General features: G+C 61.5%; 46 protein-coding genes, 1 tRNA gene and 1 riboswitch (2 of these 48 cut by a window edge). Of the genes, 30 read left to right on the top strand and 17 right to left on the bottom strand.

The window, feature by feature from the left end:
- The 6 genes from B9Y51_RS04815 to B9Y51_RS04785 all read left to right on the top strand — a co-directional run.
- Nucleotides 1-464, top strand: partial view of an L-talarate/galactarate dehydratase gene (locus B9Y51_RS04815; protein WP_245826069.1) — the end only. Its footprint begins 670 nt before the window's first position; the window shows 464 of its 1,134 coding nt (coding positions 671-1,134); the start codon falls outside the window, past its left edge; it ends in the stop codon at nucleotides 462-464.
- Nucleotides 465-799: 335 nt separating this feature from the next.
- Nucleotides 800-2,176 (top strand): lytic polysaccharide monooxygenase, encoded by a 1,377-nt coding sequence (locus B9Y51_RS04810; protein WP_245826068.1) that lies wholly within the window; start codon nucleotides 800-802, stop codon nucleotides 2,174-2,176.
- 517 nt (nucleotides 2,177-2,693) lie between these two features.
- Entirely contained in the window at nucleotides 2,694-3,350 is a 657-nt protein-coding gene (locus B9Y51_RS04805) for a C39 family peptidase (RefSeq protein ID WP_048683168.1), read from the top strand.
- 97 nt (nucleotides 3,351-3,447) lie between these two features.
- Nucleotides 3,448-4,518 (top strand): lipoate-protein ligase small subunit, encoded by a 1,071-nt coding sequence (gene lplB, locus B9Y51_RS04800; RefSeq protein WP_048683170.1) that lies wholly within the window; start codon nucleotides 3,448-3,450, stop codon nucleotides 4,516-4,518.
- A 133-nt stretch (nucleotides 4,519-4,651) separates the two neighbouring features.
- Entirely contained in the window at nucleotides 4,652-6,244 is a 1,593-nt protein-coding gene (locus tag B9Y51_RS04795) for a M48 family metallopeptidase (RefSeq protein ID WP_143468005.1), read from the top strand.
- A gap of 752 nt (nucleotides 6,245-6,996) precedes the next feature.
- Nucleotides 6,997-8,706: an ATP-binding cassette domain-containing protein gene (locus B9Y51_RS04785; RefSeq protein WP_085528988.1), complete on the top strand. Its 1,710-nt coding sequence runs from the start codon at nucleotides 6,997-6,999 to the stop codon at nucleotides 8,704-8,706.
- Here B9Y51_RS04785 and B9Y51_RS04780 read toward each other — a convergent pair.
- Nucleotides 8,703-10,676, bottom strand: coding sequence for a glycoside hydrolase family 15 protein (locus B9Y51_RS04780; protein ID WP_085528987.1), 1,974 nt, complete (start codon nucleotides 10,674-10,676; stop codon nucleotides 8,703-8,705). The genes B9Y51_RS04785 and B9Y51_RS04780 overlap by 4 nt on opposite strands.
- Nucleotides 10,677-10,790: 114 nt before the next feature.
- On the opposite strand from B9Y51_RS04780, the gene B9Y51_RS04775 reads away from it, so the two are divergent.
- Genes B9Y51_RS04775 through B9Y51_RS04760 form a run of 4 tightly spaced genes read left to right on the top strand, consistent with a single transcriptional unit; the run spans nucleotide 10,791 to nucleotide 15,188 of the window.
- Nucleotides 10,791-11,132, top strand: coding sequence for a metal-sensitive transcriptional regulator (locus B9Y51_RS04775; RefSeq protein WP_048683176.1), 342 nt, complete (start codon nucleotides 10,791-10,793; stop codon nucleotides 11,130-11,132).
- Between the two features lie 24 nt (nucleotides 11,133-11,156).
- On the top strand, nucleotides 11,157-11,369 hold the full coding sequence (locus B9Y51_RS04770; RefSeq protein WP_085528986.1) for a heavy-metal-associated domain-containing protein: 213 nt from the start codon (nucleotides 11,157-11,159) through the stop codon (nucleotides 11,367-11,369).
- Between the two features lie 35 nt (nucleotides 11,370-11,404).
- Nucleotides 11,405-13,765, top strand: a complete 2,361-nt coding sequence (locus tag B9Y51_RS04765; protein WP_085528985.1) for a heavy metal translocating P-type ATPase — start codon at nucleotides 11,405-11,407, stop codon at nucleotides 13,763-13,765.
- A 43-nt stretch (nucleotides 13,766-13,808) separates the two neighbouring features.
- Nucleotides 13,809-15,188 (top strand): amino acid permease, encoded by a 1,380-nt coding sequence (locus tag B9Y51_RS04760; RefSeq protein WP_085528984.1) that lies wholly within the window; start codon nucleotides 13,809-13,811, stop codon nucleotides 15,186-15,188.
- Here the strand turns inward: B9Y51_RS04760 and B9Y51_RS04755 are convergent.
- The 3 genes from B9Y51_RS04755 to pdxR all read right to left on the bottom strand — a co-directional run bounded on the left by B9Y51_RS04755 (nucleotide 15,185) and on the right by pdxR (nucleotide 17,894).
- Entirely contained in the window at nucleotides 15,185-15,607 is a 423-nt protein-coding gene (locus B9Y51_RS04755; protein WP_048683187.1) for a hypothetical protein, read from the bottom strand. The two genes, B9Y51_RS04760 and B9Y51_RS04755, sit on opposite strands and share 4 nt — an antisense overlap.
- An 83-nt stretch (nucleotides 15,608-15,690) precedes the next feature.
- Entirely contained in the window at nucleotides 15,691-16,290 is a 600-nt protein-coding gene (locus B9Y51_RS04750; protein ID WP_085528983.1) for a DUF308 domain-containing protein, read from the bottom strand.
- Nucleotides 16,291-16,418: 128 nt separating this feature from the next.
- Complete coding sequence (gene pdxR / locus B9Y51_RS04745; protein ID WP_085528982.1) at nucleotides 16,419-17,894, bottom strand: MocR-like pyridoxine biosynthesis transcription factor PdxR; 1,476 nt, start codon at nucleotides 17,892-17,894, stop codon at nucleotides 16,419-16,421.
- Nucleotides 17,895-18,013: 119 nt separating this feature from the next.
- On the opposite strand from pdxR, the gene B9Y51_RS04740 reads away from it, so the two are divergent.
- The 7 genes from B9Y51_RS04740 to B9Y51_RS04710 all read left to right on the top strand — a co-directional run bounded on the left by B9Y51_RS04740 (nucleotide 18,014) and on the right by B9Y51_RS04710 (nucleotide 25,179).
- Nucleotides 18,014-18,784: a GntR family transcriptional regulator gene (locus B9Y51_RS04740; RefSeq protein WP_085528981.1), complete on the top strand. Its 771-nt coding sequence runs from the start codon at nucleotides 18,014-18,016 to the stop codon at nucleotides 18,782-18,784.
- Nucleotides 18,781-19,224, top strand: coding sequence for a PTS sugar transporter subunit IIA (locus B9Y51_RS04735; protein WP_085528980.1), 444 nt, complete (start codon nucleotides 18,781-18,783; stop codon nucleotides 19,222-19,224). The genes B9Y51_RS04740 and B9Y51_RS04735 overlap by 4 nt, the downstream gene beginning before the upstream one ends.
- A 37-nt stretch (nucleotides 19,225-19,261) precedes the next feature.
- A complete protein-coding gene (locus B9Y51_RS04730) occupies nucleotides 19,262-19,546 on the top strand; it encodes a PTS sugar transporter subunit IIB (RefSeq protein WP_245826067.1) in 285 nt (94 codons plus the stop codon).
- A 17-nt stretch (nucleotides 19,547-19,563) separates the two neighbouring features.
- Nucleotides 19,564-20,958, top strand: coding sequence for a PTS ascorbate transporter subunit IIC (locus B9Y51_RS04725; protein WP_085528979.1), 1,395 nt, complete (start codon nucleotides 19,564-19,566; stop codon nucleotides 20,956-20,958).
- 158 nt (nucleotides 20,959-21,116) lie between these two features.
- On the top strand, nucleotides 21,117-22,043 hold the full coding sequence (gene pdxS, locus B9Y51_RS04720; protein WP_425432059.1) for a pyridoxal 5'-phosphate synthase lyase subunit PdxS: 927 nt from the start codon (nucleotides 21,117-21,119) through the stop codon (nucleotides 22,041-22,043).
- 5 nt (nucleotides 22,044-22,048) lie between these two features.
- Nucleotides 22,049-22,630: a pyridoxal 5'-phosphate synthase glutaminase subunit PdxT gene (pdxT, locus tag B9Y51_RS04715; protein ID WP_085528978.1), complete on the top strand. Its 582-nt coding sequence runs from the start codon at nucleotides 22,049-22,051 to the stop codon at nucleotides 22,628-22,630.
- A 125-nt stretch (nucleotides 22,631-22,755) separates the two neighbouring features.
- Entirely contained in the window at nucleotides 22,756-25,179 is a 2,424-nt protein-coding gene (locus B9Y51_RS04710; protein ID WP_245826066.1) for an FdhF/YdeP family oxidoreductase, read from the top strand.
- A 20-nt stretch (nucleotides 25,180-25,199) separates the two neighbouring features.
- Here the strand turns inward: B9Y51_RS04710 and B9Y51_RS04705 are convergent, their stop codons facing one another.
- The 6 genes from B9Y51_RS04705 to B9Y51_RS04680 form a co-directional block, all read right to left on the bottom strand.
- Nucleotides 25,200-25,709 (bottom strand): HD domain-containing protein, encoded by a 510-nt coding sequence (locus B9Y51_RS04705; RefSeq protein WP_238651336.1) that lies wholly within the window; start codon nucleotides 25,707-25,709, stop codon nucleotides 25,200-25,202.
- A gap of 104 nt (nucleotides 25,710-25,813) precedes the next feature.
- A complete protein-coding gene (locus B9Y51_RS04700) occupies nucleotides 25,814-27,112 on the bottom strand; it encodes an LLM class flavin-dependent oxidoreductase (RefSeq protein WP_085528977.1) in 1,299 nt (432 codons plus the stop codon).
- Entirely contained in the window at nucleotides 27,109-27,906 is a 798-nt protein-coding gene (locus B9Y51_RS04695) for a 3-oxoacyl-ACP reductase (protein ID WP_085528976.1), read from the bottom strand. The genes B9Y51_RS04700 and B9Y51_RS04695 overlap by 4 nt, the downstream gene beginning before the upstream one ends.
- Nucleotides 27,907-27,978: 72 nt before the next feature.
- Nucleotides 27,979-28,075, bottom strand: a riboswitch (TPP riboswitch).
- Nucleotides 28,076-28,307: 232 nt separating this feature from the next.
- Nucleotides 28,308-29,612, bottom strand: a complete 1,305-nt coding sequence (gene efeO / locus B9Y51_RS04690) for an iron uptake system protein EfeO (RefSeq protein WP_085528975.1) — start codon at nucleotides 29,610-29,612, stop codon at nucleotides 28,308-28,310.
- 67 nt (nucleotides 29,613-29,679) lie between these two features.
- Nucleotides 29,680-29,889 (bottom strand): hypothetical protein, encoded by a 210-nt coding sequence (locus tag B9Y51_RS04685; protein ID WP_085528974.1) that lies wholly within the window; start codon nucleotides 29,887-29,889, stop codon nucleotides 29,680-29,682.
- A 142-nt stretch (nucleotides 29,890-30,031) separates the two neighbouring features.
- The gene (locus B9Y51_RS04680; RefSeq protein WP_085528973.1) at nucleotides 30,032-31,438 is read right to left on the bottom strand and encodes an MATE family efflux transporter; all 1,407 of its coding nucleotides are present in this window, start codon (nucleotides 31,436-31,438) and stop codon (nucleotides 30,032-30,034) included.
- A gap of 135 nt (nucleotides 31,439-31,573) precedes the next feature.
- Here B9Y51_RS04680 and B9Y51_RS04675 point away from each other — a divergent pair, with 135 nt between their 5' ends.
- Together B9Y51_RS04675 and B9Y51_RS04670 are read left to right on the top strand one after the other, a co-directional pair.
- Nucleotides 31,574-32,839, top strand: a complete 1,266-nt coding sequence (locus tag B9Y51_RS04675; RefSeq protein ID WP_158088252.1) for an SLC13 family permease — start codon at nucleotides 31,574-31,576, stop codon at nucleotides 32,837-32,839.
- Between the two features lie 54 nt (nucleotides 32,840-32,893).
- Nucleotides 32,894-35,293 carry an ATP-binding cassette domain-containing protein gene (locus B9Y51_RS04670; protein WP_085528971.1) on the top strand — a complete coding sequence of 800 codons (2,400 nt, stop codon included), beginning with the start codon at nucleotides 32,894-32,896 and terminating at the stop codon, nucleotides 35,291-35,293.
- 31 nt (nucleotides 35,294-35,324) lie between these two features.
- Here the strand turns inward: B9Y51_RS04670 and B9Y51_RS04665 are convergent, their stop codons facing one another.
- Both B9Y51_RS04665 and B9Y51_RS04660 read right to left on the bottom strand, forming a co-directional pair.
- Complete coding sequence (locus B9Y51_RS04665) at nucleotides 35,325-35,717, bottom strand: RNA-binding S4 domain-containing protein (RefSeq protein WP_085528970.1); 393 nt, start codon at nucleotides 35,715-35,717, stop codon at nucleotides 35,325-35,327.
- Between the two features lie 303 nt (nucleotides 35,718-36,020).
- Nucleotides 36,021-36,938 carry a hypothetical protein gene (locus B9Y51_RS04660; protein ID WP_085528969.1) on the bottom strand — a complete coding sequence of 306 codons (918 nt, stop codon included), beginning with the start codon at nucleotides 36,936-36,938 and terminating at the stop codon, nucleotides 36,021-36,023.
- A 1,030-nt stretch (nucleotides 36,939-37,968) separates the two neighbouring features.
- On the opposite strand from B9Y51_RS04660, the gene B9Y51_RS04655 reads away from it, so the two are divergent.
- From B9Y51_RS04655 to B9Y51_RS04645, 3 genes are all read left to right on the top strand, one after another.
- Entirely contained in the window at nucleotides 37,969-38,730 is a 762-nt protein-coding gene (locus tag B9Y51_RS04655; RefSeq protein ID WP_085529672.1) for an SDR family NAD(P)-dependent oxidoreductase, read from the top strand.
- Between the two features lie 323 nt (nucleotides 38,731-39,053).
- Complete coding sequence (locus B9Y51_RS04650; RefSeq protein ID WP_048683237.1) at nucleotides 39,054-39,257, top strand: cold-shock protein; 204 nt, start codon at nucleotides 39,054-39,056, stop codon at nucleotides 39,255-39,257.
- Between the two features lie 203 nt (nucleotides 39,258-39,460).
- Complete coding sequence (locus tag B9Y51_RS04645) at nucleotides 39,461-39,973, top strand: ferritin (protein WP_048683239.1); 513 nt, start codon at nucleotides 39,461-39,463, stop codon at nucleotides 39,971-39,973.
- Between the two features lie 130 nt (nucleotides 39,974-40,103).
- Here B9Y51_RS04645 and B9Y51_RS04640 read toward each other — a convergent pair whose 3' ends face one another.
- Together B9Y51_RS04640 and B9Y51_RS04635 are read right to left on the bottom strand one after the other, a co-directional pair.
- Complete coding sequence (locus tag B9Y51_RS04640; RefSeq protein ID WP_085528968.1) at nucleotides 40,104-42,716, bottom strand: beta-mannosidase; 2,613 nt, start codon at nucleotides 42,714-42,716, stop codon at nucleotides 40,104-40,106.
- Nucleotides 42,717-42,893: 177 nt separating this feature from the next.
- Nucleotides 42,894-43,760, bottom strand: a complete 867-nt coding sequence (locus B9Y51_RS04635) for a DUF308 domain-containing protein (RefSeq protein WP_085528967.1) — start codon at nucleotides 43,758-43,760, stop codon at nucleotides 42,894-42,896.
- A gap of 258 nt (nucleotides 43,761-44,018) precedes the next feature.
- Here B9Y51_RS04635 and B9Y51_RS04630 point away from each other — a divergent pair, with 258 nt between their 5' ends.
- Nucleotides 44,019-45,659, top strand: coding sequence for a metallophosphoesterase family protein (locus B9Y51_RS04630; RefSeq protein WP_085528966.1), 1,641 nt, complete (start codon nucleotides 44,019-44,021; stop codon nucleotides 45,657-45,659).
- Nucleotides 45,660-45,686: 27 nt separating this feature from the next.
- Here the strand turns inward: B9Y51_RS04630 and B9Y51_RS04625 are convergent, their stop codons facing one another.
- The 3 genes from B9Y51_RS04625 to B9Y51_RS04615 all read right to left on the bottom strand — a co-directional run bounded on the left by B9Y51_RS04625 (nucleotide 45,687) and on the right by B9Y51_RS04615 (nucleotide 47,738).
- Nucleotides 45,687-46,004: a hypothetical protein gene (locus tag B9Y51_RS04625; RefSeq protein ID WP_085528965.1), complete on the bottom strand. Its 318-nt coding sequence runs from the start codon at nucleotides 46,002-46,004 to the stop codon at nucleotides 45,687-45,689.
- Between the two features lie 216 nt (nucleotides 46,005-46,220).
- Entirely contained in the window at nucleotides 46,221-47,378 is a 1,158-nt protein-coding gene (locus B9Y51_RS04620) for an alcohol dehydrogenase catalytic domain-containing protein (protein WP_085528964.1), read from the bottom strand.
- A 273-nt stretch (nucleotides 47,379-47,651) separates the two neighbouring features.
- A tRNA-Leu gene (locus tag B9Y51_RS04615) sits at nucleotides 47,652-47,738 on the bottom strand.
- 348 nt (nucleotides 47,739-48,086) lie between these two features.
- Between B9Y51_RS04615 and B9Y51_RS11325 the strand changes: the two genes are divergently transcribed.
- The 7 genes in view from B9Y51_RS11325 to pknB are tightly spaced (at most 10 nt apart) and all read left to right on the top strand, a layout consistent with a single transcriptional unit that may run on beyond the window.
- Nucleotides 48,087-49,145: an FHA domain-containing protein gene (locus B9Y51_RS11325; RefSeq protein WP_245826065.1), complete on the top strand. Its 1,059-nt coding sequence runs from the start codon at nucleotides 48,087-48,089 to the stop codon at nucleotides 49,143-49,145.
- Nucleotides 49,145-49,642 (top strand): FHA domain-containing protein FhaB/FipA, encoded by a 498-nt coding sequence (locus B9Y51_RS04600; protein ID WP_085528963.1) that lies wholly within the window; start codon nucleotides 49,145-49,147, stop codon nucleotides 49,640-49,642. Before B9Y51_RS11325 ends, B9Y51_RS04600 begins: the two co-directional genes overlap by 1 nt.
- 5 nt (nucleotides 49,643-49,647) lie before the next feature.
- Nucleotides 49,648-51,444, top strand: a complete 1,797-nt coding sequence (locus tag B9Y51_RS04595) for a PP2C family protein-serine/threonine phosphatase (RefSeq protein WP_048683262.1) — start codon at nucleotides 49,648-49,650, stop codon at nucleotides 51,442-51,444.
- Nucleotides 51,441-52,937 carry an FtsW/RodA/SpoVE family cell cycle protein gene (locus B9Y51_RS04590; protein ID WP_085528962.1) on the top strand — a complete coding sequence of 499 codons (1,497 nt, stop codon included), beginning with the start codon at nucleotides 51,441-51,443 and terminating at the stop codon, nucleotides 52,935-52,937. Before B9Y51_RS04595 ends, B9Y51_RS04590 begins: the two co-directional genes overlap by 4 nt.
- Nucleotides 52,934-54,376, top strand: a complete 1,443-nt coding sequence (locus tag B9Y51_RS04585; RefSeq protein WP_048683265.1) for a peptidoglycan D,D-transpeptidase FtsI family protein — start codon at nucleotides 52,934-52,936, stop codon at nucleotides 54,374-54,376. Before B9Y51_RS04590 ends, B9Y51_RS04585 begins: the two co-directional genes overlap by 4 nt.
- A complete protein-coding gene (locus B9Y51_RS04580; protein WP_085528961.1) occupies nucleotides 54,373-56,217 on the top strand; it encodes a protein kinase domain-containing protein in 1,845 nt (614 codons plus the stop codon). Before B9Y51_RS04585 ends, B9Y51_RS04580 begins: the two co-directional genes overlap by 4 nt.
- 10 nt (nucleotides 56,218-56,227) lie before the next feature.
- A protein-coding gene (gene pknB, locus B9Y51_RS04575; protein ID WP_085528960.1) for a Stk1 family PASTA domain-containing Ser/Thr kinase crosses the window boundary here: on the top strand, nucleotides 56,228-57,671 show its 5' portion. 743 nt of this gene lie beyond the right edge of the window; the window shows 1,444 of its 2,187 coding nt (coding positions 1-1,444); it begins with the start codon at nucleotides 56,228-56,230; its stop codon lies beyond the right edge, outside the window.

Below are 57,671 nucleotides of genomic sequence, written 5' to 3'. Positions count from 1 at the left end.
AGGAATTCGACCTGACGTGGATCGAGGAGCCCCTGGACGCCTACGACGTCGAAGGCCACGCCCGCCTCACCCGATCCCTCGATACCCCCATCGCGACCGGCGAGATGCTGGCTTCCGTCGCGGAACACGAGCGGCTGATTGACGAGCGCGCCTGCGACATCATTCAGCCAGATTGCCCGCGGGTCGGGGGAATTACGCAATTCACCCGCCTGCTGACTCTGGCTGACCGTGCCGGTTTGGATCTGGCGCCGCATTTCGCGATGGAAATCCACCTTCATCTGGCTGCCACCTATCCGCGGGAGCCCTGGGTCGAGCACTTCGACTGGCTCGACCCTCTGTTCAACGAGACCCTCGAGACCCGTGACGGTCGCATGATCCTGCCGGAGCGCCCCGGGTTGGGAGTCACCTTCAGCGATCAAGCGAGGGCTTGGACCACCGACGCCGTGGAATTCGGAATTCGGTAGACCAATACATCCCATAACTCCTCAAGTGCGGGGGCCGCCTATTCCGGGCGGCCCCCGTTCTGCGTTACCGGGCGGCCCGCGGTCAATACGGCAGTGGTGATGTACTAATTTTTATCAATATTTGTTCGAATTTACGGAGATATTCACGGATCGTTCCAGAGCAAAACCTTATAGCTTTAAATTTTGAGATAGCGTGGGGTGACCGATGGCAAGACATTTATATGTCTTCTGGCGATTCACAGGCCTCATTCCTGGGGAAACTGTGCACCCTTCTCGGGGTCGGCAGCTGGAACTCGCCAGGCCTCTTTTCGTCTCGTCTCAGAAACAGGAACACAGTGAAGAAATCCACACCTTTCTCCGCCGCCGCCCTGGCCGGCATTCTCGTCGTGGGCGGATCAGCCGCCGCACATGCCCACGGGTATATCGGAAATTCGAAGTCCGACGTCGTCGCCCGGGCCGCTATGACGTCCAACACCAACCTCGGGGCGGTGCAATACGAACCCCAGTCCATCGAGGCACCCAAGGGCTTCAGCCTCGACCCGTCGACCGGTGGCCCAGCCGACGGCAAGCTCGCCTCCGCGGGTACGTCCCTCGCCAAGAACTTGGACGAGCAGTCTCCCGAGCGTTGGCACGAAAACGAGGTCAACGTCGGCCAAAATCTGAATCTCGGCTGGAAATACACCGCCAAACATCCGACCTCGAAGTGGCATTACTACATCACCAAGAACGGCTGGGACCAGAACGCCCCGCTCACCCGATCGGAGCTACAGCCCCTCGCGACGGTCGACCATGACGGCTCTCTTCCCACCGACGACACGGCCCACCAGATGAAACTCCCCGAAGACCACACGGGCGACCACGTCATTTACGCGGTATGGGACGTAGCGGACACCTCGAACGCCTTTTACAACACCGTTGATATCCACATCAATGGCGATGCGAAGCCCGAAGATCCGGACACCGAGGCCCCCTCAGCACCGGGGAATCTGCACACCGAGACCGTCACATCACAGGGTGTTGACCTCGCTTGGGATGCCTCCCAGGACAATATGGACGTCGACCACTACGACATCCGGCGCCGCACCCCCGGTGGAGATTTCGCCAAGGTGGGATCCGTTGCGGGAACCTCCTTCAAGGACAAGGATCTGACGGCTTCCACCGAGTATGAGTACCAGGTGACCGCCGTGGACGCTGCGGGGAATTCCTCCGATCCGAGTTCAACGAAGGCCACCACCAAGGCCGAGGACGCCAACCCCGGCCCCGACACCGAGGCCCCAGAAGCGCCCAGCCACGCACATTCGATGGAAACGACGCCTCACTCCGTGGACCTCATGTGGAGCCCGGCCGATGACAATGTCGGCGTCGACCACTACGAGGTGCAGCGGGCGACGAACGGAGAGCCTTTCGAGACGGTTGGCACCACGTCATCGACCTCGCTTCTGGACGACGGCCTGACCGCATCGACTAGCTACGACTATCGGGTCATCGCCGTCGACGCGGCCGGAAACCGCTCGGACGCCAGCGACGTCTTCACCATCCGTACGCACGACGAATCGGAGCCCGACCTCAAGGCGTGGTCACCCACCGCGGCCTACACCAAGGGCGACCGCGTCACTCACGACGGATCAACCTACGAGGCCGTGCAGGATTACCAGGGCAAGGGTGACCCCACCTGGATCAACTCGCAGTCCCTGTGGAAGAAGATCGACTAGCTTCCGGGCGACCTGCCACCGTTCGATGCTCCATCGCGGTCCTCGAACGGTGGCGGGTCGCGGCCCCGCCACGGACGCGAGACCTCCTCGCCGACAGTCCGAACGGCCCCCTCATGATTGCCACGGTCCTGGCAAGAGAATCCTTGATTCATCAAGTATTGAATTTTTGCGATGGTATCCGTCGCCCGAAAATACGTAAATAGCTCCTCGCATTTTTACATCGTGAAATTTTCGTAAACCGCGACACACTGCACCTTCACAAGCGGCAATCATCCACTGGTACTAATTCTTTATGGCGCTCGATCGCCACCAGAATAGCGCTCTAACATACCCACGGCCCATCTGGTTATATATTCCATCGAGGCACCTTCCGGGCGGGATCCCATACAAAATTGAGATTAAGCGCCACAACGGTGATGACCAGATTTTTTAGAGGAATCGTTGACCTCCCATTGCGGGAATTCATAACGTTTTTGTTGTCCGAGGCACACCAAAACAACTGATAAAGGAGTCAAGGATGACCTCGATCAAGAACAAGCTCATTGCAGGTACCGCCGCCGCATTTGTGGCGACCGGTGCGATTGCGGGCACGGCCACCGCCGCGACCGCAGCACCCCAGAGCGATGGCGTTCAGGTGCAGGAGGCTGCCCAGAAGGAACACAAGTTCCAGTACATCAGCCAGGTTCAGGGACAGGATACGCAGTACTATGACTGCGCCCAGGCTTCGATGCTGATGGCCATCCTGCAGAACGGCGGCGACTTGCCGAGCAAGTACAGCGACTCGGATCAGTCCGCGGCCATGTCGCAGCTTCGCGCTGAAGCCGGCGGCGGGACCGGAAATATTCAGAGCAGCGCAATCCCCGGCGTCTTGAGCAACCACGGCGTTAAGGGCACCGAATACGTCAACGGCAATGCCTCCAAGGTGATCGACCAGATCAAGGACGGCAAGCAGGCCATCATTCTGACTCAGACCGGTGTGATCTCCGGCGAGGATGCCAACCCGGGTTACGGCCACTTCGTCTACGTCTCGGACTACAACAAGGACAAGGGCACCTTCACGGTCAATGACCCGCTGCAGAAGTCCAAGAAGTCCTACCAGGCCACCAAGGCAAACATGGACGCGATCATCAACAACCCCGCCCAAGGCAACACCCCCTGGGCCTACGCGGTCTAATGAATTGACCGTTCAGCGGTTCGCGCACGACGCCGGCGTTCGGAGCTTTCCGGACGCCGGCGTCGTCATGTTTTCCCACGCTGACTAGTCTGAAGTCATGGCTGAGCAAAAATTTCACGCAGAACACAAGGTATCCGGCGGCAAGCTGGTGGTCGCGGATATCGCCACAGACGGCGAGCGCATCACCGAGGCCAAGATTTCTGGTGACTTCTTCCTCGAGCCTGAGGAGGCGTTCTTCGAGATCGCACCGGCACTCGTCGGTTCATCCGTGAACGACGACGGCACCACCCTGACGGCACGGCTCAACGCGGCCCTCGCACCATTTGGGGACGAACTCAACCTCCACGGGTTCTCCACCGACGACGTCGCCCTTGTGGTCCGCCGAGCCGTCACCGACGCCCGAGACTTCGGGGACTTCGAGTGGACCATCATGAGGCCCGGCCCCCTCCCGACGAATCTCAACGTCGCCCTGGACCAGTACCTTCTGGACGAAGTTGCGGCAGGTCGCAGGGGTCCGACAGTCCGTTTTTGGGACTGGAATGACAAGGCCACGGTCATCGGCTCCTTCCAGTCGTACGTCAACGAGCTCCATCCCGAGGGGATCGCGAAGCACGGCATTGACGTGGTGCGTCGAATTTCCGGGGGCGGGGCGATGTTCATGGAGGGCGGCAACTGCGTGACCTACTCGCTCTATGCTCCGGAATCCCTCGTGGCGGGGCTGAGCTACGAGCAGTCGTACGTATTTCTCGACCAATGGGTCCTTCAGTCGCTCAGCCAACTGGGTGTGAATGCTTGGTATAAACCGATCAACGACATCACCTCCTCCGGCGGAAAGATCGGAGGGGCCGCCCAGAAGCGGGTTCGCGGCGCGATCTTGCATCACGTGACGATGTCCTACGACATTGATGCCGACAAGATGACCGAGGTCTTGCGTATCGGTAAGGCCAAGATTTCCGATAAGGGCATCCGGAGCGCCAAGAAGCGCGTCGATCCACTCCGTCGACAGACCGGTGAAAGTCGCGAAACGATCATCCACACCATGATTGAGACCTTCCAGGCGCGGACGGGTGCAGCTTGGGACGAGCTGACGCCAGCTGACTTAGAGGCCGGCCGGCGCTTGGTGAAGGAGAAATTCGGCACCGAAGAGTGGACGCATCGTGTCCCGTGACGTGCCGGGTTATTGTCCACAAGCCCACGGAATGACGCGGTTTTAAGGCCCACGCTGAGTAAGCTAGTGAAGCGCCCATCAGCATCTTGATGGGATCCGAGATCCGTTCGACGAACCACATCTGAGGAATCCGATGACCCAGAATCCCCACGGGCCGCAACGCGGTAATCCGCAGTTTGGCCACGATGCACACACGTACGGCGCCCCGGGAACTCACCGTCCCGAGGAATCGATTCCTCCTCAGCCGCTCGCCGACGACGTCAGCAATGGTTGGATACCCGAGGATTCTCGGCAGAAGGCTCATAGCCCGCTTCCTCAACCAACGCTATTTTCGCCCCAGTCCCTCCTCGACGAAGGACTCCGTAAGAAACTCCGTCACCCGGGGGAACTCCCGTGGCTGATCGTCGGTATTTGCTTCACGTTCGCGGCGTACACCTTCGCGTTCTGGGTGCTTTTCATCCGGACCTTCATGCCGATGATGACGACGCCCACGAGCTACGCGGAAGCCGATACGGCGTCGACCATTGATCAGCTCTTGGCGATCCTCTGCATCTTGCCGATCATCATCTTCTTTAGCCGCGGCATGCTTTACGGACAAATGCGCCTGACCGGCGTGCGCATCACGCCGACGCAGTTCCCCGAGGCCTACAAGATGCTCGTCGAGGCCGCTCGCGCTCACGGGTTGCGCAGGGTTCCGGACGCGTACGTCGTCTTGGGTAACGGCATGATCAACGCTTTCGCTTCGGGTCACGGTCATCGCCGTTTCGTGGCGATTTACTCGGACCTCTTCGAAATTGGTGGCGAGGCACGAGACCCCGATGCGTTGCGCTTCATCATCGGCCACGAGGTGGGCCACATCGCCGCGGGCCATGTCTCGTACTTCCGACTGCTGGGCATTTCAGCGTTCCAGAACGTTCCGTTCCTGTCCTCGATCCTGTCACGTGCCCAGGAATACACCGCAGATAACTTTGGCTTCCGCTACTGCCCGTCAGGTGCCGAGGGAACCATCCGCACGCTGTCTGCCGGTAAGTACCTGAACAAGGAGGTCAACTTTCAGGAGTTGGCCGACCGCGCCGTTTACGAGCGCGGCCTGTTCACGTGGCTGGCCAACCTCAATATGTCGCACCCGGCCACCACCTGGCGCGCCCACGCCCTCCGCGATCGCACCCGTCCGGGCCGTCTCATTTGGCGGCCGCGGACCAATCCGGAGAACACTCCGTTGTCCATGGTTCCCGCCGCCGAAGCCGCGGCCTTGTGGCCGGATCCCCTGCAGGGCACCTCCTTCATCTCGAACTACCCGGAGAAGGCGGAGAACCAGCACTGGGGCGTGAACATCGTGGAAGACAAGGCCAATACCGAGAAGCGCGACCGGAAGATTCCGGACCTGTTGGACATCCAATGGGCTGGCCCAGGACGCCGCGGATTCCCGGGAACCAACGGCCCGCAGGGACCTGGTTCACATGGCGGGCCCCAGAACTTCGGCCCACAGGGCGGCGGTCCTCACGGAGATGCCCCCTTCGACGGCAATCCATCGAAGCAAGCTGATGGTGGCCAGAGTTGGTCCTCTTCGCATCAAGACGGCCCGTCGTCATCTGACGGTCAGACTTTCCGTGGATCTCACGGAGCGCAGAGTGGCTACGGCATCAACCCGGATCGCACCCGGGGCAGTTATGGCATTGATCCCGAGCCTCGGGAAGGCGACGAGAATTCGTCCACCAAGGACTAGCTCTCGCTCCATAGGGAAAACGGCCGGATACCTCGCTGAGGGGTATCCGGCCGTTCAGTTTCTGCAGCAACCGGGTCGGCCCACGCGACTCGACGTCGGCTGCCAAGAGGACCGTCGCGGCAAGTGGGGCGCTGGCCCTGGCCGGGTACGGGGGCGGTTGCCGGGTTAGGCGGGGCGGAAACCGGGTACGGCGGCGGTTACCCAATTCGGGGGCGCGCACCGCCGTTAGGTGGCGGTCTAGCCACCACCTAACTGGGTTAATCGCCTCCAATGACGGGAACCACCACCAAACAGCACTGCTTTGCCACCCGAAAAATGGCGATAAGTGACGGTAAGGGCCACGCATACGGGTAACCGCCACCTGAGAGGCGTTTTCCGCCGTCGTCCTACTGGGTAACCACCCCTTAAGAGCCCGATTCCGCCATCCCCACCGACGACGGCGCCCACTCCAACCGGGTAACCGCCCCCCCTGAGAGCCGGATTCCGCCGGCAAGTAGCCCACTTCCGCCCTCGTCCAACCGGTTACCGCCCCGAATCGGGCAATCGCCCCACCCGATCCACCGTCCGCCCCGATCAAAAGCCCCCCGGCCGCCAACCACCACCCAAGAGCCCACAAACAGCTCCTGTGCTACGGTGGACGCGTTTCTGTCGCCGAACATGGGATCCTTCGTGAAGAGTGCATTCGTCTCCGCCATCAGCTGAGTGAGACGCCGCGTCCGCTCAGCCGCCATTCACGCTGAGAAGGATGCATCATGCCTACCCAAGTTCATATTTCTTTAACCCGTATCGGCCTGACCTGGCCTAACGGCGCCGAATGCCTCACCGACATCACCGCAACGTATGGTCCCGGACTGCACGGGGTGATCGGCTCCAACGGCTCCGGAAAATCGACCCTCGCTCGCCTGCTGACGGGGGATCTCGAACCGTCGACGGGCTTCGTTCGCGTTCCCGGCCGAGTCTCGATCCTTCGTCAGGATCTGGGGATATCCTCCTCCACCTCAGTGGCCGAGTTGCTCGGAATCGCCCAGATTCTCCACGCCATCGACGCCGTGGCCAGGGGCGACGTCGCCGTCGAAACCTTTGAAACGATCGGCTCCGACTGGGATATCGCCGAGCGGGCCGAGGCCGAATTGCACCGGGCTGGTTTGGACGACGTCGCACTCGACCGACTCGTGTCCACCCTTTCAGGCGGTCAAGCTGTACGGGCGGCACTCGTCGGTCTGAGATTGGCTCACGCAGAAGCCGTCATCTTGGACGAACCCACCAATAATCTCGACGGACCCGCGCGTGCGCAATTATTCAGTTTCCTGGAAGAGCTACGGCAAACGACTCCGACGCTGGTCATCAGCCACGACCGTGAACTCCTCAACCATTGCGCCACGATCAGCGAATTGCGTCCCGCCTCACCGCATTCGTCCGCATCGACCCTGACCCACACGCCGGGAAACCTCTCCGAGTGGGAAGAAGCCGCTGCGGCCGCCGAAGCCGTGGCCCAACGCCACCTCCGGGAGGCCGAGGCCGCATTCGCCCGGGAGAAGCGCGAGCGCATCGCCCAGCAGACGAAACAACTCAGGGATGAGCGACGCGGCAGAAAATTCCAAGAAAACCATCGCAAGCCGCCCATCGCGATGAACAACGACAAGATGGCCTCCCAAATCTCCGCAGCCAAAACCCGAGCCACGCTGGCCGCCAGGGAACAGGCCGCGCACGCGCAACTCGTCGAAGCGGAAGACTCTCTCAGAAACGATGCATCGGTGTACCTCGATCTCCCGGACACGGCGGTCGGTCACGGCTCCACGACGTTGGAATTACAACTTATCGAGGACCAACAACCGCACGACGGCGACGTTCTAGGGACCGAGGAACGCCACGTCATCGTCACGGGTTCAGAGCACGTGAGAATTGCCGGCCGCAACGGGTCTGGAAAGAGCACACTGCTGCGCACGATCGTCGAGGCCCACGGCCCAGGCCCACACCTTCCCACGGTCTACCCCGGGATGGAACGCACATATCAGGTGGTTCGGCGGATAACCCCCGTGGGGTATCTCCCGCAGAACATCGAACTCGAGCCTCACCACACGGTGCTCGACGTCGTCGCCGCTGCCAATCCTGGAGCCAAGGAACAACGATTGAGAGACGATTTAGCTCGCTTACTGTTCCGCCGTGACCGAGTATTCGCCCCCGTCCAGGAACTCTCGGGCGGTGAACGTTTCCGGGTGGCCCTGGCACGGATCCTGCTCTCCGCGCCGGCCCCGAAACTTCTCTTGCTCGACGAGCCGACGAATAACGTGGACATGGCGACCGTGGACTGGCTCGTGGGTGCCCTGGATTCATTCCACGGTTGCCTCGTCGTCGTCAGTCACGACGAGGCGTTCCTGGAACGAATCCGCGTGGATCGCACGATCGAACTCTCCCCAGCGGATCGGGGCCCGTCGGGTGGTGAAGCCTCAGACCACTCCTAGTTCATGGCTTCCAAGGCGGCGTCCACCGCAGACACCAACGCAATGTGGGCCAGAGTCTGCGGAAAATTGCCGGTCATGCGATCACCGCGCACCGAGTATTCCGCGGAGAAGAGACCGACATCGTTGGAGCGGTCCAAAACGGCGTCGAGCACGGCCCGGCCCCGCTCGACCTCACCGGCTCGGAAGTGCTGTTCCGCGAGCCACAACGACGACGCGAAGTGGGGGTTGTCTTGCCCCTCGAAGCCATCCAGGCCATCGGCGTTGCGGTACCTGTAGATGAGTTCCCCACCCGCGGCGAGCTCTTGCTCGATACGCTCCACCGTGCCGCGTAGTTCCGGGGAGTCAAATTCGACGAAACCGGTGTGGCCGATGTTCAGGAGTGCGGCATCCACGGTCGTGCCACCGTAGTACTGCACAAAGGAATTCAGTTCACGGTTGAATCCGTGGGCCCAAATCTGGTCCGCCAGACGGTCTCGGGCGGCCTCCCAGCGTTCGGCGTCGCCTGCCAGGCCATGGACCCGAACGCCTCGGATTCCCGCCTGGAGGGCTGCCCACAGCATGATCTGGGAATGCGTATATACGTGGGTCCCTCCGTGCATCTCCCAGATCCCTTGGTCCTCTTCACCCACATGTTCCACGGCCGAACCCAGCAAGGCCTGCTGAAGCGGCCAGGAGAGGTGGTCTTCGGTGTATCCCAGTCGGCGTAGCTTTTCCAGAGTGATCATGAGCTGGCCCATGGCATCTCCCTGGAGCTGCGTCGCCGCACCACTTCCCCGGCGCACGGGCGAAGAACCTTCATAGCCGGGGATCTCGATCTTGCGCTCGAAGTCATCGCTTTCGCCCGCCACGCCGTACACGTTGTGCAAGCGCGTCGGATCGTTGGCGATCGCGCGCAGTAGCCAGTTGCGCAACTGCGAGGCTTCGCGGTCGTGATCGTGCGTTATGGCCACTTCCACGGCCTGCGCGACGTCGCGCAACCAGCAGAATCGGTGGTCCCAATTGCGCTGTCCGCCCATGACTTCGGGGAGGGACGTCGTGGGCGCGGCAACGAGCCCACCGGTTTCGCGATTAATGAGCCCGCGAATCACCAGCAAGGAACGCAACCGAGCCTCGCGGTACTCCTGGAGTCGCTCCTGTTTTTCGTCGTCGACGGCGCCCATCGGTACCGCTCCGGTGGTGGCGCTGACCATCGGCATGGCCGTGGTGGTGGGCACAGGGCCGGTGCTGACCTGAACGGGTTCCGTAGGGTCATTGAACTGATCCGACCATTCGCTCCACTGATCGGCAGTGCGATGCAAGGAATCGTTAAAGTCCACGGGCGGCGGCGGGTTCCGATGGGACGCAAAGTAGGAGAGGGAGAAATCCCGCACCTGACCGGCGGAAATATCGAACTGCCCAGCATGGCAGCGATGCACCGCCTCAGGAATGGGGTCGCCTCGGTACACGAGGGCGTCGGGTCCGGCCATCGCGACGAGCATGCCTTCGTCCGGATTCGGGTAGCCGGTCTGCGGGTCCGGGGCGCCGTCGTACCTGGTCACCCACGGGACGGTGCGCCCAAAATTGAAGCGCAGGGCGAGCTCCTGGTGCATCGTGACCTCGCCCGTCAGCCCTTCGACGCGTCGGGAAATTTCGGCCCGGTTGCCCAGCGGCATGAAGTCCGTGACGCGCACGGAGCCCGTCTCGGTCACCCACACGGTGTGGAGCACGAAAGAGTTTTCCCCGTAGAAGCGTTCCGCGACGCGGGCGGCCGGTTGGTCGCCCTGAGTCGCGTCGCTATCCGCAGGAGGAAAGACTGCGGCGGCTGGGGCCATGAGCCACCGTCCGTGGTCGTCGTTGCCGAGGAGTGCGGCAAAGGCCGCCTCGGAATCGAACCTTGGCGGGCAGAACCAATCGACGGATCCCTCACGGGAAACGAGCGCGGCGGTGCTCATGTTCGTGAGCAGAGCGTAGTCCTCAATCTTTGAAGCCATGGGTCAACTCTCCCACAAAGACGGCTCCGCTTCTCTCCGACCGGGGAAGACGCCGTGTTCATCCCAGTTTTTTACACCCTTGACCAATACCCCCTGGGGGTATAAATTGGCCCTATGAGCGAAACCGATAACCAGACCATCGCCGACGCGACGACCGCCCCTCACGGGTATACGCATGACAAGCAGGCGTACCTCAAGCGGCTGCGTCGCGTGGAAGGTCAAGTGCGCGGAATTCAACGGATGATCGACGAAGACCAATACTGCATTGACGTCCTCACCCAGATATCCGCAATCAATAAAGCGCTCAACGCCGTTGCAGTCGGCTTGCTGGACGAACACCTCGGCCACTGTGTCGTCGGAGCAGTTCGGGCGGCGTCGGAAGGCGGGGACGAGTCGATCATCGACGAAAAAATCGCCGAAGCCACCGCGGCCATCACCCGCTTGGTTCGTAGCTAAGCCCTCTCTCAGAAAGGAATCTCCATGAACACCACCGATATTTCCGTCCAGGGCATGACATGCGGCCACTGCGTCGCTTCCGTCACGGAGGAACTCCAGGAGATCGGCAATGTCACCGACGTCACGGTGGACCTCACCGCCGGCGGGGTCTCCCCCGTAACCATCACTCACGAGGGACCCCTCGATGAGGCCGCCGTTCGAGCAGCCGTCGACGAAGCCGGGTACTCCCTCGCCTAGTCCACACCTTTTTCTCACCCCCTCGGGAAGGCACCATGTCACCCCAAAACTCCTCCTCCACAGAACCGTTCGACCGCACCGGAACCCGCGTCCTTGATCTCTCGATCGAGGGCATGACCTGCGCTTCGTGTGTGGGACGCGTGGAACGCAAACTCGGAAAGCTCGACGGCGTCGAGGCCAGCGTCAACCTTCCGCTCGAGTCTGCCCGTGTGACCGTCCCGGAGGATCTTCCCGATGAGGAAGTCCTGGAGGCCGTCCGCAAGGCCGGGTATATCCCGTCCTTGCGGCGCCCCGGTGGGCATGGTTCGCGAGCCACCTCTGATAACGACGACGCGCCACGGGATGAGGACACCCCCAGCAGCTCCGGCCATCAGGAGAATCACCAAGGTCACGCCATGGCCATGCCCCCGGAGAAGGTGCTCAAGCGTCGCATCTGGGTAGCGCTGATCTTCACCATCCCCCTGTTTGCGATCTCCATGATCCCGGGACTCCAATTCCCGCACTGGGGGTGGGTCGCAGCGCTCCTCGCCCTGCCGGTCTCCACCTGGGCGGCCTGGCCCTTCCACGTCACCGCGGCACGTTCGGCCCGCCACGGCGCCTCCACGATGGACACCCTGGTTTCCCTCGGCGTCGCCATCACGTACATCTATTCGCTGATTCGCCTCGTGGCGGACCCCATGATGACGGCGCACGCGCACTTCGGCGAGGCGATGAGCATGTCCTCCCACCAGGTGTACTTTGAGTCGTCCGCGGTGGTCACGCTGTTCTTGCTGCTGGGTCGGTTTCTCGAAACGAGGGCGCAGTCCAGATCGAGCGAGGCACTACACAAGCTCCTCGATATGGGGGCGCGCGACGTCGAGGTCCTGCGGGATCAGAACGACTCCAGCGGAACCCGCCTCCCGATTGACCGGTTGAGCACCGGCGACCTCTTCGTGGTCCGCCCGGGCGAGAAGGTCGCCACGGACGGAACGGTGGTCCTCGGCGATTCGGCGGTGGACGAATCCATGCTGACCGGCGAGTCCGTACCCGTGGAGGTTTCGCCGGGGAGCGACGTCACCGGCGCGACCCTCAATACCGGCGGCCGCCTGGTGGTTCGAGCCTCGCGCGTCGGTTCCGAGACGACGCTGGCTCAGATGGGTCGTCTGGTCGCCGACGCGCAATCATCGAAGGCCCCCGTCGCCCGTTTGGCAGACCGCATTTCGGCCGTCTTTGTGCCTGTGGTGCTCGCACTGTCCGTCGTGACCTTCGTTCTGTGGTGGAGCATCGGCGGCGAGTTGACCCCGGCCTTCATCGCCGCCGTCTCCCTCTTGGTCATCGCGTGCCCTTGCGCCCTAGGTCTCGCGACGCCGACGGCGTTACTGACGGGCACCGGTCGCGGCGCGCAAATGGGCATCCTCATTAAGTCTGCGCAGGTTCTCGAGGACACCCGGCGCACGGACACCATCCTGATGGACAAGACCGGCACCGTGACCCGCGGGGAGCTCTCGTTAGGTTCGGTCCATGTCACCGAGGGTGCGTCGTTCGACCGCGACGATCTCCTCACGTTGGCCGGCGCCGTCGAGAATGCCTCGGAGCATCCCATTGCCCGCGCGATTGCCACTTCCGCACGGCAGCTCACCGACAGCTTGCCGGCCGTGGAAGGCTTCGAAAGTTCGGCAGGGGGCGGCGTCCACGGCTTCGTCCCACTTCACGGCTCATTGCACGACGTCGCCGTCGGCAAACCCTCGTGGCTGCGCTCGATGGACGTCGAAGTCACGGACGTCGTCGAACACGAGCTCACTCGCCGTCAGGAAGAGGGGTCGATCGCCGTCATCATCGCCGTGAATGGCCTGGCGGCCGGCGTCTTGGCACTGCGGGACGAGCCCAAACCCGACTCCGCCCGCACCATTGCCGAATTGACGTCGCTGGGGCTTCGCCCGATCCTCCTCACCGGCGACGCCGACCTGGTGGCCCACGCCGTGGCACGTGACGTCGGCATCTCTCCCGACGACGTCATCTCTGGAGTCTCACCTGAGATGAAGGTCGAGCAAGTGGCACGTTTGCAGGAGGAAGGCCATGTGGTCGCCATGGTGGGCGACGGCGTCAACGATGCCGCTGCTCTGGCTCGTGCCGACCTCGGCATCGCGATGGGCGCCGGCACCGACGTCGCCCTCGAGGCTGCGGACATCACCCTCATGCGCAATGAGATGGGTGCGATCGTTCAGTCGATCCAGCTCTCGCAGGCCACTTTGAAGGTCATCAAGTCCAGCCTCTTCTGGGCCTTCGGATACAACGTCGTGGCGATTCCGGTCGCTGCCCTCGGTTTGTTGAATCCGATGATCGCCGGTGCCGCCATGGCATTCTCTTCGGTGTTCGTGGTGCTCAATTCGCTGCGACTTCGCAGGTTCGGGAGATAGCCCTGGTCGGGAGGGCATCGCCGGCTGAGTAAGATCTCTCCTTATGGACCACGACCCCCAACCGCAATTGCGGAATACCCTGACCAACCGCCACGTCACGATGATCGCACTGGGAGGCGTGATCGGCGCTGGCCTCTTCGTCAGTTCGGGGGCGGTCCTGAACACGGTCGGACCAGCGGCTTTGCTCAGCTACATCCTCTCCGGAGTACTCGTGACGTTGATCATGCGAGCCGTCGGAGAGATGGCGGTGCTCCTTCCGGAAGCTCGCAGCATCGAGAACTACCCGCGCATCGGTTTGGGCCGGTGGGCGGGTTTTTCTGTGGGCTGGATGTGCTGGTACTTCTGGGTGATCGTCGCCGCCGTGGAGGCCGTGGCGGGCGCGGGAATCGTGGGAACGTTCCTTCCCGACGTGCCCAACTGGGCGCTCTGCCTGGGGTTGATCGTGGTCATGACCTTGCTCAACGTCATCTCGGTTCGCATCTACGCCGAAACGGAATTCTGGCTCGCCTCGATCAAGATCGTCGCGATCGTGTTCTTCCTGGTCGTGGGCGCCGTGTTCCTATTGGGCCTCTTCGGCCATTCACCGGGCCTCAGCCACCTGACGCATCACGGAGGGTTCTTCCCCGCTGGCGGCGGCGCTGTGGTCGTGGGGTCCGTGACCGTGCTGTTTTCCTTCGCCGGTGCGGAGATCGCAACCATCGCGGCGGCCGAATCGCGGGACCCCGCCAAGTACGCTGCCCGAGCGACCCGACAGGTCACCTACAGAATCCTCTTCTTCTATGTGCTGTCCATCGCGGTCATCATTTGCCTCATCCCGTGGAACACACCGATGTCGGGAGCGCAGGTCAGGAGTCCATTCGCGCTGGCTCTGAGCGCCGTCGGAATCCCGTATGCCGACGTCGTGATGGAGGTCGTGGTGCTGACGGCCGTCCTGAGCTCCCTGAATTCTTGCCTGTACCTCACCTCGCGCGTACTCTTTTCGCTCTCCCGACACGGCGATGCCCCGACGTTTCTCACAAAGGTTAACCGGCGTAAGGTTCCGGCCCGAGCCATCGTCGCGGCAACGATCGTCAGCTACCTATCGGTGATCGCTAACTATTTCTTTCCCGAGCAGGTGTTCCTGTTTCTCATCAATTCCTCGGGCGCCGTCTGCCTGATCTATTACTTCTTGCTCGTATTAGCGCAGGTCACCGTGCGACGGCGGTTTTCGAAGCGAGGAATTGAACCCAAATTTCGCATGTGGGGGCATCCCTGGCTGAGCTATCTCACGATGGCGTGGATCGTCGGGGTCCTCGTCTTCATGGCGATCAACCCGGACACACGCTGGGAACTCTTACTTTCGGGGTTGAGCTTTGCGGTGGTTCTTGCGGCGTACCAGATCGTGCGTCGTCGTACGACGGGACGCCCAGCCCCTGAGGCCTAGTTGTGCTCTTCGGGGTGGGCGCGCTTGCCGTATTGCGGGCCTGACTCTTCCGAGCCGCTGGAGCTCGAAGATTCCTCACCACGCTCCTTGGCCTCCCGTTCCCGGGCTTCCCGCTCACGGGCGTCCTTTCGGGCCTTGGCCGCGGCGTAGAGATCGGCGGAACGTCGGTTGACGCCCGTCCCCTGACCCAACTCCTCATCGTTGGGCTTTTCCACGATGATCAGCGTCGCGCACACCACGAGGGTCACGACAAATACGCATCCGGCCACCGAAAGGGCTAACCGGAACTCGGGCTGATTATTGGTACCACCGGTGGCGAAAATCGTGACGGCCACGAATGCGACGACGGCCAGGACCGCCGCGATGATGAGGGGTCCCTTGATATCGGCCTTGATTCCGCGCTTGGGGCGCTGTGCCACGTGTGTTCCTCCTGCTTCGTCGCGATGCTCCTCCAGTCTACGGTGCCGATCAAGCGGCCCGGACGTGCAACGGGGGGTTTCGGCTAGGTGTCGAGCTTCGCCGAATCCGCGCTGGCGGCGTCGTGTCGGAAGGTCAAGGCCGCCAAAACCATGAAGATTCCCACGATGATCGCGCCACCTCCGGTGATCCCGAATGCGGCCTTGGGACCGAGATCACCGATCATGAACAGGACGATGCCCGTTAGGAATGTCACCACACCGGCGATTTTCCAGTCCCTCGCCATAGCAGAAGTACCGGTGGCCCGGAATCCTTGAAGCAACTCCGTGACCCCACCGATCGAGAAGATCAGTCCGACCACGAGGACCAGGATCGGCAACGATCCCGAGAAGGCCGTGGTCGCGACCCCGCCCACCAAGTACAGGATCGCGTAGGACTGAATCACCCGGCTGTGTGTATTCCCATGTCCCCAGGCTCGTTCGGTGAGGCTGCGCTGCATGTAGATCAGCGCGACGCCCTGAAGGATCATGAACAGTCCGATCCCCCAGCGCACGACCGTCAGCGTGGGCTCCTGCCAAAAGACCGTCGTCAATCCGAAGGCCAGGTAGATCATGGCGCGAAGAAGCACCGGGCCAAATAGGGCACGGAGTTCTTGAACGGACGGGGTGGGCGCGGGAGCGGACATTCGGCGGGGAGCCTTTCGACGGACCGGGAACACGACGCCGTAAGCGAATTAGGTCAGGTTCTCACGCATAGACGGCGGGATTTCAGCTTATCCGTCCACGCCGGACACGGAAAACGACGCCGCCCACATCAGTGATGTGACCGGAGGACTCCCCGCAGAAGGATCAGGGCCCGGTGTAGTCGGGCTTCACTCAGGCCGCCGAAGCCCACGACGAGCCCGGGACGTTTACCCCCGTGGTTCCAATATCCACTCAGCCCCGAAACCGCCACGCCCTGTCGCCGCGCCGCATCGACGAGGGCTTGCTCGTCCGCATCGGCGGGCAATTCCAAGACCGCATGGAGGCCGCCGTCCATCGGCCGGACGGTGGTCTCAGGGGGAAGCTCCCCGGGAGCAAGAACGTGGGCTAATAGGTCACGACGTCGTCGATATTCGCGCCGCATCCGAGCCGTGTGACGCCGCAAACCATCGGCGGCTAAATACTGTGTCATCGCGTCCTGCACGATTCCCGAAACGGGCGCTCCGGCGTCGTGCTTCAGGCTCAGCAAGTCGTCACGAATTTGCGGCGTCATCAGCACAAACCCCAAGCCCAACCCGGGCGTCAGAATCTTGGCGAAGGAGCCGAGCGTCACCACGCACCCACCACCTGCCGCATCCTTGGTATCCAGGGCGGCCAAGGCCGGCAGAGGGTCACCCACATAGCGAAGTTCGGAATCGTAGTCGTCCTCGACGAGGATCGCCTCGTGCTCGCGTGCCCACCGAATCAGCTCCAAGCGACGAGCCACCGGCATGGACGCTCCTAGCGGGTATTGATGCGACGGCGTGACCAGGACGATGTCAGGCCTAGCGCTGCCATCGGATGCCGAGACGGACCCCGTCGGCAGGTAGGTGGGATTGAGGCCCTGCCCATCCAAGGGAATCGGAACCACTCGATGCCCGAGCGCTTCGGGAACGCGGTGCAGGGACGGATAGCCCGGATCCTCGACGGCGACCGTCAACCGGCGCCCTAACTTCCTGGAGAACGCAGTCAGCAACAACCGCAGACCGTCGCGCGCGCCAGCGGTGACCAGCACGTCTTCGGGGGCCGCCGTCACGGAACGCATGGTCCGTAAATATTCGGTCAGCCGCCAGCGCAATTCCGCCGAACCGTGGGCGCCGTACCCGAGACTCGGCGAAGCGGCGGCCGAACGCCACGCGGCCCGCCAGGTCGTCGTCGTCAATGCTGAGGTGTCGGGGGTCCCGGGCCGGATGTCGAATTCGACCTCCGCGAGGTCCCCAGACTTGCCGTCTCGCGGGACCACCGAATTACCGGGGACCCGTGGAGGCTCGCTCGTCGTCGGGCTCGGAAGGTCGGGGGTGATGTAGGTACTCCCGTGATCGGCCACGAGATATCCCTCGCCGGCCAACTGATCATAGGCAGTGCTGACGGACCCTCGGGAAATGCCGAGTCGATGAGCGAGAGAGCGCGTCGAAGGCACCGGATCCCCCGGACGCAACCCGCCGGAAGTCACCAGCGCGCGCATTTGCTCCACGATCTGAGTGGGAAGAGGACCAGAACCGCGGCGGATGCGAAGCGGTAGATCGGGCGTAGCGCGAGACCGAGGCATGGAGCCATTCTAGGAGGACAGCGAACGGCTCCCTCGATTTTCTTCAAAAACTCTACCTGTACTTCAGTATTGAAGATTATGATGATTTGTACTGAAGGCATCAATGGAGAGGCTTCGGCATGACAAGGGACAGCACGGCCCGTTCGGCGCGAGCTACGAAATATCAGTATGTGCAAGCCGCCATCGCGTCCGACTTCGGTCGAGAGGCCGCCGGAACGCCGTTGCCTCCCGAGTCCGCACTCTGCGAGCGCTACGGCGTGAGTCGAATTACCGTCCGACGGGCCATTCACGAGCTCGTCCAGCAAGGCATCCTCACGCGCCAGCAAGGCCGAGGAACGTTTGTTTGCGCCCGCGACGGCGACACCAGTCATCCGAATGAACTCGTCGATTCCCGCGGCTTATTCACTCAAATGCGTGACCAAGGGTTCCATGTGTCCTCCAGCGTGTTGTTCCAGGACGTCGTCGTCGCTTCGGCTCGAATTTCCCAAACTCTTCATGTGCCCGCCGGATCCGAGGTCGTGCGTTTGGACAGGCTTCGAAGTATCGAAGGCCGGGTGGACCACCTCACGCGGTGCTGGCTGGATGCTCGGAAATACCGCGGCCTCTTAACGTATGACCTCGCCGATCAGTCTTTACAAGCCGTGCTGTCCCACGACTTCGCGTTCACTCCACGCATTGGGCAAGCGACCACTCGCATCGTGGAAGTTTCAGGCAACGATGCTGACCATTTGGGACTGGTGCCTACCACCATCCGGCTCAGTACGTTCATGAGGATCTACGGCGACGCCGCCCACGCGGAAGTCTGTACCGAGACCATCTACGCGGACGCGCAGGCCTCCCCCACCTTCACCTATATCAGTCACTCTTCTGCTGGAAAGGACCAGCCATGATCCACGACATTCTCACCCCGGATCGCATTTCCGTCGCCGAGTCCCTCACGTGGGAGGAAGCCATCCGGCTCGCGGCCGCACCCCTGGTGGCCGATGGGTCCGTCCTCGAGACCTACGTGGACCGGGTCGTCCAGACCGTTCAGGAACCGGGCGGCACCTATATGGATCTCGGGTTTGGTGTCACCCTCGCCCACGCCAGGCCGGAGGCGGGCGCCCTCACCACCAGCCTCTCGCTCCTGACGCTGAGACAACCCACATTGTTAGCCGATGCCCCGGACCACCCGTTGAGCACGGTTCTTTTTCTGGCGGCAGCCGACGCCACCTCGCATCAAGACGCACTCCGCGAACTGGCCGCGGTCCTGATGGATCCCCAGAAACGCGACGTCCTGACCGGCGCCTCCCAAGCCGAGGACATCATCGCCCTCTTTGAAGCCCCCTAATTCAAACCATCCAACGAAAGGTCATCTCATGAAATTCATGGCACTGTGCAGCTCCGGCTTGGGGAGTTCCTTCATGGTCGAGTTAAACATCCAGAATGCGCTCAAGACGATCGGCGCCCAAGGCGTCGAGGTCTCCCACGCCGACTTGGGGTCCGCCTCGCCCGAGGACGCGGACGTCTTCTTCGTCGGCCGCGATCTCGAGAATTCCGTGTCCGGTTTCGACGACGTCGTCATTCTCGATTCGATCATCGACCAAGACGAATTGAATGAGAAGGTTCGCCAGACCTGCGAACGGCTCAACATTTCCATGAGCAACGAATGACGGCGGGGGTATAGGTCATGGCAAGCGCACTTCAGGTTCTCGTACAAGTCTTTTCCCAACCCGCGATCCTCGTCGCACTGATAGCTCTCCTGGGTCTCGTGCTCCAGAAGAAGTCCGGCACCGATCTGATGAAAGGCACGATCAAGACGTTCGTCGGCTTCCTCGTGCTGTCGGCCGGCGCGGCAGTCATCGTCGATTCCTTGGACCCCTTTGGTCGAATGTTCTCCGAGGTCTTCGGCGTCCAAGGGGTCGTGCCAAATAACGAAGCCATCGTGGGCCCGGTCCTGCAGGAATATGGCACGGCCGCCGCATTGATCTTCTTCTTTGGGATGATCGTCAACGTCGTGTTCGCGCGCATCACTCGGTTCAAGTACATCTATCTCTCGGGCCACGTCGCGCTCTATCAGTCGGCGATGATCGCGGTAATCCTCATCGTGGCTGGGTTCAGCACCTGGGAAGCCATTCTCTGGGGCTCGATTGCCGAAGCGGTGATCACCACGGTTTCGCCCGCAATCGTCCAGCCCTTTATGCGGCGGGTCACCGGTAACGACACCGTTGCTCTTGGCCACACGGGTGGTTTCGGCATTGCGTTGTCCGGACTCGTCGCATCGATCACTGGTGGAAATCCGGAACATTCCACGGAAAAACTCAAGGTTCCCAAGTCCCTCGGTTTTGTCCGCGATTCCACCGTGGTCGTTGCTCTCTCGATGGGGCTGATCTTCGTGATCGTCGCGTTGTTTGCTGGTCCCTCGTACGTGCAGGATGAGATTTCCGACGGTCAGAACTACATTCTCTGGGCGATCATCTCTGCCGGAAAATTTGCCGCGGGTGTTTTCATCATCCTGGCGGGCGTGCGAGTGATCTTGGCGGAAATCGTGCCGGCCTTCAAAGGCATTTCAGAGCGCATGGTCCCGAATGCCAAGCCCGCTCTCGACGTGCCCATCACCTTCACCTTCGCTCCGAATGCGGTGATGGTGGGCTTCTTGTCCTCCCTCGTAGCGGGCCTGCTGGGCATGGGCCTCATGGGCGCTTTGGGCACGGCGGTCATCATTCCCGGCATCGTCGCGCACTTCATGACGGGCGGCGCATCCGGTGTCATCGGCAACGCCGTCGGCGGTCGCCGAGGGGCGGTTCTCGGCTCCTTTGCGAACGGCGTCTTGATTACCCTGGTTCCGCTGTTGCTCCTGCCCCTCCTGGGCGATATCGGAACAGCCAATGCGACGTTCGGCGATTCTGACTACGGCATCATCGGTCTCTACCTGGGTTGGCTCGGACTCGGAGGCGGCAAGGTCCTCATCATCGCGGGCATTGCACTCTCCGTCGTGGCGCTCTTCCTTACCAGCTACGCGTTGGACCGAAAGGCCCGGCGGACCACCACGGATCAGGAGGCCCACACTTCCGCCGGGGCATAGCCCTGAGGTTGGAATTCCCGTGGTGTGTCGGTCGATGGCCCTTTGGTCGACCGACCACCACGGGAAGGCCCCCGCGGGTCGACGCTCGCGCCACCGGCAACTGGACCAATTTTTTCTTATAAATCTGGCCCTTTCTTTGGTCCATCGGGGAATGAAAGATGGATCGCATGACCGAAACGCAGACTTCTCAGACTTCCCGTACCGGATCGCCGCTGGTTAAGCGCGGTTTGGCAGACATGCTCAAGGGAGGCGTCATCATGGACGTCGTGACCCCCGAGCAGGCCCGCATCGCCGAAGATGCCGGCGCCGTGGCCGTCATGGCCCTCGAACGCGTACCCGCAGACATCCGTGCCCAGGGCGGCGTCGCCCGCATGTCCGACCCGGATTTGATCGAGCAGATCATCGATACGGTCTCGATTCCTGTGATGGCGAAGGCTCGCATCGGCCATTTCGTGGAAGCCCAGGTTCTGGAAGCGCTGAAGGTTGACTACATTGACGAGTCCGAGGTCCTTTCCCCGGCCGACTACGTCAACCACATCGACAAGCAGAATTTCACCGTGCCGTTTGTGTGCGGAGCCACCAACCTCGGAGAGGCCCTGCGTCGCATCGCCGAGGGCGCGGCTATGATCCGCTCCAAGGGCGAGGCCGGTACCGGCGACGTTTCCGAAGCCACCAAGCACATTCGCACCATCAAGGCACAGATCGCGGAACTCCAAGCGGCCTACGCGTCGTCGCCGGATTCCCTGTTCGTCAAGGCCAAAGAGCTGGCGGCTCCGTACGACATCGTTCTGGAAGTCGCACGCACCGGCTCCTTGCCCGTGGTCCTCTTCACCGCGGGCGGCGTGGCCACCCCTGCCGATGCCGCGATGATGATGCAGCTCGGCGCCGACGGCGTCTTCGTGGGCTCCGGAATCTTCAAGTCCGGCAATCCTGCCGAACGTGCGGCAGCGATCGTTAAGGCCACGGCGTACTACGACGACGCTCAAGCCGTCGCGGACGCCTCTCGGGGACTCGGCGAGGCGATGGTAGGCATCAACGTGGGCGACCTGCCCGCGCCGCACCGGTTGGCCGAGCGCGGCTGGTAACGACGATGCGTCGTCCCACAGTAGGGGTCCTGGCTCTTCAGGGCGGGGTGGCCGAGCATGCGGATATGCTAGGCCACCTCGGCGCGTCCGTCACGCTGGTGCGGCGCCCCGAACAACTCACGGAGGTGGATGCGTTGGTTCTCCCCGGGGGAGAGTCTTCGACCATCGACCGCCTGACCAGAATTTTTGGCCTGCGAGACCCCTTAATCGAGGCGATTCGCAACGGCTTGCCGACCCTCGGCACATGCGCCGGCCTCATCATGGTCTCCACGACCATTGACGACCCAGCCCCAGGCCAGCAGTCCTTGGGCGTGCTCGACGTCGGAGTCTCCCGCAATGCCTTTGGCTCGCAGGTCGAATCCGCCGAAGTCACCGTGAAATGGAAGGGATCCGCCGCCGACTCCGTGCGGGCCGCCTTCATTCGGGCCCCGATCGTGACACGCGTGGGGCCGGGCGTGGAAACCCTCGCCGAACACGGGGGCGAAGTCGTTGCCGTGCGTCAAGGAAAAATCGTGGGGATTTCCTTCCACCCCGAGCTCACGGGAGACACCACCGTGCACCAAGAGCTCATCGACTCCATCGACTAACGGCGGAAGCGCTTCCCTTCGCCCCTGGTGCGTGTCCCCCTGCCTCTGTGTACCCTGAAGTTAGCAAGCAAAACGATGTATCTGCATCGAATGTGCTTGCCACACACCGGGGCGAGGAGAATAACGTGGCACTTCAGACGGACGAAACAGCGAGCGAACGAGGCCAACACGACGGACCTTTGAGCCGGGAAAACGCCGGTCGAGACAGCGGTAAGGTCGTCACCACCATCAATCGCAACGGCGAACAGGGCCAGTTCGGCTACGGGCCTCGCACCAAGAGGCCCTACTCCCAGGAGGACTACGAGCACCCGGCCGCCGCATGGGGTGCGGCACGCTCCGTGGCAAACGTTCTCATGACGCAACGTGAGCCGGTCCTCGGCACGCGCGCGATGTTCACCATGAATCAGGAAAATGGTGGATTCGACTGCCCGGGTTGCGCCTGGCCCGACGATCAGCACGGACTCAAGCTGGATCTCTGCGAAAACGGCGTCAAGCACACCACCTGGGAAATGACGCGCAAGCGCACCACCGCGGAATTCTTCGCCCAGCACACCGTCACCGAGTTGGAAGGGTGGACGGACTACGCGCTGGAGAACGTCGGCCGCCTGACTCAGCCGATGGTCTACGACGCCGAGACCGACCACTACGTCCCCATCGAATGGGACGACGCCTTCGCTCTGGTGGGCGAAACGCTCCGTGGTCTCGACTCCCCGGATGGGGCCTCCTTTTACACGTCAGGGCGCCTCAGCAACGAAGCGACGTTCCTCTATCAGTTATGGGCCCGTGAATTCGGCACGAACAACCTGCCGGACTGCTCCAACATGTGCCATGAGGCCTCCGGCCGAGCCCTGCAAGCATCCCTCGGAACCGGCAAAGGAACCTCGGACCTCGAGGACTGGGACAAAGCTGACCTCATCTTCATCATGGGCAATAACGCCGCGTCCAATGCGCCGCGCATGCTCACGGCTCTGGCCGACGCCGAGCGTCGGGGCGCGAAGGTCGTCCACATTAATCCCCTCGTCGAAGCCGCATCCAACGGAACCATCGTGCCCCACGAAATCGGGCAGATGGCGATGAATAAGGTCACCGACACCACCTCGATGAACGTTCAGGTTCGTCCGGGCGGAGACCTCGCGTTGATGCGCGGAATCGCCAAGGCCCTGTTCGAGCGCCTCCCGAATGATGCTCAAGCCATCGATCGGGAGTTCATCGACAAGCACACGCACGGCTTCGAGGAATACCAGCGCATCGTCAATGAAACGTCCTGGGACGAGCTGCAGCGCCAAACCGGACTGTTGAAGGCTCAGATCCTCCAGGTTGCGGAGCTGTACCGGAACGCCGAGAAAACGGTCATCTCGTGGTGCCTGGGCGTGACGCAGCATGAACACGGCGTCGACGCCGTCCGCGAGATCGTCAACCTCTTGCTCATGCGCGGCAATATTGGCCGCGAGGGAACGGGCCCCTCACCGGTTCGCGGCCACAGCAACGTGCAAGGTAACCGCACCTGCGGTATCGATCACCGACCCACCGCGGAATTCCTCGATAAGCTCGACGACGTCTGCGGCATCACGTCTCCGCGCGAACACGGCCTGGATACCGTCACCACCATCGAAGGGATGGTCGAGGGCAAGGTCAAGGTGTTCGTGAGCATGGGCGGAAATTTTGTCTTGGCGGCACCGGATACCGAGCTGACCGCGCAGGGCCTGCGCAACACTGATTTGACCGTCCAGGTCAGCACCAAGCTCAACCGTAGCCACATCGTCCACGGCAAGAATGCCCTCATCCTCCCCTGCCTGGGTCGCACCGAGAAGGACATTCAAAAGTCCGGGGAACAGTGTGTCTCGGTCGAGGACGCGATGTCGATGGTTCACCATTCCTTCGGCATGAAACGCCCGGCTTCGCCGTACCTCATGTCGGAGCCGGCCATCCTGTCCGGAATGGCCCGTGCCACGCTCCCCAATTCCGCAACCCCGTGGGAAGAGTACGCGCAAAATTACGACACCATCCGAGACACCATGCAGGAGGTGCTCCCCGGTTTCGAGGACTTCAACCGCCGGGTCCGCCTGCCGCACGGATTCCGCATTCACCAGCCGGCTCGAGAGCTAGATTTCTCCAAGACGTCCACCGGCTACGCGAACTTCTCTCACGCTGAGATGCCCGACGTCGTACCGGATGGCGAATCGCTGATTCTGCAAACCATGCGCTCTCACGATCAGTGGAACACCACGATCTACTCGAATAACGACCGTTACCGAGGCATCAAGAACCTGCGCACGTTGATCTTCATGAACCCCGACGACATGCGCTCCCGCGGTATCCAACAAGGCGACCTCGTGGATATCACCGCGACCTCCAAAACGGGAGTGCACCGGCGGCTCGAAAAGTACCATGCGTTGGCTTACAACCTGCCGCAGGGTAGCGCCGCGGGATACATGCCCGAGATGAATGTGCTGATCGGCATCGAAGACTACAGCACGCAGAGCGAGCAGCCCTTGATGAAGAACATCCGCGTCACCGTGGAGCCGAGCGAGGCCCAGGCGACCGCCTAACACACGCTCATACGGCCGGGTCAGGAGGCTTTCAAAAGCTCCTTGGCCCGGCCGTATTTCACCGCCAACCGTTCTCGCGTTTCCTTGCCGAGCAGGGCGGTGCGTTGAGGGTCGGTGTTGTCTTCCACATCCGACTCCTTAACGACGACGGCTGCGGGAACGGAACGGACCTTGGCGAAATACTCCTCGGTGGTTTCGCCCGGAAGCTTGGTCACTGCCACGACGGCGTCGACCACGTGCTCCGGGAAAAACTCACGCAGTTGAGCCTCGGTCACGGAAGTATCTTCCACGACGTCGTGGAGCCACGCCGCGGCCACGGCAACGTTGGCCTCATAGCCAAACACGCCCCGCTCCTCGCACCTTCTGGCCACATACCCGGCGACTCTCCGGGGATGATCGATGTACCTATTCCCAGCCTGATCTTTCTGCCCCTCGTGCGCCGCAGTTGCTAAGGCCTCTGCGCGCGATACGAGAGAAAGATCCTCAATGCGTGCCCAGATGGATTCGTCGACATGGCGTTGGCTCATCATGGTCCAGTCCTCTTGCTCGATAGTCTGTAGGAGGTATTCACCAGCCTAGAAACCCCGACTGACAAGTTAAGGAACCGCGCCCGTTGAGGCGAGTCGTCGTTCTCCTAGCCCGCCAGGTTCCCCCGCAACGTTGAGGCTTGATACACGTCTCGGAACCGGCCACGACGTCGTAATTCCGGAATCACCAGCTCCACGAAATCGTCCAAGCTCTGGGGAAGCTGAGGCGGCATCAGGTTGAATCCATCGGCCGCGCCTTCGTCGAGCCACTGCTCGATTTGATCGGCAATGGTTTCCGGGGTGCCGATCATCGTGCAGTGCCCACCACCGGCCGCCAACCGCCCCAGAAGTTGGCGTACGGTCGGTTGCTCCACCTCGATAATCCGCAGAATCGTTGCGTAGCGCCCCTGCGGACCGGTGAATTCCTCGAGCGGCGCCAGTTCGGGAACCGGCTCGTCGAGATCCCAGTCGGAGCAATCGCGATGGATGAATCCGCCCAACTGCTGGAGCGAGGCTTCCACCGGTAGAAGTGCGTCGAGACGATCTCGCGTGCGTTCGGCGTCGTCGAGGGTCCGTCCCACATAGGGGACGAGCCCAGGCATCACGACCAGTTCATCAGGGTTCCGCCCCGCGGCCTCGGCTCGAGCGCGCACGTCAGAGCGGTACGCTTTCCCCTGCTCGAGGTCGTAGGCGACGGCGTAGATCCCCTCTGCCCTTCGCGCCGCCAGGTTTCGCCCGGGATCCGAGGATCCCGCCTGAAAGAGCACTGGCCGTTCTTGCGGGGGTTGGGGAACGTTCAGTGGACCGGCCACGGTGAAGTACTCACCGCGGTGGTCAATTGAGTGGATGGCTTCCGAGTCAAGATACTTGCCGTTTCGATCCGCACGAATCGAGGCATGGGGCCACGAATCCCACAGGGCTTGCACGGCATCGATGAACTCTTCGGCCCGGGCATAGCGCTCCGCGTGCTCCGGAAGCCGTTCCTTCCCGTGGTTTCGAGCTTCGGCGTCGAACATGGACGTCACGACGTTCCAGCCGACGCGCCCGGAACTGATGTGATCCAGGCTCGCAAGCAACCTGGCGGCGTGAAATGGCTCGTAGAAGGAACTCGAGACGGTGCTGACCAGACCGATGTTCGAGGTAGCCCGCGCCAACGCCGTCAGGGTGGTGAGCGGTTCCAAGAACCACGACGGCGTGCGTTCCGCCGAATCCGCCCGGAGCGACTGACCGTCGGCGAAAAACACCGCGTCCAAGGTGCCATTTTCGGCAAGTCGTGCAAGCTCCTCGTAGTACTCGATGTCACCGAGCCGTTCCACCGCCGAATCGGGAGTTCTCCACGCTGCGTTGTGGTGACCGCAACCGTAGATGAAGAGGTTTAGGTGCACCTGTTTCTTGGCCACGCTCATCCTTTGACCAAGCCCCCGTCCACCATCAAGTTTTGGCCGGTAACAGCCCGAGCCCACGGGGACGCGAAGAAGAGTACGGCGTCGGCCAGCTCTTCCGGAGTCGTCACGCGTCGCAACGGGGTGCTCTGGGCGATCGCGTCGAAGACCTCCGTCGGTGTTGCCGAACTCGCGTCCGTTTCGCGGAGTAGTCCTCCGGAGACCATGTTGACGGTGATGCCGTCGGGTCCGAGGTCGTGTGAGAACGTACGGGTCAGAGAGAGCAACGCCGCCTTGGCCGCGGTGTAGTCATGGTAAGGAACCACAGGGTTCTGGAACAGATTCGTCCCGATATTGACGATGCGGCCCCACCCTCGTTGCGCCATGCCGGGGTACAGGGCTTGAATCATGGCTAGCGGGCCCATCACCGAACCATCCACCTGCGTTTGGACGACGTCGGGAGTCATGTCGATGGCGTGGGGCCGAGCGTCGCCGTTGAAGCTGAAGTCGAGAAGCGCGTTATTGACCAACGTGGTCGGGTCGTCCGAGAAGAGTCCTCGGATCTCCTCGGGAAGGGCAAAGGCTCGCTCACGATCACGCACGTCGAGATGCACCGCCCGCGCGCGTTCCGGGAATTCTTCGGCTAGACGATGTGCGGCGTCGCCACTTCGGTGATATCCCACAACCACGCGCGCCCCTTCCCGAAGAAAGGCCCTGCTGATCGCGAGGCCGAGGCCCCTGGCCCCTCCCGTGACGACGACGACCTGTTCGTTCAGGGGTATCGACGTACCACGCACGGTCTCGGATGTTTCGGTCATGATGCTCTGCCTCTCGGATCGAGGCGAAGGCCCGCGACATGAACGAGCGCTCATGTCGGGAGTGCAGGGCATCGAATGCCCCACGGACAATCCCTTCGCCAGTGCTAACTGATGCAGGTTCTACGGGTCTTCTCTCAGCCCCGCCGTGGGGGCACCCCGTGTCCTGCGCAACATGCTAGCAGCGCAAGGGGAGTGTTTCGCTAGACCACATCATGCAGATGGTCCACGAATGGACCATCTGACGAGGCAAAAAGCTTCTGCTCGACCATCGCGCCTCCCTGCAGGTCACCGGAGGAGCTGAGCAGAAAATCGTCCTTCGAAGCTGCGGATACCTACTCAGGCAGGAGCTCGCATTTCGGCTACTCGGCGCATTCTTGCGATGACTTGCCCATCCGATCCTCTTATCGAATGACTCCCGCAACGCGAGACATCAACCCGCTGAGCGCATTGATAGCACCGGATAATTCCTTCTGTTCCGCTGTGTAGTCCCCGGGCTGTGGAACCTCACCAGCCTCTTCCTGCGCCTCGGCGATCGATCGGTAGTCCACGTACTTCACCTTGCCGTCGGAGGTTGTGCCATCCGTGTGGCGCTGGAGAATATCGTTGACCGCCTTGAAGCCCTTTTCGACCTGTTCGGCGAGGGTTTTATCCTTCGCCTTAATAATGTCTTCGACGTTGCCGTAGACCACCTCGGCCCCCTCGATGTTGGCTTTGAAGTTGTAGAGGTCCGTGTGCGAGAAGGTTTCCTCCCCACCGGCGATCTTGGCGTTGGCAACTTCTTTCAATAGCTCCGCCGCTCCGGAGGTTATCTCGGTGAGCTCGAGCTTGAACTTGCCGTCGCTTCCCTTGATCTTTCCGTACACGAGGTCATAGAGCTTGTGGGTCGAGCCCTCAAGCTGATCCGCCGCAGCCTGGCGCTCCAGCTGGGATCCGAAGCTGAAGGGTGAATTCGGTGCGGAGTAAAGGTCCGCCTCGATGCGGTGCCAGCCCGTCCAACCGTCCAGACGCTGAGGGCTCCAGGGCTTGTCCCCCGGCTGGCTGAGGCGTTCCTGAAGGCGGAGGTCGAGTGCTTGGGCGAGATCTCCGGTCCCGTCTATGCCGAAGGATCCGGCCGTAGGCTCGATCCGTTCGTAGTACTGCCGTGCCAGCGGGTACAGCTCACGGGCACTCTGGATATTGCCGTCCACGTAGGCATCGATAAAGTCCTGAGTCGCTTTCACGAGCTGGCCCACCTGGTCTTTGACGTAGGAGGTGTAATTCTGGACGGCCTTCTTCTCTGCGCCCTTCTGGTCTTCGGTCTCCTCGCCGACTTGGCCAGGGGTCACCTCAAATTTCGTGAGACCCACGAAGTCACCCACCATGTTGGGCTTGCATGCCGTGAAATAGATGCCCTCTTTCAGGCTGGTCGTCAGGCTCGCGAAGCTTCCCGGACCGATGTTTTCCTTCTCGGACTCGATCTTGAGCTTGTCCTCCGAGAGCACCTCAAATTCATTGGGTGTGCTTCCGTTGTTCTTGATCTCGAAGGTCACCTTTCCTGCCGGAATCGAAGCGGAATCGGTCTTACACGAGTCATCTTCCATGGTGACGTGCACCGTTTGACCTGAGTTGTTCCCCAGGTGACCACCGAACAAGTTACTGGAGCAAGAGGCTAAAACCAGTGCGAGAGCAATACCCGTGGGGGCGCCAAGGTATTTCGTGATTTTCATGCTGTCCTCGTGAAACAAACTGATGGCCGGAACTGGATGATCCGACCCGTGGAAGAAGAGACTGATCTCAATCGAAGAAAATGACGGCTCTAGAGCGGCCCGACCAACGTGCGACGAGCGGCGTCAGCGGCACACCACACGATGGCCCGTCATACGGTCGGCTGAAGATGACCTTGAGAAAATGTCTGGCCTTCACGACGCAGGCCACCAAAGTGCCGACACCAAGCGACGGTTCCAAGCCCTCACGCACTTCGATCAACAGATGGGCAACGAACACGGATGGCCTCCCCGACTGCCCATCCGGTGTTCACCCGCGGGTCTTCGATTCAAATCTGAAGAAAGTATATCCACGACCATTTCATAAGTTAAGAACTATGCGTTGGTGATCTCGACGACCCTGACGTCGCCGCGTCAGCGCGTCACGCGCGAATCCACACATCGGTTCGGGAACGCCACCCGAGCGTCAGCGCGCGGAGCCCCATGAACCCTCCGGCATATGCAATCCAGATCCACAGGAAGCCCCACGTGTCCATCGACAGATCTGCATCCGCGCTCGCCCAGTAGACCGCGCCGAGGATGGGCGCATACACCACCAAGGAGATCGTCGAGGCCAGAGCAAGGTACCGGGCGTCTTGGGCGCCGATGAGGACGCCGTCGAGAATAAAGACGTACGAAGCCAAAGGTTGCCCGATCGCCACGATGATCATGGCCAGCGCAAAGAGGTGCCGCACTTCAAGGTCGGGGGTGAAGGCCCAGCCCAGACCGAAGCCTATGATTGGGCAGATCAACCCGGTGATCACTCCGAATCCGAGGGCCCACCGAATAAGCCGGTTCATTAGATGACGCACCTGCCGCCTGCCAGCTTCTTGCGTCACATCGCGGGCGCCCATCTCCTTGCCCAGGAGCGCCTGAGCGGCAATGGCCAACGCATCCAAGCCGAAGGCCATGAACCCGAACAGCGACATCGTCAGCTGATACGACGCCAGATTCGTTGGCCCCTGGTGGGTCACCACGAAGATGGTCAGCATCATGGCCGCCCTCATCGCAGCCGTTCGGAGCATGAGCCACGAGCCCACGGACAAGATCGAACCGACGCCGGCCCACGACGTGCCCCAACGGACGCCGTGCTTGCGAGAACCGCCAACGATCATCACCAGATAGACGGCCGCCATTCCCCACTGCACCAACGAGGTCCCCATCGCGGAACCGGCAACACCCAAACCACCGGGGAAAACGAGCAGCCAGTTGAGCACGACGTTGACGGCCGCCCCTACGCCCGCGACGTAGAGCGGCGTCTTGGTGTCCTGGAGTCCACGAAGGACCCCCAGGGCCGCCAAAACGATCAGCATTCCCGGCAATCCCGGCATTGACCAGCGCATGTAGTCAATCGCGTGGTCGAGAGTTGCCCCTTCGGCTCCCATTGCGGCCAACACGGTCGGGGCCAGAATCCAACCCACGACGGCGAGGACGATGCCCAGCGCCAAGGCCACCCACAGCCCATCCCGGCCCTTCTCATAAGCCGCGGCGAGCTTCCCGGCCCCGAAAAACCGGGCGACGGCCGGCGTCGTGGAATATGACAGGAAAATCATCAGGCCGATCACGGTCTGAACCACTGTTCCCGCCACGGAAAGGCCAGCAAGTTGATGAGTACCCAGATGACCCACGATCGCGGTATCCGCGAGGATAAAGAGGGGTTCCGCAATTAAGGCGCCGAAGGCCGGTAGCGCCAGCCGCACAATCTGACGATTCAGGCCCGGCCCGGTGCTCGCAGCGGCGGAGGGCTCGGAGGTCGCGTCGGACTGTGGGTGGGAAGGCTCAGGATTCACCTGACTAGTCTAAAGAATCACGCCAGCCGGGTGCCTCCACGGTCCATCTCGCATTACGGTTTGCCCGACGCAGTGCCAAGTAGTTAGCTTGCTTATGCATTTAAGTCTTTGACCTCCCACACATCAGGAGAACGAGTGACCACTCCCCAAACGCTTTCCCTAGTTCTCCTGCTCGTGGTGCTGGTGCTGGCCATCTGGAAAAAGGTCAACATTGGGACGCTCTCCTTGGGAGCCGGGCTGATTCTGGTGCTAGCGGCGGGCATCCCGACCAAAGAGATCTATCAGGACTTCCCCGCGAGCCTCGTGGTGCTGATTATCGGCGTCTCCCTGATGTTCAGCCACCTCGAAATCAGCGGGTCGATTCGATGGGTCATCGACGGCGCCTTCCGTGTGGTCGGTGAGCGTAAGGCTCTCATTCCCTGGGTCGGTTTTGTCCTGGGCGGTTTTCTCTCAACGATTGGGATCTTCAGTTCTGGTCCCGTCGCAATTCTGGTGCCGCTGATCGCGTTTATCTCCGTGAAGTATCGGGGAACGTACTTGATCAACGCCTTGGGCGTCATCATCGGTGCCGTCAGCCTGGGAATGTCCCCGCTCAATCCCACAGGGGCCACGGTCCAAAAACTTGCCGCCGACGCCGGCGTGACGTACTCCGGCTGGGGCTTGTGGTTCGTGACCTTGATCGTGACCATCGTGACCCTCGCCGCTCTTCAAGTCATCTTCGGAATCCTCGGTCGCCGGGGAAAGCTGCTGGTGGAACCGCAGGCGTCACATGTGGAGGAGAGAAACGCTACCGGAGGGCGCGTCGAAAATGTTCCGTACGCCGTCGCCTCTCTGGTGGGCTTGGCGGTCTTTATCCTGTGCGTGGTCGTGTTGACGTTCGACGTCGGACTCACCGCCATGGCTGTGGCCGCGCTTCTCCAACTGATCTTCCGACCATCACAAAAGGCCATGTTCTCCCAGGTCCCGTGGGGCGCGGTGCTCTTGATCGGCGGACTCCTGACCTATCTGGGCCTGCTCCGCTCCGTCGGGACCCTCGATGCGATTCAATCCGCCATGGACGGAGCCGCCTCTGGCGTTCTCGTCCTTCTCGCTCTGGCTTATCTCACGGCCCTTCTCTGCAACGTGGAATCTTCAGCACTGGGGGTTCTCAGCATGACGATGCCGCTCGTCTTTGGTGTCTTTGCGGATTCCCCAGCGATCTTTTGGATCGTTGCGGCGGTCGCGATCCCCTCCGGGCTGATGGTCATGAACCCGATCCACATCGCGGGCACACTGGTGGTCGGCAATGCCGAGGAGGAACGTCAGAACGACGTTTTCCGTGCCTTCCTCGCCACCTCACTGGCCCTGACCGCTGTGGTTCCGGGGCTTCTTGGGCTTTTCCCCCTCGTCGTCGGCCTCTAAGGCTTAAGGTATTCCTCCCTATCAGGAGCTCATCCGTCGTGGTTAGATCGACACATGAGCAACGACACTGCCCCGCATCCCGCAGATACCCACGACCTCATCCGCGTGCAGGGTGCGCGCGAAAATAACCTTCGCGACGTCAGCGTCGAACTGCCCAAACGGCGGCTGACCGTGTTCACCGGCGTCTCGGGATCCGGCAAGAGTTCCCTAGTGTTCGGAACCATCGCCGCCGACTCGCAACGCCTCATCAACGAGACCTATAGCGCCTTCGTTCAAGGATTTCTCCCGACTCAGGCGCGGCCCGAGGTGGACTTCCTGGACGGGCTCACGACGGCGATCATCGTGGATCAGGAACGCATCGGCAGCAACGCGCGATCGACGGTCGGAACGGTCACGGATGCGAACGCCCTTCTCCGCACACTGTTCAGTCGCATCGCCGAGCCTCATATTGGAGGCCCCAAGGCTTACTCTTTCAATACCCCCACGGTCACGGCGTCGGGAGCCATGAAGGTCGAGAAAGCCAACAGTCGGGCCGTCAAGAAGACCTTTTCCGTGAGGGGCGGCATGTGCCCTCGATGCGAAGGCATGGGAAACGTGACCGACGTCGACCTGGCGGAGGTGTTCGACGAGGAAAAGTCTCTCTCCGAAGGAGCCATTAAGGTCCCGGGATACACCGGCGGCGGCTGGAATGTGCGGCTGTTCAGCGGGTCGGGGTTTGTGGATCCGGACAAGCCCATCAAAAAGTATTCCAAGCGCGAGATGCACGATTTCCTCTACCACGAGCCGGAACGCATCAAGGTTGAGGGCATCAACATGACCTATGAAGGCCTGATTCCGCGCATTCAAAAGTCGATGCTCTCGAAAGATAAAGAGTCCATGCAGCCGCACATCCGTGCCTTCGTGGACCGAGCCGTCACCTACGTGACATGCCCGGAATGCCACGGCACTCGCCTGACGCAAGGCGCACTTTCCTCGAAAATTGCGGGAAAGAATATCGCTGACCTCTGCCAAATGCAGATCAGCGACCTGGCCGAGTGGATTCGCGATCTGAAGGAGCCTTCGGTTGAGCCTTTGCTGAAGGCCCTCCGCGACTTGATGGATTCCTTCGTGACGATCGGCCTGGGGTACCTCTCCCTCGATCGCGCCTCGGGCACGCTTTCTGGCGGCGAAGCACAGCGCACCAAGATGATTCGCCACCTCGGATCCTCGCTCACCGACGTGACCTACGTTTTCGACGAGCCCTCGATCGGCCTCCACCCGCACGACATCGAAAGGATGAATCAGCTTCTCTTGCAGCTGCGCGACAAGGGCAATACGGTCCTTGTGGTCGAGCACAAACCGGAGATGATCGAGATTGCCGACCACGTGGTGGACCTCGGGCCTGGAGCTGGAACCTCCGGCGGCCAGATTTGCTACGAGGGCGACGTCGCAGGCCTGCGGGCATCAGACACCGTCACCGGACGGCATTTGGACGACCGGGTACGCCTCAAGGAATCCGTACGTAGCTCTACGGGGTCGCTCGAAATCCGTGGGGCCCACCGCAACAATTTGCAGGACGTGGACGTCGATATTCCCTTGGGCATCCTGACCGTCGTCACGGGCGTGGCCGGTTCGGGGAAGTCGTCGCTCCTCGAGGGGTCGTTGCTGACCGGTTCGCGGGTCGAGGAAGAGGGACTCGTCGCGATCGACCAGACCCCCATCAAGGGATCGCGACGCAGCAATCCGGCAACTTATACCGGGTTGCTGGAGCCCATCCGTAAGGCATTTGCCAAGGAGAATAGCGTCAAACCGGGCCTGTTCAGCTCCAATTCCGACGGAGCCTGCCCCACCTGCAACGGCGCGGGGGTGATTTTCACCGACCTGGGCATGATGTCCGGCGTGTCCACGACATGCGAAGACTGCGACGGCAAACGCTTCCAACCCGAGGTGCTGGAATATACCTTCGGCGGCAAGAACATCAGCGAGGTGCTGTCCATGTCGGTGGCCCAGGCCGAGGAGTTTTTCGGCGCCGGCGAGGGGAAACTTCCGGCCGCGCACAAGGTGCTACGCCGGTTGGCCGACGTCGGGCTGGGGTATTTGAGCCTCGGCCAGCCGCTGAACACCCTTTCCGGAGGTGAACGTCAACGCCTCAAACTCGCCAGCCGAATGGGCGAAAAGGGCGGGGTATACGTCCTGGATGAGCCGACCACGGGTCTGCATCTGGCGGATGTCCAAGAACTGCTGAATCTTTTGGATCAGCTGGTGGACTCCGGCAAGACCGTGATCGTGATCGAACATCATCAGGCCGTCATGGCGCATGCGGACTGGATCATCGACGTCGGGCCAGGTGCCGGGCACGACGGCGGTCGGGTGGTTTTCGAGGGCAGCCCGGCCGAGCTCGTGGCCGCCGAATCAACGGTCACCGGCCGTCACTTGAAGAAATACCTCGAGTCAGGGGCGACGGCGAATTCATAGAGCGGAGCACGCCGCTTCCGTTTCGTGCCCCTTAGCGTCCGCGAAGCTTTTCGAGTTCGCGCCGTTCCTTCTTGGTCGGTCGGCCAGCGCCCGGTTCACGACGCGGCACCGGCGCGGACAAAGCGCTGGGCTTCGGCGGGGAGTGATCGACGTAGCAGGTGCGTGCGACCGGGGCCCCGACTCGCTTGGTGAGCAATCGGGTGACCTCGAAGACGCGCTCCCACCCGGGCGTCCGAACCTTGACGACGTCGCCCACCCTGATCGCCTGCGAGGCCTTAACCGGCTGATCGTTGAGCCGCACGTGACCCGCGCGGCAGGCGGTGGTGGCCGAGGAGCGAGTTTTGTATAACCGGACCGACCAGAGCCACGCGTCGAGACGGACGCTGGATGGCCCTTCGTGCGAGTTCTGGGGTTGGGAATTCATGCGTCCATCCTAGTTTGCGGGGTGGGGGTGGTGCGGCCTCCGCTCGTTGCGGCCCCTTGGTGGCCTCCACTCGTTGTGGCCCCTTGGTGGCGGTTACCCAGTTCGGTGGAGATTACCCGCACCAAACCGCCGTCGGCGACCGTCCTTGCGCGCCAGTTGCGTGGCGGTTTCCGAGTTCTGTGGCGGTTTCCGGAGTTAGGTGGCGTCCAAAGCACCACCTAACTACGGAAATCACCACCAAACACGGTAAACGCCGGTTTACACGGGAGCGCCACTCGTCATGCGCTTGGCCTCGGTTCACCGTTATCGGGCCTGACCCATTGCGACGGCCAATCGCATGCGTAGCCCTTCAGGGTCTCGCGTGACTTCGTTCCAATCGGTCCGCAGTATGGCCCAGCCCTCCGCCGTGATCAGTTTCTCCCGATGCCTCTCCTGAAAAACCACCTGCTCCGTGGGTGCGTAGTCGAAATACTTTGCCTTTCCATCGACTTCCAAGCCGATGCTGAATCGCGGCCACCCAAAATCCAGATATTTCATTCCCTCCCTGGTGGGAACCGGCAGTTGCGGGATAGCTCGAGGCAACCCCGGCGCACTCAGAACAAGTCGAGTCAGAGTTTCAGCAACCGACTGACAGCGAGGATCGGCAAGTTCAAGGACTTGTCGAGCCCTCCCAATCCCATGACGACGCCGCCCCTGCGCAACCAACGCCTCAACCGAAGACTTCTCCTCGCCTCGCGCCAACACCTGGTCCATCACGACGAGCCCTTCCCGGAGCGGAAGGATCAAAGAACACTCGAAGGCCGTCATCACCAGCGGCGTTACATGCGGGCCATCTTGGAATCTGACCCAGTCATCCAGGGCATGCGAGCGGGTGTGGGCCAGGATCCGTGGGTTATGAGGGTAGGTGCGCCGCGGCGTCGTGATGTGGATTCGGTCCGGCAGACGAAGCAGATTGATGCCGTGAAGTAGCGCCGCCGACGCATGGGAGAAAACGAAGGGGTACCGCGCCGTCTTCCACACCGCGAAGTGCCGGGCGATAGCCTTTTCGCGCTCGGTCGCTTGTTTCCACCGGTTCGTGATGACGTACACGCCACGTGAGAGCCGGGTGATCTCGCCTGACCGCGCCTTCTGAGTGAGAGAATGCTCCGTCGCGCCCTGCGCCAACAGGGACCGAGTCGTCATGACGTCCGCGGATGTCAGCGGGGGTCTGTATTGGTTCATGCGTCTACTATCGTCACGGTCGTCCGACGACGACGCCGCTCGGGAAAATGTGGACGACGGTTGTGGGCTTTCGGCTTTCGGGAGAACAGAAGACGGCTTTGGGCCTCATGGAAGGACTGACGACGGATGCGGGGCTTTCGCAGTAAGGACAGGCGACGTACGCGGGGCCTTCGCAGGTGGGGCAACGCCAACTAGGCGCCGGTTCCCCAGTCCGGTGGCGGTTTCCGCTGCTACATCGCGGATTTTACCGTCGCTCCGGATCGCGTCAGGAGGCGGTTGCCCAGATAGGAGCCGGTTCCCGGAGTTAGGTGGCGTCCAAAGCACCACCTAACAGCGGCCGACGCCGCTCAATTGGGTGTCCCCCACGCAACAACCGCTAGTCGCCGCACACCACAACCGCTACTCGCTACACGCCACAGCCACACGCGACAGCCACGGCCATCACGTCCGCCCCGCCCCACCTCGCCCATTAAAAAACCACCGGCCGGGAGTGGAGCTATAGGGAAAACGCTCCACCCCCGGCCGGTGGTCCGAGACGGATTCGCGGTCCGCCTCTTCATCAATCACTCGCACCTTATGAGGTACTTATTAAGTTAGTCAGCCGAACTGAAACACAACCCTATGGAGCCTGAAAGTCTGCTGGTAATTGTGCAACGAAACCGTCACGGAGCGCCGTATACGCCAGTGGCCGGCAGAAACAGGTCCGAGATGGGAAACGTCCCGCTCGGAACCGAGCGGGACGTTGGGCCTTCGCGGATCCCCCTGAGAAGGGTCGCGGCACGAGCCGCACGCCCCTTCGTCGCGAAGGCGACTTCCGGTCCCCATAGCCGACCGGAAGATGTTTGGCGACCAAACCGCAATCCTCTAATACGGGGTCGCCATGATGGACACAGAAGGAAAACCTCTGTTTCAACGGCCATTTTAGCGAAAATTTGAATGAAATAGACATGATCATCGCGTTAATTTGGTGATATCCGTCACATATCACGAGACCTCCACCCCCTCGCGCGAGGCGCGTAGTCTCGTACGCATGAGTGATTCGACTTTCTCCTCACCAGACACCGCCACCTTCTCCGAGATTCGCCGCTTGATCACACAAAACCCAGATCAGCGCGTCATCGTCGTCACCGGCGCATCGGGCGGCATCGGTTCCCAGGTCGCCGAAGACCTCGCCCAGGATTCGCTCGTCGTCGCCGTCGGACGAAATGAGAAGCGCCTCCAGGAGGTCGTGGATCGTTCCCGCCCCGACGGCGTCGTCCCTCTCGTGGCCGATCTCAATTCCACGGAGACCACGGCGGAGATTTTCCAGCAGATCCCCCGTGTGGATGCCCTCATCAACGCGGCCGCCATCGCATCGCGCTTCACCCTCAAAGATGCGCGCCCCCATGACTGGGACCAGGCCTTCCACACCAACGTGACCGCTCCGGCGGAATTGACCCGAGCACTGCTCCCCCAGCTCCGGGAATCTCGCGGAACCGTGGTGTTCCTAGGGTCGGGCGCCTCGCGCTCATCGAATCAGTACAACGTCGTCTATAGCGCCACGAAACACGCACTCCAGGCGGTCGCGGATGGGTTCCGCCGTCAGGTCGCCAACGACGGCGTCCGAGTCGCAACCGTCGCCCCCGGACCTACCGACACCACGATGGTGCATTGGGACGACGACTACCCCAAGGCCGAACCCCCGAAGTTCATCGAACCCTCAACCGTCGCGCGGTCTATCCGACACGTGGTCGATGCGCCCGAAGATACTCAAATTACGGAAGTTTGGGTTCGACCCCGAATTGAGGCCTGAGAACAAATTCACTCGCACTTATTGGAGCACCTGACAATATCGCCCCATGTCCTGGTAGGGTTGTCTATGTACACGCCGAAGGGCTGACGCGGCAATGGCGTCCGTGAGTAACCTCGGCAATTTTCATCGACATTGTTGACCGTTATCTCTTATCGGGTCGACCATTCCTGGCGGCGATGCATAGGTTCCGCCAACAACCCCACAGATTTTTTGAGTTCTTTAAAGCAGCACCCCTGCGTTCAGCAGCTCAAGAACCGCGCCGGCAGAATCGACGTGGAACACATAGCCGCCGCAGGCGGTGAACACGAAGGAAAGAAATAATAATGGCTAAAGGCACCGTGAAATGGTTCAACTCCGAAAAGGGCTATGGCTTCATTGCCCCGGATGACCAGTCGGACGATCTCTTCGCTCACTACAGCGCCATCGAGGGCACCGGATTCCGCGGTCTCGAAGAGGGCCAGACCGTTGAGTTCCAGGCTGAGCAGGGCCCCAAGGGTCTTCAGGCCACGAACATCCGCGTTCTCTAAACGCGATATTCCCGGTAGGGAATAGCCCGAGGGGCCGACGACGAGCGAAAGTTCGTCGTCGGCCCCTCTTTTTGCCCCAGAATTCCGCGGAACTTAAAGGTCGGGCAGGCTTACCTAAAATAAGACGATGCACACCTGAACCAATTCTGAGGAAAGGCTCTGCACTGCTGACAATCCGGCAGTTCCGTCTTATTGTCGGAGACATGAAGATGTCTACAGACCTTGAAAAGAAGTTCCAGGACCAAATTACCCTCGAGTTTGAAGCGTCGATCACGTATCGTCAGCTCGCCATCGAGGCCGACGAGCAGGACCTCCCCGGTATCGCTGCGTGGCTCCGCCACCAGGCCGACGAGGAGATCGTTCACGCCAACAAGTTCATCGATCACCTCTCCGACCGCGGCAATCACGCCGAAATCGGCCAGATTAGCGCCCCTTCGATCTCCGCGGGCCTGTCGGTTCTCGAGATCTTCCAGGCCGCACTGGCCCATGAAGAGAAGGTCTCTGAATCCATCCGCGATCTCTACCGCGAAGCCGAAGCTGAGGCGGACTTCGATTCCCGTCCCTTGCTCAACTGGTTCGTGGACGAGCAGATCGAGGAGGAGGCCACCGCTTCCGAAATCATCGGTCGCCTCAAGATGATCAACGGCGAAGGCTCCGGCCTGCTCCGTCTCGACGCCGAGCTCGGCCAGCGCCCCGAAGAAGGCACCGAGGACTAATCGTCAACGTTCCGCCGCATCCGCGACGGAATATTCAACGGGCCCCGAACCTCACATGGTTCGGGGCCCGTTGCGTATGCCCCGGCGGTCACGCCAAGGGACATCAGCATCGCAGTGGTCTGCGACGCCGTCAGGATCTCCCGGAAGATTCGGACTCACGCAGGTCGTCGCCCCACGTTCGAACAGCGATGTCGGAGGGATCGAAGCCCTGCGTTAGACCGCGAACCGTGATGGTTCGGCTTTCTCCGGGCGCGAGGTCGAAGTACGCGGCGTCGAAACGGTTCTCCGGGCTGAGCGGTTGCACGCGGACAGCGTACGCGAACGACTCCTCGGCCCGAACCGTGACGTACGCGCGTCCCGCCGCGATGTCGTCGGGTTCCGCCCGGACGTCCGAGGTTACGGTTCCCTCGATGGGTAGGTTTTTCAGATGGTCGAGGAAGAGCCGTGCCGTTGGAATGCGCCCCTTGCCATCCCTCACCTGCGCATAGACCGATCGTGGGTCATCGGGTACGGGCAGTTCAGCAACCTTCCGCGACTCTCCTGCCGGGATGTGGACCTCCACTTCCCGTTCGCTATCCGTTTCGCCCGAAAATTTCCGGAGCCTCGCCGTCAACGTCCCGGCCCATTCTCGAACAGCCGAGTTGGTGACCCACACTTCCACCGGAGCGCCGGAACTCTCTTGACGGAGCGACGCGACCACTGGTGCGAATGCATCACGAACCGCGTACCACGCCGGCTTCGGGAGACCCTCGAAGTCGATCAGCGACCAGCTCAGGCCCGGCCACGGCTCATTGAGTTGCCACACCAAGGTTCCGGAGCAGATCGGTTGACGACGTCGATAATGTGCAATGCCGTACGCCAGACCCTCCGCTTGGACCATCTGAGAAGCGATGGTCTGAGCGGCCATCCCATCCTGCGACGTCGTTCCGGCTTCGAAGGACAGCAACCCCATGATCTTGTCCTTCGGGTTGTCCTTGACGCGGTGGAGGAATTGCTGGTCCCACGGTTGGATCGGCTCGGTGACCCATCGATCCAGGGTCACCATCTCGGGGATCGAACAAATTCCGAATTCGCTGATGAAACGGCCCTGATCCTGGCTGTAGCGCCAAAAATGATTCTTGCCTGCCTCTCCCAGTTCTTCCGGAGCCGGGCCCGCACCGATGTCCTCTCCGTGCCAGACTTCCCACGCGTGCCGGTCGCCGTCGAGCACTCCATTCGTCGAATCGATCGATCCATCCGGGCTACCGCGACGGTAAGGTACGCCGGCGCCATGTTTGTTGACGGTGCTGGGCAATAAGTCGTCGTAGAAGTATCCGCCCCAACCGGACCTCTCTTCCCCCTGCCAGATCATGTCGTGCATCGCGTGTGCTTCGTTATTGCCAGCCCATACTGCCAGGCTCGGGTGGCTGCTCAAGCGCTTGACTTGATACGAAGCCTCCGCCTCGACTTCGGCTCGGAGATCGGGGTCGTCGTCGGGGTATTCGACCGAGGTGAACATGAAGTCCTGCCAGACGAGCAGGCCCAGCTGGTCACAGAGCTCGTAGAACTCGTCCGGCTCGTAGTATCCGCCGCCCCACACGCGGATCATCGTCATCCCGGCGTCTCGGGCGAGGGTCAACAGGTTTTCGCGGATCTCCCGGGTGACGGAGCCCGTGAGCATGTCGGCCGGGACCCAGTTGGCACCGCGGGCGAAGGTTGGCTGGCCGTTAAGGACGAATTGGAACCGGCGGCCGCCTTCTTCATCAGGGGTTTCGTCGATGCGGATGGTTCGGATGCCCACGGTCAAGGATCGGGTATCGGCGGTTTTGCCGGCGTGTTCAAGTTCGACGTCGAGCTGGTAAAGCGCCGGGGTGCCAAGATCGTGAGTCCACCAGAGGTCGGGGTCCGGAACCTCGACATCCGCGACGATCTCACCCGACCCGTTGGCCTTCGCCGCCCCCTCTGCCGCGACCGACCCGGCGGGTGACGTCAGGCGATAGCACACTCGGTCCTCCGCACCGAGCCCTTCGCCTTCAACCGTGAGGCGACAACTCGCGGAGTCTTCAGTCAGCGAAAGGGTTTGCCAGGAGGCATGGTCCAGGCGAGGTGTGGGCCGGACTGTCAGAAACACCTCTCCCGAGAGGCCGATGGAAGGAACGCGCGGAGCGAAGTCCCAGCCCCAGGAATCAAAGGCCTTGCGGCGGAGCGTCATCGAAAGATCCTCGGGAAGGGTGTCGCTGATGCTTTCACCGTCTTCCCGATCGCCGCCTGTCATCTGCTGGAACTTTCGAGCAGCCTCGACGGTGACCTCTGGCTGCGGCAGGCCGTGGAGGGGCGGGTCACAACGGATCAGGATCTCGACGACGCCACTCGTTGACGCCAGCGGAACCTCGAGGGGGCGAAACTGTGAGGCATGCTCGGCGACTTGACGCCCGTTGATCCACACGGTCGCCACGGTGTCGACGCCGGTGAAATCGAGAACGACGTCGCCGTTTGCGGAGGGCTCGGGAGCTTCACACCTCGCCCGGTACCACCAAGACCTCTCCTCGACCCACGCACAGTCCTTCTCGTGGAGGTCGCGGTAAGGATGGTCCAGCTTGCCAGCGGCTATGAGGCTTTCATGGACGCCACCGGGAACCACGGCTGGTATCCAGTCGGCATCATCCGGTGGAGACGCCGCACCGATGGGGCTGTCCACGAGGTCGAATTCGGCAATATTCCAGCGACGCCGTTGCGTCTGGTCGAAACCTGATGGTGCTGACATGGCAAATTCCCTTCGGCGAGATTCGGGAGTGCGAGTCCATGGCCGACCCTATACCTAGCGTCACCAGGTTTCTACTCGCCGGTACGCCTTCGAAGTGAAGATATGGTGAAAGGTAGACGCACAGAGGCCCCCTCACCCGCCGGGCGAGGGGGCCTCTATAGAGTTCTTACGATGCGCCTAATTCGTATACTTCACCTGGTATGTGTCCATTTCCGCGCTATACGCCTTGAACTCGAACGAAACGTCGGACGCATTTTCAACTTCGTATCCCAGATTGAGCACTAGATCCTGGCCGGGATGTATATCACTAGGGATATAGTTCGAAAGATGTTGCTGATCGTCAACAATGGGCAAAGCGTTACTGGAGCCGGAGCGAGCCTTAAGGTGCACCTGTTGAGATAAAATCGTCTGATCCTTCCCATTATGAATTGTCACGGTCATTTTCACCGGTGTGCCACCCTCAACGAAAGCATCCTCTGAAGGTTTGAATTTTGTGGGCTTGGTGGCCGTGACAGATAAACCGTCATCCCAGGTCTGCTTGTCGCCGTAATGGGCCGTTGCATTCACGGCTTTGCTACTCGAGGAAGAGGATGACGAAGCGCTTTGCTCTTCTTCACCCACGGCATGTCCAATTAGGGCAACGAGGATAATCACGCCGACGAGTGTCCCGATAACCGCCAACGCAATGCTCACGATGCCCATCCACTTGAACTTCACCTTCTGGAACAGCGAGATGATTCCGAGAACAAATGCCGCGAGTAGAAGAATCCAGACGAAGAAAATGACGCCGGGAATGCAGGCCAAGATAAATCCAATCGCACCCAGTGCCAAACCGATAATGCCCAGGATGTTGGTCTTCTTTTCCTGAGTCTGCTGACCATATTGGCCGCCCGGATACTGCTGGTTATAGGCGGGCCATCCCTGGCTTTGCTCGGAACCAGGCTGCGAATACTGCTGCTGCTCATCCTGATGCTGTTTGTTCTCAGGATCGTGGCGATTCGGTTCCTGAGGATCGGGAGTGGAATTCCCGGCGGCGTGGCTCATGAAGTCTCCAAATATAGTGCAAGCATTGAATACCCTGATCGTATCCTTGGAATTCCGTCATCGCGAGGCTTGCGAAGAACTTTTGCGTAGCAAATTAACTCAAAATCGAGCTATGGAGCTTCGGAGGGGTCGCTGAGGTAAACACTTAACGTCTCTTGGGGTTGGATTTTACGTTCGCATCGTTCCGAACACGCTCGCGTGTGCCACGATGGGCTCCAAGGCGGCACACATCACCCCGCCACAACTTCGAGGAGCCACATGGAATCGCCGCACTCACTCACGAATCATCGAGTTCGCCGCCACCCAGGCACCCCGGCGAAACTCACCGTCGAGCCGGCCGACCGGCCGGTGGTCCGCGATGCGCGGTCAGGCACCCAAGCCCTACCAGATGACCTCACGAGCGTCCTCAAGGTTATCCACATCACCGATTTCCAGCACGGCGACCTGGCCTCCCCCACGCGCAACGACTTCTTGCAGAAATACGCGGGCCAGGATTATTGGGCGCGTCTGCTTCCTGCGTACCGTCCCCAGGAATTCCTTCAGTGGCATGCACTGGCCTCCATCATTCGGACTATCAATGCGGCGCAAGATGATCCCAGCCTCCAGGCGGACGTCCTTTTGTGCACCGGTGACGCGACGGATTCTTCCCAGGTCAACGAGCTGAAGGATTACCTCACGCTCATGGACGGAGGGACGGTCGAGCCCGGTCGCCATACGGCCGACCTCACCGAGGCGCCCAGCTTTGGATCCGATTCCTCGTTCTGGCTGCCTGAGTCGGACCAGCCGGACGCATGGAAAGAGTCCTGTGGGTTGCCTCGAGTTTCTGGAATTCGCTCCGTCGCGGCGTCGTCGTTCGCGCATGAAGGCCTCAGCATCCCGTGGCTTGCCTGTTTCGGCAATCACGACCAGCTCATTCAGGGACGCCACACGATCCTCGACTCGGCGACCAACCGCGACGTCGATGCGTTGCTCACCGCCTCGGAGAAACCCTGCGGTACCCGCGAACCGTCCGCCGAGCCCAGAGATGCGATGGACCAATACCTCCAAGACCCGTTGGTTCACACCGCCGGCGCTCAACAGGCCATCACGGCAGACACTGAGCGACGAATCGTGTCACGACGCGACTACATGCAGGCTCACCTCGATGCCCCCGGGGCCCCGACGTCGATTCCGGGTCGCGGGTTCACCCCGGAGAACGTCCGCACCGATACGGCCTACTACGTGTATGACGGTTTCCCCGGGATCCGATTCATCACCCTGGACACCACCAACACCCGTGGTGACGTGGACGGATGCCTCGGCGAAGAGCAGTTCCTCTGGTTCAGAGAACGCCTCGAGGAAGTCCATTCCACGTATCGGCTCCCCGACGGATCGGAAGCACGGCAGGATGTTGAAAATCGCTTGGTCGTGCTGGTTTCACACCACGGGAGCCGCAAACTGACGAACGACTTCGGTCAAGAGCGCGTCTACCTGCGCGACGACGTGCTGGACCTCCTGTCCCGTTTCGACAACGTCGTGTTGTGGCTGAATGGGCATACTCACGTCAACGAGGTCGAGGCTCGTGGCGCTGCAGGTCATGCGTTCTGGGAAGTCACCACCTCCGCCGTCGCGGAATGGCCGGTCCAACTTCGCAACCTCGAGATCGCCTGTTCTCCCGAGGGCAGCGTGGAGATTCGCACCCGGATGGTCGACTCCGCGGTCCAAGCGGAACCGGAGCTCCCCCTTCCGGAAGACCTCGACGATCCCGTGGCCTACTGCGCGAGCCTCCACCGATGGGTCGGCGCCAACGACGCCGGCTCGGTCGGCGGCCTCTCGGCGGACGGCGATGTGCCACACCGCACCGCACGTCTGCTCACCGCTGTCCCCTCCGAGACGGCCAGAGACGTTTTGGCGAGCTAAGCCGGTTGCCGTCCGGCGCTCGACACGTCAGTTGGTGTTGAGCACGGCCGTCCATCCGCCGAGCACAATGCCGGCGATCATCAGAACGGCCAAGACCACCCAGATGGCCAAGCAAATACCATTGAGCGCGATGCCCCAGGCGGCTCGCCCCTGAGCCATGGGCTCACGACGGCGCGACTTGACACCCAAGACCAAACCGATCACTGGCGCAATCACGAGCCATCCCGCCAAAATCGAGGCGATTCCCAATACAAGGCTCGCGGTGCCCAATCCCGTGTCATTATTGACCACCGGCACCAAATGTTCCCGGTGCGGCCCTTGCTCGGGTGCGTATTGATCTGTCATGTCCAATGTTTCGTTGCGGTTCATATTGACAGAATATGTTGAGGGAGCGGCCAAAACATCCCACCAGCCCATAAACCCCTGGTAGAGCTAGGTAGTATCTTGGAAATGTCTAATCTTGAAATATATCTCGCTAATTCGAGCCTCATGGATGAGGTATTTATCTGAACTCATGACAAACAGAGGCGACGCCTGGGGATTAATTCCCGCGTCTCATTGTCACGTCCCCGTGCCCTGACCTCTGTTTTGAGGGTCCCGCCCGTCGTCGAAGATGATGACCTGGCGGATGGCCTTGGCGTCCGCCAGGGTGTCCATAGCTTCATTGATGTCTTCGAGAGAGATACGCGAGGAAACCAGCTCTTCAACCGCAAGCTCACCCTTGCGCCACAGATCTTCGTACCGCGGGATGTCACGTGACGGCACGGCGGAACCCAAATAACTCCCCATGACTGTACGGGCTTCGGCCGTGAGAACCACCGGGTGAATCACGGATTCGGCCTTCGGGCTGGGAAGTCCGACGGTGACCGTTCGCCCACCGACCGCCGTAGCCTCGAAAGCGGTCTCGAAGGCTTTCGGATGACCCGCGGCTTCAATCACCAGATCTGCCTTGATTCCCTGGTCAGCAACCTGCGCTGGGGTGTACGTTTCATCGGCCCCGAGTGCCGTGGCGCGAGTGAGCTTGTCCTCTTGGGCGTCGACCGCGATGACTCGCCCCTTTTTTAGCCCGACGGCTGTCAACAGGGCGGCAATCCCCACCCCACCCAGGCCGACCACCATGATCGTTTCGCCGTCTTCGGGCTGACCTGCATTGATGACGGCGCCGCCGCCCGTCAACACCGCACAGCCCAGGGGAGCCGCCGCTTCAGCCGGAACGTCCGCGCCGATTTTGACCACGCTGGCGTGATTCACCACGGCGTGGGTCGCGAAAGCGGAAACCCCCAAGTGATGGAGGACTTCCGAGCCATCGGGGCGGTGCAGTCGGACCGCGCGCTCGGTTCCAGGCAGATACCCCGCGTTATTGGTCTCGGTGCCTCGGGAGCAGGGTAGTTTGCCGTTGGTTCGGCAGTTCTCGCATTCTTCGCATCGCGGCAAGAAGACCGTGACGACGTGGTCGCCGACCTCGAGTCCCTCAACGCCCGGACCTACTTGTTCGACGACGCCGGTTCCTTCGTGCCCCAACGCCATCGGCAACGGTCGCGGCCGGTTCCCATCCACGACCGAGAGATCCGAGTGGCACACGCCCGCAGCCGTCATCCGAAGGAGAACCTCGCCCTCCTGCGGCTCGTCCAATTCCAGTTCTTCGATCGAGAGGGGGCGGGACTCCGAGAAGGGACGCTCGGCGTCCATGGTCTTGAGTACGGCCGCACGGATTTTCATAACAGTTCCTTCCGAGCCACCAATGAACAAATATGGCCTGAATCTCACTATAGGTCGATTGACTGCACAAATATGTAGATTGGCGAAACATCAGTCGATGGGAAATGCGACTTAAATCATTGCCTCGATTGATGACGGAAAGTCCATGCAGATCACGGCACATGTTCTCCCCCGCGAACAAGATGGGGGCCGACTGCATGTGGCTGTTGGTGACGCCGGACAACAAAAAACGGCTGGCCACCAAACTTTTCGTTTGATAGCCAGCCGAAGTGCTGGTGCGCGAGGGGGGACTTGAACCCCCACGCCCTCTCGGGCACACGGACCTGAACCGTGCGCGTCTGCCAATTCCGCCACTCGCGCAAGTGACTCGCGCTCCGAACATGCAGACACGCGAAAGACAACGTTGGATATTCTATCCAGAGGTTCGAGGAGGTGTCTAATCCAGCTCTCAGTGTCCTTCACCACGCACGCGGCTGACACGCTGTCCGACGACACTCGGTCTGATCCAGTCATCCACAGCCTGAAGTGGACCTGATATAAAAGCCGTCAAATCCACAGATGGCCTGAATCCATGGGCAAGTTGCACCATTCACCCTCTTTTCAGACTGGGTCTCTACTATCCTAGGGATCGAGGCCGTACGCGGTGGCGGTGCCCCATACCCAGAATTAGGGTTGCCCGGGCCGTGACCGATAGACCAGGAGGCAACCATGGGACTCATTGAAAACGTCGAGCGTGGCCTCGAAAAGGCCGTCCGAGGCGTCTTCAAAGCGGGGTCAAAAGGCCGGATCGAGCCGGTAGACGTCGCCAGTCGCTTGCGTTCCGAAATGGACAAGAAGTCCTACGCAATCGCAGAGGGCCGTACCATCGCGCCCAACGTATTCACCGTCGAATTCTCCGACGCAGACTTCCCCCGCGCCCAGGACTGGGGTTATGAACTCGCCGAGGAACTCTGCGACGTCGCGATTCGCCATGCGCGCTCCCAGGGATATACCTTGCGCGGCGCCGTCCGCGTGACCTTCACACGCACCAAATCCGATGAGTTGCAGAAGGGCGAATTCCTGGTCCTTTCTTCTCAGGAGCGCTCGGGGCGCTCCGCCGGACAGGGACGCGGTGGGGCAAGTGCCGCGGCATCGCCGGCCCGGCAGCAAACGCGGTACAACGGCGGACAGGACTACGGCCGCCGCCCCGAATCCCCCGTGGGCCGGCAGGCCACTCAAGCACCCACGGACCGTTCCGAGCACTATGCTCCCGGTGGGGCCCCGGATTACGGTCACTCCTCCGATGCCGCATATGCCGCCCCTGTGGCCGCCGCCGCGGCGTCGAATAGCTCGCTTCCGAGTGGGTCGTCACGCATCGCCCCTCGTACGCCGAGTAGGCGTGATCAGGCCCAGCAGTATTCCTCGCCCGACGCCACCCAGGTCATGAACGCGCCCGGCGGTCACGGAGCGTCTCGCCGAAACCCGACGAACTACAAGCCCGTTCTTGATATCAATGGCCAGCGCTTCTCGATCCAGGCGACCTCGATCGTTTTAGGCCGCTCCTCGGAAGCCGACATCACGATCGAAGACACCGGAGTCTCCCGGCGTCACCTGGAGATTCTTAATCAAGACGGCGTCTTCCTCGCCGTCGATCTTGGGTCCACCAACGGATCCACCATCGACGGCACGCGCTTGCGTGGACGTCACGAACTTGTGGACGGAACGGTCATTACAATGGGGCGAACCAAGATCACCTTCCGTTTGCTAGCACCGAGGAGTAGTCACTAATGGCCTCAGAGCTGACCGTAACGCTCCTCAGATTCGGGTTTCTCGCCCTTCTTTGGGTTTTTATTTTCGTGATCCTCGCAGGACAACGCCGGGATCTCGGCATCGGTCAAACGTTGAGATTCACCTCCCTCCCGGGACGCCGTCGTAAGAAGTCGTCTTCCAAGGCGCCGACGACCACCGGATCGCAAAAGCAACAGGCACCCAAGCGTCCGAGCCGCCTGACCATTGTTCAAGGCCCCGGATCCGGCACGATTCTCGATATGGGCGAATCCCCGGTGATGCTCGGGCGAGCCCAAGACTGCACCCTCCCCCTCGACGACGACTACTGTTCCGGACACCACGCACGCCTCTTCCCGCAAGGATCCCGTTGGTTTTTGGAAGATCTTGGGTCCACCAACGGCACCTTTGTCAACGGTCAGCGCCTCACCCGCGCGAGCCTCATCGAACCGGGCGTTCAGTTCACCGTGGGTAGAACCGTCTTCGAACTGAGGCCCTGACTTCGATGAATATCGCCTTCCGCTACGCCGCGCGTTCCGATACCGGTCGCGTTCGCAGCAAGAACGACGACTCCGCCTACGCGGGTCGCTACCTCGCCGTCGTCGCTGACGGCATGGGCGGCCACGTGGGCGGCAACGTCGCGTCCGCTTCGACCGTCCTGGATCTGACCCCGCTGGACCGTAGCGACTACGACGGCGATGCCGGAACATTCCTCGCCGACGAGATTCAAACGGCGAACATCATCCTGAACCAGCTCGTGAAGCTCAATCCCCTCCTGGCCGGGATGGGCACCACATGCACCGCACTCCTCGTCGACGGCGACGAACTCGAGCTTGCCCACATCGGCGATTCGCGCGCATATCGGCTCCGCGGGGACACGTTTGAGCAGATCACCACGGACCACACCTTCGTACAGCGGCTGGTCGAAGAAGGCCGCCTGAGGCCTGAGGACGCCGAGAACCACCCCCACAAGAACGTCATCATGCGGGTGCTGGGCGACACGGATGCCTCCCCCGAACTCGAGCTGAAGCGTGTGGACGCCCAAGTCGGCGATCGCTGGCTCTTGTGCTCCGATGGCCTCTCGGGTGTTGTGTCCGACGAGGTCATCAAGTCTTTGCTCGGCTCCTCCAACGACTTGCAGCATATTTGCGAGTCCCTGGTGGAACTCACGCTCGACGGCGGCGCACCAGACAACGTCACCATCGCGATCGTGGAGGTCAACGAGGCATCCAATCTCGCGAATGCCGTCACGAGCCGCCTGGACGCCGTCGGGCAAGATAGCCGCGCCGACGAGCACCAAGAGGGCGTTTCCGAGGAGCCCCAGCCCGAGGGAATGCCAGCCAGTGCGGGTGTTTCGGCCATCGATGATTCCGGTAACGACGTGCGGGACACCGATCAGGAATGGCCCAAGTTCCTGGATGAGGATTCTTCCACCGCCCCCTGGGAAGAAGAGAACCCAGAGACGGGCGCGAGCGACATCTCGCAGGACGATTCGGACGACGATCCCGTCCGTGCCCCCTGGCGACGTCGACTCCCGCGCCAACATGGCGGGAAGCCAGGCCACACCTTGCGTCACGGCCGGTGGCGCGGCGATTCCTTCTCGGATTCCGTCCTTAACGTGATGACCCAGCGCTCCGGTATGGACCTCGAGGAAGCGCAGAAGCAGGACGAGAGCACGGCTTCCGTCCTGCGACGCGAGCTCTCCGAGCGCCCTCACCTCTTGGTCGGGGCCGCGGCATCCGCGACGCACACCGGGCAGATTCCCACCGTGACCGACTCGACCGTGCAACGGCGAGCCACCCTGGCCCGAACCACGTCGATCGATTCCGACGAGGGCGAAGAGATTCCCGATGAGCTCCTCGAGGAGATGGACCATCCGAATCGCCACAAGCGGCGATGGGGACTTGCCCTCTTCATTTGGGCGTTCATCGTGGTGTTGCTCGCGGGTGCTGCATGGGCGGGTCTCGCCTGGGTCAATAACCAGTACTACGTCGGCGAGAACGACGGTAAGGTCGCTATTTACCGTGGGGTGGACCAGTCGCTCGGACCGATCCATCTCAATAGCATCGAGCAAGACACCGACGTCAAGGTCAAGGACCTTCCGGAATACTCGAAGAGCCGAGTGACCAGCGGTATTCACGCGAATTCCGTGGACGAGGCCAAACGAATCATTTCCGACCTCAGCCTCGACAAAGATTCCACCTCTGCGCGGCCCACGCCTCACGGCACGGTGTCCAGCGCGGCGCCATCCAGTAACGGGCAACCATCCAATTCCAGCGGTTCAGGAGGGGACGGCTCATGAGCACCCAAACTCACAGTGCGCACAGCGCCGACCAGATCTCCCCCGAGGAACCGCAAGTGCCCAAACCTCGGCGGTTCTTCGAGCTCTTCCTGTTACTTATTTCCTGGATCATCGGCATTGGGGCCATGTGCCTGGTGGACCTCGAACGGACGGCCGCATGGGACGGCCACATCATCGGAGCCGCCCTGGTTCTGATCGTGGGATCCCTGCTGATTCACGTGATCCTGCACGTCAAAGCCAAATATGCGGACCCCTTCATCCTGCCCATCGTCGTCGTGCTCAACGGCATTGGATTGACGATGATCTACCGGATCGACCTCACCACGACGTCATCCGTCATCGGCTCGCAGACAGCCTGGAGCGCCTTCGCCATGGTCGGTTGCGCAGCGGTCCTCTGGTTCCTGACCAACCACCGAATTCTCCTGCGAGTCACGTACATCTGTCTCGCCGTCTCGATCTTCTTACTCCTGCTCCCCTTGGTTCCCGGCCTGGGTCAGGAAATCAACGGGGCGCGCCTTTGGATCGCCATCGGCGGCCGGACCTTCCAGCCAGGCGAGATCGCCAAGATCACGCTCGCTATATTCTTTGCCGGCTATCTTTCGGCGAACCGCGACCTGATCTTGCTGGCAGGGAAGAAGATCGGCAAGGTCCGTTTGCCGCGGTTCCGGGACTTCGCACCCTTGTTCGTGGCGTGGCTCGTGAGCATCGGGGTCTTGGTGGTTCAACACGACCTCGGCTCGGCGATCCTCTTCTTTGGCCTTTTCCTCGCGATGTTGTACCTCGCGACCAACCGCCTGACCTGGGTGGTCTTGGGACTGGTGTTGGTCGCCGTCGGCCTCGTCTTGGCCTACAACACCATTAGCCACGTAACCGTCCGCATCGACTCATGGGTGCATGCCTTCGACCCTGCGGTGTACAACCAGCAAATCGGCGGATCCGGGCAGATCGTTCAAGGCCTATTCGGTCTGGCTTCTGGAGGGCTCTTCGGCAGGGGGCTTGGCAACGGACGGCCCGACCTCGTCTCCTTTGCGAATTCGGACATGATCATCACGACGATCGGCGAAGAGCTGGGGCTCCTCGGCCTCGGCGCCATTCTCATGATGTTCCTGCTCCTGGTGTCGCGAGGATTCCGCGCCGCGATCGGTACCCCCGATGCCTTCGGCAAGCTCCTCGCGGCCGGCCTGTCCGCCGCCATGGTGTTGCAGCTCTTCGTCATCGTCGGCGGCGTCACGCGTTTGATCCCTCTGACGGGTCTGACGACGCCGTTCATGTCTGCCGGTGGTTCATCGTTGCTCGCCAACTGGACTATTGCCGGTCTACTCTTGGCGATCTCACACTCTGCTCGGTCGCCGCGCGTGGTCAACGACGACGCGCAATCCGAGCCGATCGCCGACACCGGGGAGCTGGGTGCCACCGCAGCCATCTCCCGCCTTGGAAAACCCACTCATGAGGAAACTGCTTCTTCCCCACATTCAGCAGGAGGTCACTCGTGAACCAGGCCATTCGTAGGACGTGGCTTGCTGCGGCAGGAGTATTCATCCTGCTCGTCGGTTCCCTGACATACGTTCAGTACTTCCACGCAGACGCGCTGACGGCGAACCCTTGGAATAGCCGCCAGCTTTACGACGAGTACGGTTCTGCGCGCGGTTCGATCCTGGTCAATGGGTCTCCCATCGCTCAGTCCGTGCCCACCGACGACAGCTTCGGCTACCAACGGCAATACTCCCAGACAGACGAGTACGCCGCCCTGACCGGGTATTTCTCCATGGTCTACGGATCCACTGGTCTCGAATCCGCGCTCAACGACGAGCTCTCGGGCAAGTCAGATTCGCAGTTCTACGACCGCATCGCCCAAATGTTCTCGAACCAAGAAACTCGCGGTGCCTCGGTCGAACTGACCATTGACCCCAAGCTTCAAGCCAAAGCCACCGAGTTGATGCAAGGTCACAAGGGTTCCATCGTCGCGATGAACCCGAAGACGGGCGAAATCAAGGCCATGGTGTCGACGCCGAGCTACGATCCCAACCAGCTCGCGGCGCACGACTCCAAGTCAGTGATTCAGGCGTACTCGGAACTGAACCAGGATCAAGATAAGCCCTTGTTCAACCGTTCGATCGGCGGGGACCTCTACTCCCCTGGCTCCACCTTCAAGATCATGGACGCCGTCGCCGCCCTGGAATCCGGGAAGTACAACAAAGATTCCACGCTGGACAACCCGCAGAATCTCCCCCTGCCCGGCACCAGCACTACATTGCCGAACTACGTGAATGGCCAGTGCAGCACGCGCGACAAGGCGTCCATCCAGTGGGCCCTGGAACAGTCGTGCAACACCCCGTTCGCGCAGATCGCAATGGACCTCGGGGAAGATAAGATTGCCAAGACAGCTCAAAATTTCGGGTACGGCCAAAAGCTCAACATCCCGATGAGCGTTACTCCATCCAACTTCCCCAGTGGCATGTCCAAGAGCGAGCTTGCGTTGTCTTCGATCGGTCAGTATGACGTCAAAACCACCCCTCTTCAGGTGGCAATGATGTCCTCCGCCATCGCCAATAACGGCGTCCAGATGAAGCCGAACATGGTGAAAGCGGTTCGGTCCAATAGCCTGAGCACCCTGTACGATTTCTCGGCCGAGCAGTTGCGGCAGTCAACGTCCCCCGACGTGGCGCATCAGGTCCGTGACTGGATGGTCAGTGACGTCGACAATGGCATCGCTTCCGGCGCCAAGATCGACGGCACCAAGGTGGCCGGAAAGACCGGTACGGCCGAAACTGGAACCGCAGGAAATAACGAAGCGTGGTTCACCGGATTCGCTCCGGCCGACGATCCGCAGCTAGCTGTTGCTATTGTCTACGAAGACGTAGATGCGGTCACCGGTGCCCAACTGACAAGCCCGGGAGCCAAGCAACTCTTTGAGGCGGTGTTGAATCAGTGAGGCCCTCATCTTCCACGACCCTCGGCGGTCGCTACGGCCTGACCGAGCGCATCGCCGTCGGTGGCATGGGCGAAGTCTGGAAGGCCAAGGACAAAGTCCTCGGTCGCATCGTCGCCGTGAAAATTCTCAAGGAGGAATACACGGGCGATCCCGGATTCCTCGAACGTTTCCGGGCGGAGGCGCGCCACACGGCGTTGCTTAACCACCCCGGTGTCGCCAACGTCTTCGATTACGGCGAAGAAGAAGGCTCGGCATACCTCGTCATGGAGCTCGTTCCCGGCGAGCCGCTGTCGAACATCATCGAGCGGGAGAAGACGCTCACCGCGGACCGGACGCTGAACATCATCGCCCAGACCGCACGAGCTCTCGCTGCGGCACACGCTCAGGGTCTCGTGCACCGAGACGTCAAACCCGGCAACATCATGATCACGCCCGACAACCGCGTTAAGGTGACCGATTTCGGCATCGCGCGACTGGCGGATCAGGTGCCGCTCACGGCAACCGGCCAAGTCATGGGCACGGCTCAGTACCTCGCCCCGGAACAAGCCACGGGACAGACCGCGACCGCGTCGTCGGACCTCTACTCGTTGGGCATCATCGGGTACGAGTGTCTCGCAGGGAAGCGCCCGTTCACCGGCGAATCCCAGATTGCGATCGCACTGGCCCAGGTCAATGACCCGCCGCCGCCGTTGCCGAAGTCTGTGCCGGTTCCCGCTCAGGCCATGATCATGTGCCTCCTGTCCAAGGACCCGGAGCAGCGGCCGGCCAATGCGACGACGCTTGCGAGCGCCGTCGACGCGATTCGCCGCAATGACCTCAAGGCGGCCGTCAAGGCCGTTCCGGGCCTCTCGACCTACCTGCCCATGAGCACGGATACCGGTGTGACCCAGCCGCTCACGGCCCCAACCGAGGCCATGAATAACGGGGGCACCACCCGGTTCGGCTCGGGCGCCTCCGCCGCCGGCTACCAGACTCAGCCGACCACCTCGCAGTTGCCGACGGTTGGCGAGCCCCGGTCCTTGAAGTACCAGGGCGACTACGCGGATTCTCGAGACTCCAAGTCGTCTAAGGGGTCCGCCGTTTGGAAGTGGCTCGTCCCGGTGCTGGTCTTGCTCCTCGCAATCGGCTTGGGCATCTGGTGGATCGTCCAGGCAGGCTCCGGAACCGGGGCAGAGGCGTCGCCGGGGGCCAACGGCACGGTTTCCTCGGCAGCGTCGTCGACGACGTCGTCCCAGGAGCCTTCAGGATCGAGTTCCAGCTCGACCAAAATGGTTTCGGTGGACGTGAGCAAGTACAAGGGTAAGAAGCTCGACGACGTCGTCTCTCAGCTGGCCAGCCTGGGGCTCACGGTGCGTTCCGAGGGCCAGAATTCAGACCAACCCGAAAACTCAGTGCTGGATGTTTCCCCGAGCGGCGAGGTTGCCGTGGGATCCAACGTCACGGTGGTGTACTCAACGGGACCTGAAACGGTGAGCCTTCCCAGCTCCATGGTGGGGCAGAACGCGGATTCCGTGATCCAGGAGATCACCAAGATGGGTGTCAACGTCACACGACACGAACAGGCCTCGAATGAGCAGTCTGCCGGCAAGGTCATCCGTACCACGCCCGCGGAAGGCACCAAGGTGACCGTCGGCTCAAACGTGGATGTTTACGTCTCGACGGGATCGGATTCGACGCCAACACCGACGCCGTCCTCCAGCCCCTCGCAGACCGCGAACCCCACGCCGTCGTCAGCGAACACTTCGCAGTCCTCCAGCCCGAACGCTGCAGGACAGAAGCAGAATTCTTCGAACCAACAGGGTGAGCAGGCCGCAGGCACCACCCACGGAACCAACGGGTGATGGAATCTCTATGACAGTGCGCGTCCCTCGCATTCTCGATAACCGGTACGAGCTCGGAGAGATTCTTGGCTCCGGCGGCATGGCCACGGTGTACGCCGCGGAAGATACCCGCCTAGGTCGCCCGGTCGCCATCAAGGTGTTGCGACCCGAGCATGCCAAAAACGCCGTGTTCCGCACCCGGTTCCGCCGGGAGGCTGAGGCCATTGCGTCGCTGAACCATCCGACCGTCGTCGCCGTGTTCGATACCGGCACCTTTCGGCCCATGACGGCCGAGGAAGCCCATGCCGATCCTGATGCGACCGCGCCCATGCCTCAGGTCAAGGCGGACACCCTCGAAGGTGACGACACCATTCTGAAAGATCAGGATGATGCCGACGCCGTCCCCTACATTGTCATGGAGCGTCTCAGCGGAACCACGTTGAAGGCCGCGATGTCCCGCGAGGGTCAATTCCCGTTTGATCACGCCCTGAGCTACGCGGATGGCGTGTTGGACGCCTTGCGCTACAGCCACGAGCACGGCATCATTCACCGCGACGTCAAACCCGCGAACGTGATGGTTTTGGACCGCACCGAAGAGGACCGTGCCCTCGACCGACCCTCACGCATTAAGGTGATGGACTTCGGCATCGCCCGAGCGATGACGGAAAGCGCCAAACCGCTCACCGAAGCCCAGACCATCATGGGAACCGCCCGCTATATCTCGCCCGAGCAAGCGCGCGGCGAGACCGTCGACGAACGTTCGGACCTCTACGCGGTCGGTTGCCTTCTGTATCAGATGCTCGCCGGGCGTCCCCCTTTCGAGGGCGACTCCAGTGTCGACATTGTGGGAAAACACCTGCGCGAAACCCCCGCTCCGCCGAGCGAATTCCGCAAGGACATCTCGCCCGCCCTCGATGCGCTCGTGCTCAAGGCCCTCGAGAAAAACCGGGCCGACCGTTTCCAGTCGGCCGAGGATTTTGCGTACGCCCTCGACAACGCCTCACACGGCATCAGCGTTGACCACGCCGGTTCCAACGAGGAAGAACCGACGCAAGCGATCGGCGGGGTCACCGGCATTGCCGCTGGAGTCGCCGCTGCCGGTGCGGGGGCTGCGGCGTCGCGGGCCGCCGACAGGCACGAACAAGCCAACGATGACGAAGCCTACGAATCCTCACTGGTCTCGAGCGAAAACGCCGGCCCGGACGACGACTCCGGGTATACCACGAGCGACGGCTCAGAAACCCAGATGGAAGACGCCAACGTCTCCGGTTTCTTTCCGTCGGCTCAGGACGAGTACACCGACGAGGAACTCTACGAGTACGAGCGAAATAAGGCCCTTGCCGCAAAGAAGCGACGCCGTACGGCCTGGAAAAACGTGATCCTCGGACTCATCATTTTCCTGCTCGCGGCCACGGCCTTGGGAGCTTGGCTCTACTACCAAAACCAGCTCAATAAGCCCGTTTACGTGAACGTCC

This window comes from Kocuria massiliensis (assembly GCF_900169715.1).
Lineage (GTDB): Bacteria > Actinomycetota > Actinomycetes > Actinomycetales > Micrococcaceae > Rothia > Rothia massiliensis.
This window is presented reverse-complemented; position numbering and strand designations above follow the sequence as displayed.

What these genes read in the sequence shown, in the direction of transcription:
- B9Y51_RS04760 (WP_085528984.1), top strand. Translation starts at nt 13,809, where the DNA reads ATGGACCACGACCCCCAACCGCAATTGCGGAATACCCTGACCAACCGC.
- B9Y51_RS04600 (WP_085528963.1), top strand. Translation starts at nt 49,145, where the DNA reads ATGGCCTCAGAGCTGACCGTAACGCTCCTCAGATTCGGGTTTCTCGCC.
- B9Y51_RS04775 (WP_048683176.1), top strand. Translation starts at nt 10,791, where the DNA reads ATGAGCGAAACCGATAACCAGACCATCGCCGACGCGACGACCGCCCCT.
- B9Y51_RS04655 (WP_085529672.1), top strand. Translation starts at nt 37,969, where the DNA reads ATGAGTGATTCGACTTTCTCCTCACCAGACACCGCCACCTTCTCCGAG.
- B9Y51_RS04750 (WP_085528983.1), bottom strand. Translation starts at nt 16,290, where the DNA reads ATGTCCGCTCCCGCGCCCACCCCGTCCGTTCAAGAACTCCGTGCCCTA.
- B9Y51_RS04770 (WP_085528986.1), top strand. Translation starts at nt 11,157, where the DNA reads ATGAACACCACCGATATTTCCGTCCAGGGCATGACATGCGGCCACTGC.
- B9Y51_RS04700 (WP_085528977.1), bottom strand. Translation starts at nt 27,112, where the DNA reads ATGAGCGTGGCCAAGAAACAGGTGCACCTAAACCTCTTCATCTACGGT.
- B9Y51_RS04620 (WP_085528964.1), bottom strand. Translation starts at nt 47,378, where the DNA reads ATGAAAATCCGTGCGGCCGTACTCAAGACCATGGACGCCGAGCGTCCC.
- B9Y51_RS04650 (WP_048683237.1), top strand. Translation starts at nt 39,054, where the DNA reads ATGGCTAAAGGCACCGTGAAATGGTTCAACTCCGAAAAGGGCTATGGC.
- B9Y51_RS04785 (WP_085528988.1), top strand. Translation starts at nt 6,997, where the DNA reads ATGCCTACCCAAGTTCATATTTCTTTAACCCGTATCGGCCTGACCTGG.
- B9Y51_RS04595 (WP_048683262.1), top strand. Translation starts at nt 49,648, where the DNA reads ATGAATATCGCCTTCCGCTACGCCGCGCGTTCCGATACCGGTCGCGTT.
- B9Y51_RS04725 (WP_085528979.1), top strand. Translation starts at nt 19,564, where the DNA reads ATGGCAAGCGCACTTCAGGTTCTCGTACAAGTCTTTTCCCAACCCGCG.
- pdxT (WP_085528978.1), top strand. Translation starts at nt 22,049, where the DNA reads ATGCGTCGTCCCACAGTAGGGGTCCTGGCTCTTCAGGGCGGGGTGGCC.
- B9Y51_RS04780 (WP_085528987.1), bottom strand. Translation starts at nt 10,676, where the DNA reads ATGGCTTCAAAGATTGAGGACTACGCTCTGCTCACGAACATGAGCACC.
- B9Y51_RS04660 (WP_085528969.1), bottom strand. Translation starts at nt 36,938, where the DNA reads ATGAACCAATACAGACCCCCGCTGACATCCGCGGACGTCATGACGACT.
- B9Y51_RS04590 (WP_085528962.1), top strand. Translation starts at nt 51,441, where the DNA reads ATGAGCACCCAAACTCACAGTGCGCACAGCGCCGACCAGATCTCCCCC.
- B9Y51_RS04705 (WP_238651336.1), bottom strand. Translation starts at nt 25,709, where the DNA reads ATGATGAGCCAACGCCATGTCGACGAATCCATCTGGGCACGCATTGAG.
- B9Y51_RS11325 (WP_245826065.1), top strand. Translation starts at nt 48,087, where the DNA reads ATGGGACTCATTGAAAACGTCGAGCGTGGCCTCGAAAAGGCCGTCCGA.
- pdxR (WP_085528982.1), bottom strand. Translation starts at nt 17,894, where the DNA reads ATGCCTCGGTCTCGCGCTACGCCCGATCTACCGCTTCGCATCCGCCGC.
- B9Y51_RS04635 (WP_085528967.1), bottom strand. Translation starts at nt 43,760, where the DNA reads ATGAGCCACGCCGCCGGGAATTCCACTCCCGATCCTCAGGAACCGAAT.
- B9Y51_RS04670 (WP_085528971.1), top strand. Translation starts at nt 32,894, where the DNA reads ATGAGCAACGACACTGCCCCGCATCCCGCAGATACCCACGACCTCATC.
- B9Y51_RS04695 (WP_085528976.1), bottom strand. Translation starts at nt 27,906, where the DNA reads ATGACCGAAACATCCGAGACCGTGCGTGGTACGTCGATACCCCTGAAC.
- lplB (WP_048683170.1), top strand. Translation starts at nt 3,448, where the DNA reads ATGGCTGAGCAAAAATTTCACGCAGAACACAAGGTATCCGGCGGCAAG.
- B9Y51_RS04665 (WP_085528970.1), bottom strand. Translation starts at nt 35,717, where the DNA reads ATGAATTCCCAACCCCAGAACTCGCACGAAGGGCCATCCAGCGTCCGT.
- B9Y51_RS04805 (WP_048683168.1), top strand. Translation starts at nt 2,694, where the DNA reads ATGACCTCGATCAAGAACAAGCTCATTGCAGGTACCGCCGCCGCATTT.
- B9Y51_RS04625 (WP_085528965.1), bottom strand. Translation starts at nt 46,004, where the DNA reads ATGACAGATCAATACGCACCCGAGCAAGGGCCGCACCGGGAACATTTG.
- B9Y51_RS04730 (WP_245826067.1), top strand. Translation starts at nt 19,262, where the DNA reads ATGGCACTGTGCAGCTCCGGCTTGGGGAGTTCCTTCATGGTCGAGTTA.
- pdxS (WP_425432059.1), top strand. Translation starts at nt 21,117, where the DNA reads ATGGATCGCATGACCGAAACGCAGACTTCTCAGACTTCCCGTACCGGA.
- B9Y51_RS04640 (WP_085528968.1), bottom strand. Translation starts at nt 42,716, where the DNA reads ATGTCAGCACCATCAGGTTTCGACCAGACGCAACGGCGTCGCTGGAAT.
- B9Y51_RS04645 (WP_048683239.1), top strand. Translation starts at nt 39,461, where the DNA reads ATGAAGATGTCTACAGACCTTGAAAAGAAGTTCCAGGACCAAATTACC.
- B9Y51_RS04795 (WP_143468005.1), top strand. Translation starts at nt 4,652, where the DNA reads ATGACCCAGAATCCCCACGGGCCGCAACGCGGTAATCCGCAGTTTGGC.
- B9Y51_RS04735 (WP_085528980.1), top strand. Translation starts at nt 18,781, where the DNA reads ATGATCCACGACATTCTCACCCCGGATCGCATTTCCGTCGCCGAGTCC.
- B9Y51_RS04630 (WP_085528966.1), top strand. Translation starts at nt 44,019, where the DNA reads ATGGAATCGCCGCACTCACTCACGAATCATCGAGTTCGCCGCCACCCA.
- B9Y51_RS04765 (WP_085528985.1), top strand. Translation starts at nt 11,405, where the DNA reads ATGTCACCCCAAAACTCCTCCTCCACAGAACCGTTCGACCGCACCGGA.
- B9Y51_RS04740 (WP_085528981.1), top strand. Translation starts at nt 18,014, where the DNA reads ATGACAAGGGACAGCACGGCCCGTTCGGCGCGAGCTACGAAATATCAG.
- efeO (WP_085528975.1), bottom strand. Translation starts at nt 29,612, where the DNA reads ATGAAAATCACGAAATACCTTGGCGCCCCCACGGGTATTGCTCTCGCA.